Genomic DNA, 57,671 nt, shown 5'->3' with positions numbered 1-57,671 from the left:
CCTGTACCAGTGGCGGCACCCAGAGCTTGATCGGGTGCCGCCGCATCTGTGTCCGGCGCCGCCGCATCCGCCCGCCACGGCTCAGGCCGTGCCGGCCTCAGGCCATGCCGCGCTGCATCGCCTCGCAGACGGCAGTGCTCTCCCGGACGCCGAGCTGCAGCGCCGCGCCGTTGTGCGCGATCCAGGCCGCCATGCCGTCCGCCGTACCGCTCAGATAGCCCTGCAGCGCCTGCCGGTAGGCGGCCGTACCCAGCTCGACGAAGCCGACCTCGGCGGGGCAGATCGCCTTCGGGTCGAGGCCCTCGGCGATCAGGACGATCCGCTGGGCCGCCCGCGCAATGACGCCGTTGTGCGAACCGAAGGGGCGCAGGGCCAGCAGCTCACCGTGCACCACGGACGACACGACCAGGGCCGGCGTGCCCCTCAGTCCGGCGTCGGCCCGCTCCACCAGCAGCCGGGCGAGTTGTTCGAGCCGGGCCGCGGCCTCCTCGGCGGGTGGGGCGGCCGGGAGGCCCAGGCCTCCGGCGGTGACGCCCGAGCTGCTGCCCTCATGCTCGCCGTGGGGCGAGTGGGACGAGGGCGAGTGGGACGAGTGCGACAGGCTCTCGGCGGGAGCCAGCTCGATCGGGAACGGCTCCGCCGCGCTCTCCCCGGCCTTCCGCGGGCGGCCTGCCGCCGCGTCGGCATCGCCGACCGCCAGCAGGTGCAGCCGCGCCAGCACCTGGAGCGGAGAATGCCGCCAGACGCTCAGGAGCTGCCCGGCCTCAGCGGAGATCCGCAGGGCACCGCCCAGCGTCCGGGCCTCGGAGTCGGCGCTGAAGTCACTGCGGCGGCGCACCTCCTCCAGCGGCCAGTCCGCCCCGTCGAGGGCCGCCGAGGCCCTGGCTCCGCGCAGAGCCGCCTCGGAGGTCACCTCCGGAGCGCGGCGGCGCATCACTCGGTGTCCGTACAGCCGGTCGACGGCCTTGCGCACCTCGGCGACTGCCTCGGGCACGCCGGGGAGTTCGGCCAGTGGGGCGAGGGGATCTGTTCCAGTGCTCACCTACCCGAGAGTAATGACTCACCCGGCACGACCGACACAGCAACCCCGTCGTCACCCGTTCGAGGCAATCTTCGCTTCCCGCCCGTTCGGCGTCCCAAACCACCGTTAGCATGGCTGCTATCGGAGACGATAACGATTTCCAACAACCTCGGAGTGCCTCCATCCCGCCACAGGGTCGCCCGCCGTCCGGAGTCACCGGCACCGGCAGTGGCGGACAGCAGGGCGAGCACAGGCGCCGGAGCGAGAGCCGGAGACCCAGATGAAGATCGCGTTCGTCGGCAAGGGCGGCAGCGGTAAGACCACGCTGTCCGCACTGTTCATCCGCCACCTGGCCGCCGCAGGCTGCCCAGTCATCGCCGTGGACGCCGACATCAATCAACACCTCGGCCCCGCCCTCGGACTGTCCGACGACCAGGCAGCAGCCCTGCCCTCCCTCGGCGCCCACCTGCCGCAGATCAAGGAGTACCTGCGCGGCACCAACCCACTGATCGGCTCGGCCGACGAGATGATCAAGACCACCCCTCCCGGCCGGGGGTCACGCCTGCTGCGCATCGTCGAGGAGAATCCGGTGTACGCGAGCTGCGCGCGGCCGATCGCGCTCGACGAGGGCTCTGTCCGGTTGCTGGCGACCGGCGCCTTCACGGAGGACGACCTCGGCGTCGCCTGCTACCACTCCAAGGTCGGCGCGGTCGAGCTACTGCTGAACCATCTCGTCGACGGCCGGGACGAGTACGTCGTGACCGACATGACGGCCGGTTCCGACTCCTTCGCCTCCGGCCTGTTCACCCGTTTCGACCTGACATTCCTCATCGCCGAACCGACCCGCAAGGGCATCTCGGTCTACCGCCAGTACAAGGAGTACGCCCGCGACTTCGGCGTGAACCTGTGCGTGGTCGGCAACAAGGTGCAGGGGCCGGACGATCTCGCCTTCCTGCGGCGCGAGGTAGGTGACGACCTGCTGGCCGTCTTCGGCCAGTCCGACTGGGTGCGCCGCCTCGAACAGGGCGCCGAGCCGCCGCTGCACACACTGGAGCCCGCCAACCGAGCCGTACTGGATCTATTGAGGGCGCGGGCCGACCAGGCCCACGACGCGCGCGACCCGCAGCGCTACACCCGGCAGGCCGTCACCTTCCATGTCCGCAACGCCGAGAGCTGGGGCAATGCGAAGACCGGCATCGACCTGGCCACCCAGGTGGACAAGGACTTCGTGCTCGGCGTCGACCAGCTGGACATCGCCCACGCCTGACCGCACACCGGCGCCACCGATGCCACGAGGGCCGGCAGTCCCACTCGGGACTGCCGGCCCTCGCTCGCATCTCTGCTATTCCCAGGCGGTTCGACCACCACTCATAGGGATGAATCGGCGCCTCGGCCCTACCCACGTCAACTCACACTGTGCAAAGATTCCATTACTCTCAGTTTACCGATTCTTGATGGTCCGGGCCGGCCGTGAACCCTCCGCCCCGCCTGCGCCATCCCGCCACACCGTCGCGACCCACGACAGCCGATCCGACCCCAGCCCCACCGGACCTGACTGCGTTCGTTCCCCCGGAAAGACGGGAAGACATGACCCTCGACATCTCCAGCGCCCCCATCGCCTCCGACACCACCGACCACGCCCCGCCGGAGGCGACCCGCGGTGTGCCCCGCCCGTCCGGCAGAGCACTCCTCGCGAAGGATCTGCCCGCCTCCGTGGCGGTCTTCCTGATCGCCGTCCCGTTCTCCCTCGGCATCGCACTCGCCACCGGAGCTCCGCTCACCTCGGGGCTGGTCTCCGCAGCGGTCGGCGGCCTGGTGGCCGGCGCCCTCAGCGGCACGCCGCTGCAGGTGAGCGGTCCGTCCGCCGCACTGACGGTGATCACGGCAGGGCTGATCGCCCAGTACGGCTGGCAGATCACCTGCACCGTCACGATCGCCGCCGGGCTGCTCCAACTCCTGCTCGGCTCGCTGCGGATCGCCCGCACCGCGCTCGCCGTCTCCCCCGCCATCGTGCACGGCATGCTGGCCGGTGTCGGGCTGACGATCGCCATCGCGCAGCTGCACGTGGTCCTCGGCGGTTCACCGCAGAGTTCGGCCCTCGCCAATCTCATCGCCCTGCCGCAGCAGCTCTCCGGCCCGCACCTCCCGGCCCTCGCGGTCGGCGTCGTCGCCATCACGGTGCTCTGCGGCTGGCCGCGCCTGGCCCGGCTCCCCGGGTCGGCCGGGCAGATCGGCAGCCGACTGACGCGGGTGCCCGCAGCCCTGGTCGCCGTCGCCGCGGGCACCGCGCTCTCGGTCGGCCTCGGCCTCACCCTCGCGCGGGTCGAGCTGCCCTCCTGGGGTGAGCACGGTCTCGCCTCGATGCCTTCGCCGGCCCTGCTGGGCGCCCACTGGCCCACCCTGCTCGCCGCAGTGCTGACGGTCACCGCCGTGGCGAGCGTGGAGTCGCTGCTCTCCGCCGTCGCGGTCGACCGGATGACCCATCAGCCCGGCGATCTCGACCGCGAACTGCGGAGCCAGGGCGCCGCGAACGTCGTGACCGGCCTGCTCGGCGGGCTGCCCATCGCCGGTGGCGCGGTGCGCAGCTCGGCGAACGTCCGTGCCGGAGCCGCCACCCGCTGGTCGGCCGTCCTGCACGGGCTCTGGGTCCTGCTGGCCGCCGTCGCGCTGACGGGCGGTCTGCGGCACATCCCGCTGGCCGCGCTGGCGGCGCTGGTCCTGGTGGTCGGCGTCCAGATGGTCAGCTTCGCCCACATCCGGCGCGTCCACCGACACCGGGAGTTCCCGGTCTACCTCGCCACGGTGCTGGGTGTCTTCCTGCTGGGCGTCCCCCTGGGCGTCACCGTCGGCGGCTCCGTGGCCGTCCTGCTGGCCCTCTACCGCCTGACACGTGCACACGTCGAGGTCCTGGCCGAACCGGACGGCTCGTACCTCGTCCGCACACACGGACCGCTGACCTTCGCCGCCGTCCCGAGGCTGAGCCGGGCCCTGGCCCTGATCCCCGGCAACGCCCGGGTGACGGTCTGCCACGACGGCTCGTTCCTCGACCACGCGGCCTACGAGCAGCTGCACGCCTGGCGGACCGGACACCAGGCAGGCGGCGGCCGGGTCTCGTTGCTGACGGAGCGCCACGATGACGAGGTACTGGACCCGGACGGCACCGTACGCTCCGGCAGCTCTCCCGGCCCGCACCGCTGCCGCGCCTGGACTCCTTGGATGGGCCACCACTGCATCGAGCAGAGCAGCGACGACCCGCACCTTCGACTGCTCGACGGCGTCCGGGGCTTCCAACAGCACACCGCCCCGCTCGTGCGGCAGGAGCTGGCCCGGCTCTCCAGGGAGGGGCAGACACCCTCCCAGCTCTTCCTGACCTGCTCGGACTCCCGGCTGGTCACCAGCATGATCACCAACAGCGGCCCGGGAGACCTGTTCACGGTGCGGAACGTCGGCAATCTCGTGCCGGCCCCGTACGAGCCGGGCGCGGCCGACGATTCGGTGGCGGCAGCCGTCCAGTACGCGGTGGAGGTACTCCAGGTGCGCAGCATCACGGTGTGCGGGCACTCCGGCTGCGGGGCGATGAAGGCTCTGCTCGACGGAGTCCACGAAGCCCCCGGCCCGCCGACACCGCTGGCGCGCTGGCTGCGCAACGGGCGTGGCGCGCTGTCCCGCCTCAAGCGGGCTCCCGCCGAGTTCGAGGGGCGGCCGGTGGTCGATCTCGTGGAGCAGCTGTGCATCACCAACGTGGTGCAGCAGCTCGACCAGTTGCTGGCCAACCCCGCCGTCGAGCGACGCGTGGAGGAAGGCAGCCTCCGGTTGGTGGGCATGTACTTCGACTTCGCGACGGCGCAGACCTACGTCCTGGACCGGGAGAGCCGCCGGTTCGCGCCGGTCTCGGTCGACCTGCCGGAGGACTGCGGGCCGCTGGCCGCCTGAGGCCCTCCGCGGCCGAGTGGCCACGGGGTGGGCCGACCACGTGGCCGCCGGGTCGTGACGCCCGGCGGCCACCTCACCCCGCTCGGTCGGGCGGCCGTTCCGTCCCGATGTCAGGAGTGGAGGAGTCCGGCGAGGTCGCCCGGCGTCACGTAGCCGGGCCAGCGGCCGTCGGGGAAGAGCCGGACCCCGGCGTCGTGGTAGCACTGGTCGACGAGTTGGGAGCAGATCATGTGCCGGCTGTCGGCCACGTAGCCCTTGAACAGCGGGCTCACCGGCAGGTGGAGGTGATGGGAGGCCAGGGCGAAGTAGTCGAGCACGCTGTACGGCGTCCCCAGGTAGCCGCGGGCCGCGGCCACCACGGCGTCGCGTTGCTCGTCGGTCAGCTCGAACCGCCCCGTGGACCACAGTGCGGGTCGGCCGTCGAAGTCGGCGAGCTGTTCCAGCACGGCGCCGCCGGGCTGGGCCTGGACGAGTTCGCCGTCACCGACGTAGACGAAGGCGTGCTCGTAGTCGGCGAAGCCGTCGCCGTTGAGCCACTGGCCGACACGGATCAGGCGGCCGACGGTGCCCGCCATCCGGACGACGGCGAAGTCTCCGGGCTGGGGAGGCGGTAGTGGGACCACAGGGGTGGAGGAGGCGGTGGGGGTCTCGGGTGTTCCAGGCATGGTTGTCCCCCATGCAGGAGCGGTGCACTGATGGTTGGTGAGGTGCTGCCGTACGGGGCCACGAGGTCTGTCGTCGGCCCGTGTTGTCAGTGGAGTACCGTCCCGACGGTGCGTCAAGGTGCTGCGTCAAGGTGCTGCGTCAAGGTGCACGGCAGCGCGGAACTGCGAGAACGCTCCCTCCGCGTCGCCTCGGGCCCCCGACCCGACCTGCGCCGGGAGCCGCAACCGCGCGGGCCGGCCCGAGTACGATCAGCGGCCTGACCAGCAAAGCAGCCAAAGGTCTAAACCAATTTCCCAGTGCCTCTTGTCAACATGGCGGTTGGCCTGGTGAGCTGTGCGCTGGGACACACGGGACAATCCCTACGCACGGGATTTCCCGGCACATGAAGACTCGATGAGGAGTGCGCGTTGAGCAACGAGAGCCTGGCCAACCTGCTCAAGGAGGAGCGGCGCTTCGCCCCGCCCGCGGAGCTCGCCGCTGCCGCCAATGTCACTGCGGCCGCGTACGCGCAGGCCTCCGAGGACCGTCTGGCGTTCTGGGCCGAGCAGGCACGTCGGCTCAGCTGGGCCGTGGAGCCCACCGAGACCCTTGACTGGTCGAACCCGCCGTTCGCCAAGTGGTTCGCCGACGGCAAGCTCAACGTGGCGTACAACTGCGTCGACCGGCACGTCGAGGCGGGCAACGGCGACCGCGTCGCCATCCACTTCGAGGGCGAGCCCGGTGACAGCCGCGCCATCACCTACGCCCAGCTGAAGGACGAGGTCTCGCAGGCCGCCAACGCGCTGCTGGAGCTCGGAGTCGTCAAGGGCGACCGCGTCGCGATCTACCTGCCGATGATCGCCGAGGCGGTCGTCGCGATCCTCGCCTGCGCCCGGATCGGTGCCACCCACTCCGTCGTCTTCGGTGGCTTCTCCGCCGATGCCGTCGCCTCCCGCATCCAGGACGCCGACGCCAAGCTGGTGATCACCGCCGACGGCGGCTACCGCCGGGGCAAGCCCACCGCGCTGAAGCCGGCAATCGACGAGGCCCTCGCGAAGTGCCCGCAGGTCGAGCACGTCCTGGTGATCCGCCGCACCGGCCAGGAGGTCTCCTGGACCGAGGGCCGCGACGTCTGGTGGCACGAGATCACCAGGCGCCAGTCCACCGAGCACACGCCCGAGGCGCACGACGCCGAGCACCCGCTCTTCATCCTCTACACCTCCGGCACCACGGGGAAGCCCAAGGGCATCCTGCACACCACCGGCGGCTACCTCACCCAGGCCAGCTACACCCACCACGCCGTCTTCGACCTCAAGCCGGAGACCGACGTCTACTGGTGCACCGCCGACATCGGCTGGGTCACCGGCCACTCGTACATCGTCTACGGCCCGCTGGCCAACGGCGCGACCCAGGTCATCTACGAGGGCACCCCGGACACCCCGCACCAGGGCCGGTTCTGGGAGATCGTCCAGAAGTACGGCGTCACCCTCCTCTACACCGCCCCCACCGCGATCCGCACGTTCATGAAGTGGGGCGACGACATCCCGGCCAAGTTCGACCTGTCGAGCCTGCGCGTGCTGGGTAGCGTCGGCGAGCCGATCAACCCCGAGGCGTGGATCTGGTACCGCGAGCACATCGGCGCCGGCAAGGCCCCGATCGTGGACACCTGGTGGCAGACCGAGACCGGCGCCATGATGATCAGCCCGCTGCCGGGTGTCACCGAGACGAAGCCGGGCTCCGCCCAGCGCGCCCTCCCCGGCATCGCCGCGACCGTGGTCGACGACGAGGCCAACGAGGTGCCGAACGGCTCCGGCGGCTACCTGGTGCTCACCGAGCCGTGGCCGTCCATGCTCCGCACCATCTGGGGCGACGACCAGCGCTACATCGACACCTACTGGTCGCGCTTCCAGGGTCGCTACTTCGCCGGTGACGGCGCCAAGAAGGACGAGGACGGCGACATCTGGCTGCTGGGCCGGGTCGACGACGTGATGCTGGTCTCCGGCCACAACATCTCGACCACCGAGGTCGAGTCGGCCCTCGTCGGGCACCCCTCGGTGGCCGAGGCCGCCGTCGTCGGCGCCACCGACGCCACCACCGGCCAGGCCATCGTCGCCTTCGTCATCCTCCGGGGCACCGCCACGGACAGCGAGGAGCTGGTCGTCGAGCTGCGCAACCACGTCGGCAAGACGCTCGGCCCGATCGCCAAGCCCAAGCAGATCAAGATCGTCAGCGAGCTCCCGAAGACCCGCTCCGGCAAGATCATGCGACGCCTGCTCCGTGACATCGCCGAGGGCCGCGAGGTCGGCGACACCACGACGCTGGCCGACTCGACGGTGATGAACCTGATCCAGTCCCAGCTGCCCCCGGCACGCAACGGCGGCTGACCGTAGGCGCAGATGCCACCGCCCCGTGTCCCCACCGATCAGGTGAAGGGACGCGGGGCGGTCGCAGCTGCGCGCCGCCCGGGACGCGGCCCACCCGCAGCCGGCCCGCTTGTCAGGCTTTTCCGGCTTGTCCGGATCGGCCGCCCTCACCCGGCCAGGCGGCGCAGCATCTCGTACGCCGTCTGGGTGAAGCGGCGACGCCGTCCGGGCAGCGTGCTCGCCATCGCCACCAGCCCCACCTGCGCCGTCGGATTGAAACCGGCGAAGGCCGAGAAGCCCCGGGTTGATCCCGACTGGTAGATCAACTCGCCCTCCTCGGAGGACCGCTGGTTCCAGATCAGGCAGATCCGCGCGCCCGTCCGCCGCCGCTCCACCCGCGGCCTGGCAACATCACGGAGCGCGGCGCGCAACGCGCCCGCCCCGCCGGCCCGGTCCGGGATGGGCACCGCGTCGACGGCAAGGTGCGCCTGGAGGAAGCGCAGCATGTCGTCGGCCGTCGAGCGGAGTGCGGCGGCCCCGGGCAGCGCCGGGAGCCGGAACGACGGAACTCGGCGCCCGCGTCGGTAGCCGGTGGCCGGTTCACGGCCGGGCCCGCACGAGGTGTCGATCAACCCGAGCGGCCCGCAGACCCGGCTGGCGAGCAACTCCTCGTAGCGCTGTCCGGCCGCGTTCTCCAGCACCATCCCGAGCAGACCGCACCCGAGGCTGGAGTACCGCACCTGGGCGCCCGGCATCCCCCGGACCGCCGTACGCGGCAGAGCCCGCAGGACGTGTGCCTTGCTGAACGTCGCGTACGGGCTGGTGAACCAGCGCGGCACCGCCGCCGGGGTGAGGCCGACCGGCAGACGTGGGAGCCCGGAAGTGTGGGTGGCCAGGTGCAGCAGGGTGATCGGCCGCTCGTGCGGGTAGCCGGGCGCAGAGCCCGTCGGCAGGTACTGGTCGATCGGGTCCTCGTACCGGACTTCGCCCCGGGCGACCATCTCCGCGAGCAGCAGGGCGGTGAACGTCTTGGTGACGGAGCCGAGCTCGAACCGGGTGTCGGCGCGGACCGGCCGCTCCCCTGCGCGATCCGAGTAGCCCCGGCACGCCACCGTCCTTTCGTTCCCCTGGATCACCGCGACCGCGACCCCGCTGTTGGGCGAGGCGCTGTTGAAGAGCGGCCGCAGCATGCGGGCCAGCTCGGGGGTGACCACCGGGAAGGGGGCGGATAACAGGGGAGGAGCGGTCTGGTCGCCCACTCCTCCCGGCAGTATGTGGATGGGTTGCTGACTGGACATGAGCTGCCTCCGCATCGGAGCGCGCCGCCTTGAGGATGTGACGCGGCGCGTGCCTTCGACGATATGGTCGGCCCCTCCCCGTCGCATCCGACCGGACCCGTCCGGGCGAGCGCACGATCCGGCGTACGCCAGTACGCTCCACCGGTACGTGACCAGGCGCGTTGACCGTGGCTCGTCCTTGCCCGGCCCGGACTTCGTGCTGGCACCACCTCCGAAGACGGGTGCCAGCGCCCTCGTGCGGCCTGGGCCTCGGGCGGCAGGGTTATCCCATGACGAAGACACCAAGCAACGCCCGCCCTGATCCCGTCCAGGCCCTGGGTCCAGCCCCGCCCTCGAACCCAAGCCCGAGCCCGAACCCAAGCCCGAACCCAAGCCCGAGCCCGAGCCCGAGCCCGAGCCCACATCCGCCGACAACTCCTGCCGGGCCTGCAACGACCCGACACGGTGAACAGGCGGACCGTGGGAACCCCGTACGAGAGACTCAGCGGATGACCTTCGGACGCCTGTTGCGAGAGCCGATCACCGCCCGTGCCTGGCGTGAGCTGCTCTACTCCCTGCTGAGCCTGCCGCTCGCCTTCCTGGGCCTGGCTGCGGTAGTGCTGACGCTCATGCTCGGTGTCCTCTCCGCCGGACTTCTCGCGATGCCGCTGCTGGCCCTCACCCTGGGCCTGGACCGAGCATTCGGCGGACTGCACCGTCGGCTGGCCGGTGCACTGCTCCACCTCGACATACCGACTCCCCCGAGACCACGGCGCCACCCCGGACTGTCCGGCCTTCTCGGCCACCACCTCGGGGACTCGGCGGCCTGGCGCACCGTCGGCTACCTCGCTCTTCGAGTACCGCTCGGCATCCTTGAATTCGTTTTCGGCTTCGCCTGGTGGGCGTATGGGGTGATGTTCGTGCTCTACCCGCTGCTCTGGAAGTTGGAGCCCTCCCGCGGGCTGGACGCTCACGGCGTCCAGCACTCGTTCGGGCTCCAGGTCAACGGTTTCTACTTCGACAGCTGGCCCCGCGCGTTGGCTGTCGTCGCGGTCGGGCTGCTGCTCATGCTGTCGGCTCCCTGGGCGGCTCGGGCGCCGCTCGCTGCGGACCGACGTCTGATGCTCTGGCTGCTGGGGCCGTCACGGACTTCCCTCCGGCTGCTCCAGCTCACCGAGACCAGGGAGCACGTGATCAACGAGGCGGCCGCCACCCTCCGGCAGATCGAGCGCGATCTGCACGACGGCGCACAGGCCCGGCTGGTGGCACTCGGCATGCGACTCGGCCGGGCCGAGAGCCGCCTCGCGAAGGGGGATGCCGACAAGGCCCAGAAACTGCTGCGGGAGTCCCGCCAGGAGACGAAGGAGATCATCCAGGAGCTCCGCGAGCTCGTCCGGGGCATCCACCCGCCCGCGCTCGACTCAGGTCTGACGCCGGCTCTGACCACCCTGGCCGCGCGTTCGATGATCCCGACGACGGTCGACGTGGAGTTGGCCGAGCGGCCGCCCGCAGCGATCGAGACGATGCTCTACTTCGCCGCCGCCGAACTGCTGGCCAATGCCGCCAAGTACAGCAACGCCGAGCGGATCTCGGTCAGCGTCCTCAGGCACGGCGAGACCATCCGGCTGACGGTCACCGACAACGGCACGGGCGGCGCCCATCTGAACAGCGGGGGCACCGGCCTGCGGGGCCTGGCCGAGCGGGTCTACGCAGCAGACGGCCTCCTCGCCGTCGACAGCCCGCCGGGCGGCCCGACCACAGTCACCGTCGACCTGCCAGGCAGGCTCTGGCCGCACGACGCCCCGCTCCCCACCTCCCAGCTCCGGGGCTGACAGGTCGTCTGCCACACAGCAGGTGCCCGGCTCCGGTCCCACAGCAACTCGCTCGGGTCACTAGCCTCGTGGTCGACAACATCTCGGCGCTGTGCGTCAGGGCACACCGGTCCGGGGTACCTGAGCACTCGACAGACCTGGAGGGGACCAAATGCGGGTAGTGGTGGCGGAGGACACGGCGATTCTTCGAGCCGGGCTGGTGCAGCTGCTCGAGGAGGAGGGCCATCAGGTGGTCGCCGCCGTCCCCGACGCCGAGCAGCTCAGGTCGGCCGTCAAGGAACACCGGCCCGACCTCGTCGTCTCGGACATCCGGATGCCGCCCACCCACACCGATGAGGGGCTGCGCGCGGCGATCGAGCTGCGGACCGAACAGCCTGGGCTGGCCGTGCTGATCTTCTCCCAGTACGTGGAGACGCAGTACGCCAGCAGGCTCCTGGCCGGTGGGTCGGCGGGCGTGGGCTACCTGCTGAAGGAACGGGTCCTGGACGCACAGGACTTCGTCGACGCCCTGGAGCGGGTTGCCGCCGGCGGGACGGCGCTCGACCCGGAGGTGGTCACCCAGCTGATGGGCTCGAGCCCGAGCCGTACGACCGTGGCCGAGCTCAGCCCTCGGGAGCGGGAGGTCCTCGGCCTGATGGCGGAGGGCCGGTCGAACTCGGCGATCGCGATCGCCTTGGTGGTGTCCGAGCGGGCCATCGAGAAGCACGTCGCGAACATCTTCACGAAGCTGGATCTGCCGGTCTCGTCCGGCGACCACCGCCGCGTGCTGGCAGTCCTGCGTCACCTCGGCGCCTGAAATGCCCGCAGAAGGCATCCACGTGCCACATCAATGCCCATAAAATGCGACAAACCGGATATCGCGCCACGGCACCCCGTAAACTGTCGAACGAGCAACAAGGATTCTGAGGCGCGCCGGGAAGTCTGGTCGGCACTGCACCACAGGTGTGTCCACACCACGGTGCACATCCGCCGCCCCCGCCTTGGAGGTCCCCGTGGCCACGCCGCCGCCCACCGAGCGCCGCCAGTTCCTCGGACGGCTCTCGCTCCCCGAGCGCACGTACATCACGAACGCCCTCCGCACCGAGACCGTCGGTGGCGTCCTGCTGCTGGTGGCCGCGGTCGTGGCACTCGTCTGGGCGAACGTCTGGCCTCATGCCTACGACAGCGTGCTGGACTGGACAGTCGGCCCGTCGGCCCCGCTGCATCTCGATCTCAGCCTGGAGAGCTGGGCCAAGGACGGGCTGCTGACCATCTTCTTCTTCGTGGCGGGCATCGAACTCAAACGCGAGTTCGTGGCCGGGGAGCTGCGGACTCCGAGCGCAGCCCTGCTCCCCGTGGTCGCGGCCGTCTCCGGCGTCGCACTGCCCGCGATCGTCTACGCCGTCGTCAACAGCGGCAGTGGCGGCCACCCCTCCGGCTGGGCCATCCCGACCGCGACCGACATCGCGTTCGCACTCGGCGTGCTCGCCGTGGTGGGCAGTCACCTGCCGTCCGCACTCCGGGCCTTCCTGCTCACCCTCGCCGTCGTGGACGACCTGATCGCGATCCTGATCATCGCGGTCTTCTACAGCTCGGGCATCAAGTTCTGGGCGCTCGGGCTCTCCCTCGCGGGGCTGGTGCTGTTCTGGTTCCTGCACCGGCGCGGGGTACGCGGCTGGTACCTCTACGTCCCGTTGGCGTTCGTGATCTGGGCGCTCATGCACGAGAGCGGCGTGCACGCGACGGTGGCCGGGGTGGCGATGGGCCTGCTGCTCCGCTGCCACACCGAGGGCGAGGAGAAGCACTCCCCCGGCGAGCACATCGAGCACCTCGTCCGCCCGTTGTCGGCCGGGCTGGCCGTGCCGGTGTTCGCTCTCTTCGCCGCCGGGGTCACCATCTCCGGACCGGCGCTGGGCGAGGTGTTCACCCAGGCGGCACCGCTGGGCATCATGCTCGGCCTGCTGCTCGGCAAGACGGTCGGCATCTTCGGCGGCACCTGGTTGACCGCCCGCCTCACCCGGGCGGAGCTCAACCCCCAGCTCAAATGGGCCGACCTGTTCGCCGTGTCCACCCTCGCGGGCATCGGGTTCACGGTCTCCCTGCTGATCAGCGAGCTGGCCTTCCCCGACGACCCGGCGCTCGCCGACCGTGCCAAGGCCGCCGTCCTGGTCGGCTCACTGCTCTGCGCGGTGATCGCCACCGTGCTCCTCAAACTGCGCAACCGGCACTACCGCCAGCTCTGCGAGGAGGAAGACCGTGACGATGACGGGGACGGCATCCCGGACGTGTACCAGCAGCACGCCGGGTGACACTTCCGCCTCGGGTGCCCCCGGAGTGGTGTCTGACTGTCCGGTAGGGGCATGATTCTGAGCTGTCGACCAAGCAGAGACCGTGCGAAGGAGAATCGCTGATGCCCGCAGGAGCCGCAGACCCGTCCAGCAACGGCCGGGCGCCCTACGAGGGCGAGCGTTCGGTGGGGCAGCTGTTCGCCGCGGCGACCGCCGATCTCTCCACACTGGTGCACGACGAGATCGCACTCGCCAAGGCCGAGATCCGACAGGACGTCAAGCGCGGAGTCTCCGGCGGGGTCTCGCTCGTCGTCGCGGGTGTGGTGGCGCTGGCCGCCGTCCCGATGCTGAGCTTCGCCGCCGCGTACGGCCTGCAGGCTCTCGGTCTGACGCTCGGCTGGTCGTTCCTGATCGTCGCCGGTGCCTACCTCGCCCTGGCCGTACTGCTCGGGCTGCTGGCGATGCGCTCGTTCAAGAAGATCGAGAAGCCGCACCGCACCATCGAGGGCGCCCAGGCGACGGCGGACGTCCTGAAGAACGCCCGTCCTCGCCCTGCCACGCAGGAGGAGATCGACCGCGGCCTCGGCCGACGCCCCTAACCGGTGACATCCGGGCCGGCTGAATGCCCACAGTGGTTGAACGCCCCTGGACGGAGCAGCCGGTAGCCGATAGCCGATGGCCGGCACCCGTGGTCGTGAGGCGTTCACCCGTGAGTCGAGTGCCGGGGACGTGTTCTCGGCCCGGGTGTGGCAGGCTCTCGGTATGCCGTTGGACCAGAAGCCCGCCCCCGTTCCGGCCGCCGCCCCACGGCCCACCCGAGTCACCGAACCGATCGGACCGACCGGACCGACCGAGCCGACCGCACCTGCGGAGGCCGCAGGACACGCGGAGGCCGCCGAGCTCGCGGAGGTCACCGACTCGGGGCTCGCCGCGTCGGCCTGGAGCGTGCGTTCGGACGGGCCGTGGACGCACCGCGATCTGGCGGCCAACGGTGCCCGCTTCCACATCGCGGAGTTGGGCGAGGGCCCGCTCGTCCTACTGGTGCACGGCTGGCCCGAGTACTGGTGGGCCTGGCGGCACCAGATGACGGCACTCGCTGAGGCCGGGTTCCGGGCCGTGGCGCTGGATCTGCGCGGGATGGGCGGCAGCGACCGTACGCCGCGCGGGTACGACCCCGGCAATCTGGCGCTGGACATCACCGGGGTGATCCGCTCGCTCGGCGAGCGGCGGGCACACCTGGTCGGGCATGCCACCGGCGGTTCGCTGGCCTGGGTGGCAGCCGTGATGCGGCCCTCGGTGATCCAGAGCCTGACAGCGGTCTCCGCCGCGCACCCTCGTCAGCTGCGGCGGGCGCTGCTGACCGACCGCCGCCAGATGGCCGCCTTCGACCACGTGCTGGGCTTCCAGCGCCCGTGGATACCGGAGCGTCAACTGGTCGCGGACGACGGCGCCGCCGTCGCCGACTACCTGAACGCCTGGACCGGCCCGAACCGGCTCGACGCCGAGGCGCTCACCGCGTACCGCAAGGCCATCCAGATCCCCAGCACCGCGCACTGCTCGATCGAGCCGTACCGCTGGCTGCTGCGGTCGATGGCCCGGCCGGACGGGATCCAGTTCGCCCGCCGGATGAAGAAGCCGATCACCGCGCCGACCCTGCACATCCAGGGTGCTGCCGACCCGGTACTGCTGGCGCACACCGCGCTGGGCGCGGGCGAGTACGTCGAGGCGCCGTACCGGTGGCGGCTGCTGCCGGGGATCGGGCATTTCCCGCACGAGGAGGCGCCGGAGGAGTTCTCGGCCGAGCTGATCAACTGGATCCAGGAGCACAAGGGCTGACCGAGCGCTGGGCCGTGTTGTGACCACAGGGGCACATGGGTTGACATGCACTCATATGACAATCGCATAGGCCAATTGGGTCATCCGAGGGCGATTACGCCCCTCGGCCCACGGGCATCCATCCGGTATGACCTGGATGCCCGATCGCGAAGCTGTCCCGCGCCGACGCCGCCGCGGTAGCAGCTCGCCGAACACCTCCCTCTCCGCGCAGCACACGGCCCAGTACACGGCCCAGCACGCGGCCCAGCACACAGCGCAGCCCGCCGCCGACTGGCCGTACGACGACACCACGGCACGGCAACGGCGGTCCGGGGCACACCGGATGGGCATCCCGCGCATCCTCGGGCGGCGCGCCCTCTGGGTGGGCGCCCGCCTTCGACGCGAGGGCTGAGCAGTACGAGTGGCGGGACTTGTCCGGCCAGGTCGGGTCAGGACGGTCGGGTCAGGTCAGGACGGTCGGCGAGACGGCTGTGAACCAGAGCAGTACGAACGTCGCCACCGTCATGATCGGGACGAGGATCTTGGTCTCGACGTCGTTCCCGCTCCGCTTGATGAGCACGACCTCGTAGCGCTCCTTGTGCGGCCAGAGCAGCGGCGCGCCCTTCTTGGTGAGGCAGTCCCCCAGCAGGTGGGCCAGGGTGCCGAGGGCCACCGCGTACGGGAGCCAGCCGGGGGCGCTGGGCAGCCAGGCGTTCATGCCTGCGGTGCCGAGCACCGAGAGGCCGATGATGGTGATCCACATCGTCGGCCCGTCGCCCGGCGGGTGCAGCCGCAGTGCCCGGATGGCCAGGGCCAGCAGGAAGAACGTCACTCCGAGAGTGAAGTTGCGCCCCACGTAGGTGACGCCTGCCCAGGTGCCCGCACCCATCAGGGCGACGAAGAGCAGGGAGTGGGTGGCGTGCCGGTGCCCGCCCGAGGCCCAGGCGACGAAGCGGCAGAGCACCTTGGAGATCGGCCCGAGGAAGTTGGCGATGGTGCCGTCGTGGTGGTCCAGGTCGGGCAGCAGTGCGGCCCCCGCCGCGAGCACGGTGCCCATCAGGATGTCGGCGGGCTGCAGGTGGGTGTGGAGCAGCAACGGGGGCAGGAACGGCGCCGAGGCCGCGTAGAGCATCGCGCCACTGACCGCGTGCGAGTGACCCATCATGGCGTTTCCTGACCTCCCGTCGGACCCGTTCCGGCGCGTCTGTGTTGAGCCGAACGAGTGAGCGCGGCCGACGCTACCAGGCAGGACTGACACCTCGCCGGATTCTCGGCCTGAGCCACCGTCAGGACACAGGGAACGCGGACGCAGGGAACACGGACGCAGGGAACACGGACGCAGCGAAACAGGGAACAGTGCCGGGCGGCGTCAGAGCGCGCAGCCCTCGGTATCGACCCGTGCCGTGGCCGTGCTGCCCCGGAGGGCGTCGTCGCGGACTTCGTCGGCCGTCAGGACGTACCCGGTGTCCGAGCTGTCGAGGGACTTGGCGAAGACCACCCCGTACACCTGTCCGTCCGGGCTGAGCAGCGGGCCGCCGGAGTTGCCCTGGCGGACGAGCGAGCGGACGGAGTAGACGTCGCGGACGACCTGGCCACGGTGGTAGATGTCCGGGCCGTTGGCCTGGATGCGGCCTCGGATGCGGGCGGGCTGGACGTTGAAGGAGCCGTTCTCGGGGAAGCCGGCGACGATCGCGCTGTCGTTGGTGCGGGCCTGTCCGGCGAAGCTGAGTGCGGGGGCGGTGAGCTTCGGGACGTCCAGGACGGCGATGTCACGCTGCCAGTCGTACCCGACGACCGTCGCGTCGTAGAGCTGGCCGGTGCCGCCGATCTGGACGGTGGGTTCGTCGACCCCGCCGACCACGTGGGCGTTGGTCATCACCCGGTGCGGGGCGAAGACGAAGCCGCTGCCCTCCAGGGTCTTGCCGCAGGCCGTGGCCGTACCGACCACCTTGACCAGGCTCTGCCGGGCTCGGGCCACCGCCGGGCTGCCCGCGAGGGCCGGGTCGGGGGCCTCGACCTCGGTGATCGGCTCATGTTCGAAGGGGTTGAACACCTGGGGGAAGCCGTTGCGGGCCAGCACCTTGGTGAAGTCGGAGAACCAGTTGGGTGCGTCGGCGGGCAAGGTGCTCTGGACGGCGCCCAGCACCTTGGACGTGCGGACCTGCTTGGAGACCGTCGGCATCGAGGTGCCCGCCAATGCCGAGCCGATCAGCCAGGCGACCAGCAGCATGGAGATCACGTTGACCACCGAGCCACCGATCGCGTCCAGCGTCTTGCCCCTGCCCCGGCCGATCCGGCCGCGCAGCTTCCAACCGAAGTGCGTGGTGACGGCCTGGCCGACGGCGGCGAAGACGATCACCACGACGACCGCGACGACGGAGGCCGTCGTCCCCGGGCTCAGGTGACTCAGCAGCAGCGGCAGCAGCTGGACCGCGAGCAGCCCACCGCCGAGGAAGCCCAGGACGGAGAGCACCCCGACCACGAAACCCTGCCGGTAACCGGTCACGGCAAAGCCCGCCGCACCGGCGATCAGCAACAGATCCAGGACATTCACCCCGACACCCTCCCACGGACGGCCCCTCGAAGGGCACCGGGCTCGTACGCCCGGCCCCCGACACCGGGTCCGCCCGGCCGGGGCGGGCTACCCGACCTCCCCGGTCAGGAGCCGCGGTGGGTCAACCGCAGGGCGTCGTCGGAGAGGGTGACGGTCCGGGCGTCGTCCCAGGGGAGTGCCAGCCCGCTGAAGTGCAGCACCCGGTCGATCACGCCCGCGGTGAAGCCCCAGACCAGCCGCCCGGCGACCTCGAAGGCCGGGCCGAGGTGGCCGGAGGGGTGCCGGAGCCGGACCCTGTTGGCCGGGTCGGTCAACTCGGCCAGCGGGACTCGGAACACCGCACCCGTCTCCCCCAGGTCGACCGGCGCGACCGGGGACTCGTGGCGCCACCAGCCGAGCACCGGGGTCACCACGAAGGAGCTGACCGGGATGTAGAGGGCGGGCAGGGTCGCGAAGACCTGCACCCCGGAGGCGTCCAGGCCGGTCTCCTCCTCGGCCTCGCGCAGCGCGGCGGCGACCGGCCCGGCGCCGTCCGGGTCACCGTCCTCCGGGTCCAGCGCACCGCCGGGGAACGACGGCTGACCGGCGTGCGAGCGCAGCGACCTGGCTCGCTCGATCAGCAGCAGATCGGGCCCGACCGGGCCCTCGCCGAAGAGCATCAGCACCGCCGAACGGCGACCGCCCTCCGGCGGCGGCAGGAACCGGCTCAGCTGCTCGGGCCGCACGGTCTCCGCCGCCTGCCGCACCGGCACCAGCCACTCCGGGAGACCGTCCCGGTCGATCAAGCCCACCGCGCCCTCGCCGTCCATCGCCGCCGTCTCCCTGATGCCCGTCGCCCTGGTGCCCGTCACTCGCCACTCCCCATCTCGTTCAGCCCTCCTGGCCGACAGCCGCCGGCTGCCCCGGCCGCAGCGGCGACGCGGGCAGGCCCGGGTAGTCCGCCGGCGGCTTCAGACGCTGGCCGGGCTGGCCACCCTTCTCGTACTTCAGCAGCTTCTGCGCCTTCTCGGGGTCGGTCTCGCCCTCTCCGTACGAGGGGCAGAGCTCGGCGATCGGGCACGCCCCGCAGGCGGGCTTGCGGGCGTGGCAGATGCGGCGGCCGTGGAAGACCACGCGGTGCGAGAGCATCGTCCACTCCGACTTGGGGAAGATCTCGGCCACGACCGCCTCGACCTTCTCCGGGTCCTCCTCCGTCGTCCACCCGAACCGCCGGGCCAGCCGCCCGAAATGGGTGTCGACCGTGATGCCGGGGACGCCGAACACGTTCCCCAGAACGACGTTGGCGGTCTTGCGGCCGACACCGGGGAGGGTGACCAGATCCTTCAGACGGCCCGGGACCTCACCGTCGTAGCGGTCGCGGAGAGCCGCCGAGAGCCCGATCAACGACCTCGCCTTGGCCCGGAAGAAGCCCGTCGGCCGGATGATCTCCTCCAGCTCCTCCGGCACCGCCGCCGCCATGTCCTCCGGCGTCGGGTACTTCGCGAACAGCGCCGGAGTCGTCTGGTTCACCCGCAGGTCCGTCGTCTGGGCCGACAGGACCGTCGCCACCAGCAGCTGGAAGGGGTTCTCGAAGTCCAGCTCGGGGTGCGCGTACGGATACACCTCCGCCAGCTCCCGGTTGATCTTCCGCGCCCGCCGCACCATCGCCAGCTGCGACTCCGGCTTCCGTGCTGTCCTACGGACCTTGCTCTCTGCCATGCACGAAGGCTACGCCGTACGGCCACGGGCACGGACGCGATCAGATTTCCGGCAACCAGACGAGCCGAAGCCGCACCACGCCCGACGGCCCTGCCCATGGATCGCCTCGAACTGGTGGACGCAGCAGTCACACTCCGGAGTGGCCGAGGTGGCAGCGACCAGGTCGGAGATGGTGCACTGGAACGGCAACGGGCCTCCTGACGCTGAGCGTTGGTCGACAACCAGGGTCGACACTGCCCCCGGCACGAAGGATGTCCAGCTATGACAGCGATGAACGTCGGGTTCATCGGCCTTGGCGCCATGGGCAAGGCGATGGCCGCCAACCTGGTTCGCGCCGGCCACAACGTCCAGGTCTGGAACCGCTCCCAGGCGCCTGTACAGGCCCTGGTCGCCCAAGGAGCCACCGCAGCGCCCGACCTCGAGACCGTCTTCGCCAACGACGTCGTGATCTCCATGCTGTCCGACGACGCCGCAGTGGAATCCGTGCTCCTGGACCCGGGGGTGCTCGCGAACGCGAGCGCGACCGTGCATGTGAACATGGCCACCGTCTCCGTCACCCTCGCCCGGCGAGCCGCCGACCTCCACGCCGCGTACGGTCTCGGCTACCTCGCCGCCCCGGTCCTCGGCCGCCGCGAAGTAGCCGCCGCCGGGAAGCTCAACATCCTCGCCGCGGGGGACAGCAAAATGCTCGACCACGTGGAACCGCTGTTCGCCGCCATGGGACAACGCACCTGGCGCCAGGGCGACCAGCCGCACCACGCCAACACCATCAAGATCGCCAGTAACTACCTGATTGCCTGCGCCATCGAGTCCCTGGCCGAGGCCTGCGCGCTCGCCGAGGCCATCGGCGCCCAGCCGAGCGAACTGATCGACGTCCTCAACCACACCATCTTCCCCGGCCCCGTCTACACCGGCTACGGGACCATGGTCGCCGAGCAGCAGTACGAGCCGGCCGGCTTCCGGCTGGCCCTCGGCCTCAAGGACGTGAATCTCGCACTCACCGCCGGGGCCGACGCCCACGTCCCCCTGCCCTTCGGCAGCGTCCTGCGCGACGCCTTCGTCGATGCCGTCGCCCACGGCGACGCCGACCGCGACTGGAGCGCGGTCGCCGACGTCACCCGCCGACGCGCCGCCCTGCCCCGCCGCCACGACGGACCGTTCCTCTGAACCTCGGGGCAGTCAGGGCCGCGCCGCCCCGCTTCCCCGAACACCGAAGCTCCGTTGCCCGTCGAGGACTTGAGAGGTCATCGATGACAACGGAGCTTCGTCTGTCCGGGGCACAACCCGCTCACCAGAAAAGATGCAAGATCAGCTAGCTGCGGAGCGCCGCGGCACCATCTCCGTCAGGTAGTAGAGGCACGCCAGCAACGGGAAGGCAATACCGCACCAGGCGATACCCGCCCAACCGTACGTCGCATAGACCACACTGGCCACGGCCGACCCGACCGCGCCTCCACAGAAGAAAATCGCCATGTAGAGGCCATTGAGTCGACTACGCACTTCCGCCCCCAGCGCAAAGATCGCACGCTGCCCCAGCACCAGGTTGAACGACACCCCGATGTCGAGCAGTAGCGCCGCGACGAACAGGCTCGCGACAACGTGTCCGCCACTTGCGAAAACCAGGAGAAAACAGGCCACGACCGTCAGGATCGCAAAGGCCGTCGCGGGTTTCGTCAGACCACGGTCGGCGATACGGCCCGCAATCGGCGCAGCAAAAGCACCTAGCACCGCTGCCAGGGAAAACAGGGCAATGCCGCCTTGACTCAGGCCGCACGCCGGGCTCGCCAAGATCAGTGGCACACCGGTCCAGAACAGACTGAACGCCCCGAACAACGAGGCGTGGTAGAACGCCCGTCGCCGCAGGATCGGCGTGCTGACAAGCAGTTGACCCATCGACCGCAACAACGTCAGGTAGGGGACGGACGCGCTCGGCTTCCTCTCCGGAAGGACCAGGCGCAAGGTCACGGCGAGCACCAGCATCACTCCGGCGGAGATGGCGAACATCGCCCGCCAGCCGATCAGGTCCGCCGTCATGCTGGAGACAGGCCGCGCAAGCAGGATTCCCAGCAGCAAGCCGCTCATGACGTTGCCGACGACCCGTCCACGGCTCTCTTCCGGGGCAAGGTGAGCCGCAAAGGGCACCAACATCTGCACCACGACCGAACTCAGGCCGATGACGAACGAAGTGGCAAGGAACAAGCCGACGTTCGATGCGACTGACGCGCTCAGCAGCGCCGCCATGCATGCCACCAAGGTGACCATGATGAGACGACGGTTCTCGAAGATGTCGCCCAACGGAACCAGCACGACAAGACCGACGCCGTAGCCGATCTGCGTAAGGGTCACCACAAGGCTGTAGGCATGCGCATTCAAGCCCACATCGGGGCCGATCAAACCGACCAAGGGCTGCGCGTAGTAGATGTTGGCTGCGACCGCGCCGCAGGCCAAAGCGATCAAGAAGGTCAGTCCGCGTGACATGCTCAGCTGCGCCGTCCGGCCGGCAGCTTTCTCAGTGATCATCGCTCTCTCAGCAGAATAGTGACTCGATGCTTACACGGCACATGCTTGGATGACCGAGAATTCCGGGCGGGCAGACAACACCTGAGGAGCGGAGAAGCCTGCTGCATTCAGAAGCCTGTTGAAGTCGTCCAGCGTGCGCTCACGCCCTCCATGCAATATGTGCATTTGCAGGTCCAGCACCAGATCGAGCGGATCGCACTCCTGTGGCGCTTCCTGCAGCACGCGGTCCACGACAACGAGCCGTGCGCCGGTGTCCATCGCCTTGCGACAGTTGCGAAGAATGGACTCCGCCTTCTCGTCCGGCCAGTCGTGAAGAATCCACGACAGGATGTAGACATCTCCTCCGGCCGGCACCGCGTCGAAGAAACTACCCACACTCATGCTCAGTCGATCGTTTCCGGACGCCCCGGGCCCGGCCGAAATCACGCTGGCCTGGTCGTACACCACGGCTTGCACGTCCGGGTTGCGTTCGAGAATCGTCCGCGCCAGGCTGCCGGTTCCTCCGCCGACGTCGATCACCCGTTCACCCGGGGCCACGGTGAGTACATCGGCGATCGCCGCGTAGCGCCCCGGATACCCGCTAGCCATGTAACGCTGATAGAGCGCTTCCTCTTCGGGACTTCCGTTCATGTACGAGAAGAAGTCCTGACCATTGACATGCGAGAACGCCTCCTCGCCGGTACCGACACAGTGGCTCAAGGCCCCCCAGGACCGCCAGATGCCCGGCATCGCCCAGAATCGGGCAGCCCAGTGGAGCGAGGGGCCGGTCGTGGTCCTCAGGAGGCGCGAGGCTTCGTTGTGGCGAATTCCGCCGTCCGCGTCGACCTCGAATATGCCATAGGACGACAGTGCTCGGGCGAGCCGGGTCAAGACGCCTGCGTGAACCTTCAGGTGTTCGGACAGAGAGGTCAGCGAGGTCAGCGAGGTTCCATCGCCGACCACCGCATCGGGCAGTCCGACTTCGCAGGCCGCAGCGATCATCTGGGTGACCGCCATGCCGCGGATCAGCTCCTGCATCCTCCGGATGCTGCCGGCAGCCGATGTCCCGGTCTCAGCATCCTCGTGCACAGGTGGCCCCGCCTGGGAAGACGTCTGGATAGTCATACGCACCTTCTACTCGCTCATCGCCATGTCCGGGGAAACCGCTGGGGCCGGCTCGTCTCCCGAGCGAACCAGCCCGTCCCGGTCGCACTGCTCTGCCGAACCTCGGCCGAGAATCCCGCGCAGGGCTGCGCGCAGCGAGTCCACGGCTGCAGCAGAATCCGCCTTGCGCCAGGCGACAAATGCATCCGGCCGCACCAGAAGACAGCCGTCTTCCGGTACCTCCGTAACATCCGCCCAATCACCGTAGAGATCCTGCAAGGCATGGCCGGGGCCGATGACATGAGCAGCGATCTCGATGTTCAGCTCTCCCGAAATGCGCTCGGCAGCTTCGAGCCAGATTTGCCCGTTCAGCCCCGTGAGCAAGGTGAACTTTCCCCTGCCCACCACGTCCAAGCTCGAGACCTGAGTACCCTGCCGGTCGAGCCATGCATGTGGCAAGCGCGCGCCGGGCCGGCTGGACGCCTGGTAGTACAGCTCGGGATCACGCAGCCATGCGGGCTGCTCGGTGCCGTCCGGGCAGACCGCATCGGATTCGTAGCGCTGATTGAGTTCGACGCCTTGCGTGGCAAACTCGTAGGACTTGAGATCGATGGCCTCGCGCAACATCTTGCGCTTTTCGGCACCCGCCGCGGAAGCCTCCTTCAGGACGGACATGTTGGCGCGCATCTGGCCCGCGTCCAGGTTTGCGTCCAGTCCGAGTGCGGAGAAGACGCCTCCGAACTGCTCAATGCTCTTGTTCGCACGTTCGACGATCTGCTTGCCGATCGGCGTGCGTTCCTGATCGTACGTATCCAGCAGTCGGTCCGACGCCTGCCCCTTCAGAACCATCGCCATTTTCCACGCCAGATTGTAGGCATCCTGAACCGACGTGTTCGATCCCAGGCCGTTGGACGGTGGGTGACGGTGCACCGCATCGCCCATACAGAACACCCGCCCCTGGGAATACCTGGTGGCGTACATCTGGTTCACGGTCCACGTCGAGACCGAGCGTATGGTGATGTCCACCGAAGCGTCGCCGATCAGTTGACGGGCGATGCCGACCGCGTCGATCTCGGAGACATCGGGCTCGCCTGCGCTCATGTCGTAGCCCCAGACGATCTGCCACTCGTTCCATGGCCTGACCATGCGAAGCAGGCCCATGCCGATGCCCCCGACATTGGCACCCGGCTGCATGATCCACCAAAGATATCCCGGACGGTGGGCCACGAGGTGGGAGAGATCCGCCTCCAGAATGATGCTGATACTGCCTGCGAGCCCCATGCGGCCTTCCATGGGCAGGCCGATCTGCTCCGCCACGAGACTGTTGCCGCCGTCGGCCCCGATCAGGTACTTGGCCCGAATCTCGTAATGCTCGTTCTTCAGCCTGTCCAGGACGTGCGCGGTGACACCGTGCTCGTCCTGGTCGAGCCGCAGGAATTGCGTGTCGAATCGCACATGACTGCCGCGCTGAGCTGCATTGGACAGCAGGATGGGTTCAAGCAGGTGCTGCGGCAGGTCGCAGTGTTCGGCGGGGCTGGCCAACGAATAGTCGCTCTGCCGTTGTGGTCTGTTGGCGCCATAGGGCAGTCTGCCCAGTTCCTCGCCCACCAGACCGGTGCAGAAGACGACATTGCCCATGACCTCTTTGGGTGAAGCCTTGGCGCGAACTTCGTCGGCCACGTCCAGATCCCGGAAGACCTCCATTGTGCGCTGGTTCTTGTAATGCGCACGCGGACTGTCGGCGAGCCAGCGATGCTTCGTGATCACGAGGTTGTCGATGCCGTACGTGCTCAGCATCAGCGCTGCGGATGACCCCGCCGGACCGCTCCCGACGATCAGGACGTCGGTGTCAAAACGTGGAATATCTCCTGAGCTCATGTTCACCCATTTCATGTGACGGTGAGGGTGCTGGACCGGCGCGGTACCAGGTCGATGTTCATCGCGTCATAGCTGAAAACCCAGGCTGGGTCTTCGGCATCCTTGAGCCACGTGTTCTCGGCGGACACAGCCTGGATCCGACCGGTACGTTGCTTGCGGCTCTCGGCGTAACGCCAGAATGCCTCGTCGATCTCGTCCTCGAGTTCCAGGCAACGCAGCAGCAGCACGCCGTCCTCGATGGCCATGGCCGCTCCTTGGGCCATGTGCGGCCTCATCGGATGACAGGCGTCGCCCAGTAGCGCAATTCGCCCTCGGCCCCAGGTCTGCAACGGCGGGCGCTCGAAGAGCGGCCATTTGCTCAGGGACTCAGCTGCATTCAGTAGGCTGAGAACTTCGTCGCAGGAGTCGGCGAAGGCGTTCAGCATCTCGTCCTTGTCGCCGTCGACCCAGGACTGTGGATGCGTCCACGCATCAGCCGCCGTGCCGGCGACAAAGTAATAGTCATCGCTCCGGGAATCGGTCGAGTACCCGATGACAAAACTGTCGTCGGCCCACCACTTGGTGATGCACCGCCTGTCGACAGGGATCCGGGTGTTCGCAGGCACGGTCGCCCGGTACGCGATCTGGCCGGAGAAACTGGGGCGTTCAGCGCCGTGCATCAATTCACGGACCTGAGACCCCAGACCATCGGCACCGATCACGCAGGAGGCTTCGGCGGTGCCTCCATCGGCGAAGCGCATCTGCACCGCCTCGCCGCGATCCTCGAGCCGGACCAGGCGCTTGCCGTACTGTACGGTGCCCGGCCGAAGGGCATCGATCAGTTCTCGGTGGAGAACGCCGCGGCCGACGGTGAGATAGGGCGCCCCGTACCGCTCCTTCGCTCGGCTGCCGAGCGACAACGTGCACCTGACCGAATTCGATACCAGGTCCCGGCTGGTGAACGATTCGGGCAGGCATCCGGACGTGACAAGTGCATCACCGACCCCGATGTGGCCCAAGACGCGCATCACATTGGGCGTCAGATGAATCCCGGCACCGGCGGGCTCGAACTTGCTCGCCTGCTCGAATACCGTCACAGAGTAGCCGGCCTGCTGCAGCAGCACGGCGGTCGCCGCCCCGCCCAATCCGCCGCCGACGACGGCGACGGGATTCTTGTCATCCATTCCCATGGGACCCTCGACCCCTCATGCGCTTTCTCCCGGACTCGGTCGCGTGAAACTAGGACTGCGCCTCAATTTCGTCGTGCATCAGCTTCAGCAACGTCGAACGCCGGTCGGCCGGCAGCCACTCGGGCCGGTCTTCCACGACGTTCTGGACGAAATCCCAGAAGTCCGCGCTCTGATTGATCCCGTAGTCGCGGGCCTTGGAGACAAGGCGGATGCGGGACAGAAAGTCCGGCTCGGTGAGTTCCTCCTTGTTGGTCACGACCTTACCTGCGTTCATGAAATACGGGAGGATCGAGCTCTCCGGCGTATCCGGCGTCCAGACCAACCACATCTCCTGGTTGACGCTGGTCGTGTTGACGAATCCATGAACGTAGTCGCGCGGAACGAAAAGCAGCTCCTTCGGGCGCATAGGCAGCATGGTGACCGTCTCCTTGGCAGCTCCGTCGCCCGGCGTGACGTCTATGTCAGGGAATTCGTTGGACCCCATGAAGATGCTGAATCCGCCGTTCGGCGCATAGAACCATTCATCTGTACGGTGATGGATGTGCGGCGGTGGTCCGACGTGCGGCGGTACGGTCAGCTTGGAGAACAAGTACTTGCCGCCGTTGCTCTCGCCGGTCTGCACGAAGTCGAAGACCTCGCCTGCCGGGCCGAGCACCAACGGCTTCTCCGGTCCGGGCTTGAGCTCTGGGAAGTCGAATACTTCGAAATCTGTGCTCACCGTAGTGCCTTTCTTCTCGGAGATTCGGCGTCCATATTCCGTCCTGGCATCACGCGTTCGGAATCAAAGACCTGGTTGCTAGATCCATCGCCGTCGACGTGAGTTCGCGCAGCGAGGTCATGCCCTGTCGCGCCAGCGGCGCAGGGGGCCGCACCTTGTAATGATCATTGAATATCTCGAGCGAAATCGGGCCGTCATAGCCGTTGGCCAGCACGGGCACCAGGAACGCGGCCACGTCGAAATCCCCCTCGCCCGGCAAACAGCGGTGATGCCGGCTCCAGGACTTCACATCCAGATCCATTCGGGGAGCATCCGACACCTGTATCAGCGCGATGCGATCGGCCGGCACGTCGGCCAGATCCTCGAAATGGTCGTCCAGTGCAAGGGTGTGAAAGCTGTCCAGCACCAGACCGATATTGGCGGCACCGGAGCGCTCGATCATTCTCCACGCCTGACGGAACGTGTTGACTCGCACACCCCAGGACAGTGCTTCGTAGCCGATCGAAAACCCTCTGGCTGCGGCCCGTTCGCCCAGGAGCGCCAGGTCACCGGCGACGGCATCATCGTCAAGGTCCGAAATGTCGGTGACGTTGCTGCACAGCAACAGTGTGCTCGTCCCCAACTGCTCCATGGAGTCGAAGATTCGCTCGACTCGGTCCAGCTTGGGCGCCAGCTGGTCCCTGGGGCCGCCTTCGAAGTCCCTGAGCGGCTGATAGTTCACGATTTCCAGGCCGAGGTCGTCCGCCATGACCCGGGCGGCGGACGCAGAGGATCCCTGCAGGTCCGATTCCATCAGTTCGATAGCAGCAAAGCCGGCGGCAGCGATTGCTTCCAATTTATTCGGCAGGGCACCACCCAGGGTTACCGTGGCAATACTGTAAACCAATTCGCTCACCTCTCGATAACGGACGTGCGGGGCGCGGACCTGCCGACACGACTTGGTATTCGCCGCGGCACCGAGGTCGGCGGAGGGGACGCGAAAGAAGAGCGCGAGATCGTTCGGCTGCTGACAGGAGACTGTTCGCTCCGGCACGACCTGGTCGTGGGCAGCACTCTGCGGCGCGCCCCGAGGGGGCGACAAGCGGTCGGCGCAGCACTCGTCAGGTCGTACAGACTTCGTCAACTACGCGCCGAGTCCGTCAGGTCCGGCCGCCGGGGGCGATGGTGGCCGGGTCACCGTTCCGGTGAGCCATGGGGTTCCCCAGGCACCTCCTCCGGCAGGCCCTGGGCAGGGAAGGGTGGGGAGGGTGCAGGACCGAGCAGGTTCCGGCGGAGGAGCGTGGGTGGTGTGAGCAGGTCTCTCTTGGCAGGAGCCGAAGTGGGCCAGGAATGGCCGGACTTTCCGCAGCCGCCGGACGTCGTGTCGGAGCTGGCGGCCGCTCTGTTCCCGGCCGTCCTGCGGCGGGCGGACCAGCGCAGACGCGCCGAGCAGTACGTACGAGGCTTGCTCGCAGCCGACGGCCGCAAGTCCGTCCGCCGGATCGCCGCGAGCGTAGGCGGCGGTGCGGACGAGCAGGGCCTGCACCACTTCATCGCCCACTCCACCTGGGACTGGTCGTCCATGCGGGAGGCTCTGGCCGGCCATCTCCAGGACGTCATGCCGCCGCAGGCCTGGGTGGTGCAGCCGATGGCCATTCCCAAGACCGGTGAGCACTCGGTGGGTGTGGACCGGAGGTTCGTCTCCCGGCTCGGCAAACTGGACATCGGCCAGCATGCCTACGGGGTCTGGTTCGCCCGTGCGGAGATGAGTGCGCCGGTCAACTGGCGGCTGCATCTCCCCGGCCCTTGGGTCCGCGACGAGGAGCGCCGCCGCCGGGCCGAGATCCCGGACGGAGCGGTCGAGGAGACGCTGGAGGAGTGCGCGTCGGCGGCGGTGCTGCAGTCCATGCTGAAGTGGAGCATCCCGCGGGTACCTGTGGTGCTGGGCGCCGGGAGCGCCAATGTGGGGGCGACGGTGCAGCGCTTCCGGGCCGCCGGTCTGCCGCTGCTGGTACGGGTGCCCGGAGCGATGGGGCTGACCGTGGCCGACCCGTCGCTGCCGGGGTTCGGCGCGGGGCGGCTGAGCGCGCAGCGGATCGTCGACTCGGTGCGGGCGCTGCGCCGGCCGGTGGCATGGTCCGATCCCGGCGGTGGAGCGGGCACGGTCCGCAGCTCACAGGTGGTGGCCGTACGGGTGGTACTGCCGGAAGGCGGGCCCTCGCTGCTCCGCGCCGGTTCCGCCGACGGCCGACCGCAAGGGCTGCTGCTGGGGGAGTGGAACGGCTCGCGGCATGCACCTTCGGAGTTCTGGTTGACGACAGAGGACCGGACACCGGTGCCGGAACTGCTGCGACTGGCCAAGCTGACCCGGCGGGTGGCTGAGGACTGCGCGACCTCAGGGGGCCGGGTCGGGCTGCGGGATTTCACCGGCCGCTCGTTCCGGGGCTGGCACCGGCACATCACGCTCGCCTCGATCGCCTGCGCAGCAACGACGTTGACGGAGGCAGGCCATGAGCCCGGCACGGCGGGGCAGTGGGCCGGGCACCCGGACGTCCTCGACGCGAGAGGTGCGTGAACGGGCGCCGCGCACCACGGGCCGGACCCCGGTCCTACGGACCACTAACGCGTGGTGTCGCCGGTTCCGCTGTCGAGCAGGTGCCGGGCACGTTGCAGTCGCAGTGCCAGTTGCACTTCCAGGGCCTGCGCGGGTTTCTGCCAGTCCGGGCCGAGGAGTTCAGTGATCCGTTCGAGTCGGCGCGAGACGGTGTTCGGGTGGACATGGAGCGCCTCCGCAGCCCGAGTGGGACTGCTGCCGAAGTTGAAGTACTCCTCCAGCGTCCGCAGGAGCTCGGTCGATTGCTGGTCGTCGTAGGCCAGGACGGGCCCTATGGCCGAGCCGATGAATGTGCCGATGTCCTGCTTCTCCGACAGCAGCAGCCCCAGGAAGCCCAGTTCCTTCAGTGACGCCGTGTTGCCCGTGCCGCCGAGCGCGGTGAGTGCGTTGAGGCAGCGCCGAGCCTCCTGGTGAATGCGGGGCACCGCGTCCGGTGCGGTGACCGGCCCTGCAGCCCCGCCTGTGACCGGATGTCCGAGCACGGTGGACAGCTCCCGTGACACTGCCCTGGCAGCGCTCGCCGGATCGTCGCCCGGCAGGAGCAGCACGATGTGGTCCCCGTCGACGTACTTGAGCCCCGCCATCCGGTGTGCGTACGAGGAGGCCCACACCGCGGACCGGCCTCGCGACCCGCCCTCGGGACGGGCCACCACGATGACATGGGGCTCGGTGAGGTCGAACGAGAGCCGGCGGGAGCGCGAGGCGATCTGCCCCGGCGGCATCTGCGGTGCGTTGAGGAGATCGTGCAGGAGCTCGTCACGGATCTGGCCCTCGGCGACGGCCGTGCCGCGTTCCATCAGCAGACTGACGGCGACGGCCTGGGCGACCAGGACGAGCAGCTGCAATTGGGCCTCGGACGGGGGGCTCTCGCAGTGCAGCACGAGTGTGCCGAGACTGTCCCTGCCACCGGTGACCGGGCAGGCCCAGAGCTCGCCACCGACCGCGCTGTCGTGGCGGACCGGCTTCCCCTCGACATGCGCGTCCAGACAGCACCGGTCGAAACCGGGGTCGTCCGCGCGGATGGAGTCCGGTCGCGAAAGTCCACCCCGTTGGTCCCAGCCCTCGCTCCTGGCCAGATTCTCGCCGGCGGTGCCCCGTACCAGCAGGGCTCCGTCCAGTTCCGCTGCCGCCCGCTGGACGAGCAGGTGCAGATCGCTGCCGCTGAGCACCATGTCGGTCAGTTCACTGTGGATGCCGCGCAGTCTGTGGGCGACGGCGGAGGAGTTCAGGGCCTGCGTGACATCCCACTCCAACTCGACGACCTCGGCCTTGGCCTGCTCCAGCAGCCTGGTCCGTTCGATGGCGACGGCCGCGAGGTCGGCCAGCGAAGCCATCAGGGAGATCTCGCCAGGCAGGAAGTGGCGGACGTTGCGGTCCGCGACGTACAGCACGCCGAGGGTCAAGTTCTCATGGCGCAGCGGAACGGCCATGATGGCGCGCAGCCCTTCGGCCCGCACCACGTGGTCGATGATCTCGTTGTGGACGAAGCCTTCGTCGTGCAGGTAGTCGGGGGTCCAGAACGGGGCGGAGCGGTCCTGCGCGTGTTCACCGACTCCGCCGCCGGACGGCACCTCGAACCCGACGGTGAACGCTGACGCGTGTCCGTCCGCGGTCCGCACGTGGGACAGCCCGTCGGCGAGGTCGATCAGGCCCACCCACGACATGTCCAGGCCGAGCAGTAACCGGGCCCGCCTGGTGATCACGGTGAGCAGGGAGTCCAGGCTGTACGGGAGGGTCAGGTCGCGTGCGGTGTCCACCAGCGCGGACAGCCCGGCCTCGCGCTGCTGGCGGCGACCGAACAACTGCCTGATGTCTAGTGAACGATCCTTCGCCGCGACAAGCCGCGCCAATTCGCCTTCCGCCATGCCGGCGCTCCTGCCCTGCCGCACCAGATCCTCGAACTGGTCCGCGGGCGCCTCCTGGGCCAGCAGTTCAAGCATGGTGAGTACGTAGGCATCGAGCGACTTGCCCGGCTCCAGCACAGTGTCACCCTTCCCCCGGCCGTACCTCCCCCATTTTCCTGGAACCTAATGTGCACCATCTTGATCGTCAAAGGATGCTCATATGCCGGACCAGGCACTCAGGTGTGCCGACGGTGACGTGAGCACCGTTCCGACAGTTCGGCGGTGTTGTACGGACACCTTCCGCCGACTGCCTCCGCACACCACGCTGGCCTTGACGCATTCGCGGAGTGCCAGGCCAACCAGCAGTCGGAGTGGGATTCATGCCGGACACACAGCAAGTCCAGAGCTATGAGCGTTCATTGGAGCGCAGCCGCCAGTCCATGACCCGAGCGGACCGACCCGTCAACTTCCATCTGGGCGGGCGGGAATGGGACTTACTGGACGAGGTCTTCGCGCCAGTCTACTCACCGTCGACCGGCGTGGCCCTGCATCTCCTCGGGTTGGATGAGCCCTCCGCCCAACCCGCTTGCGCGGGCTCGTTCCTGGAGATCGGCTGCGGCACCGGGGTCATCGCAGTGACGGCCGCGCTGACCGGCCGCACCCCGGTCGTGGCCTCTGACGTCAACCCCCGGGCAGTGGAGAACACATCGGTCAACGCCGCCCGGCACGGCGTCGGGGACCGGGTCAGCACCGTGCACGGTGACCTCTTCTGCGGACTTGACGCCGGCGAACGCTTCGACACCGTCTTCTGGAGTTCGAACTACGTTCTGGGGCCCGACCATTACCAGTACCGGTCGGTCCATGAACGCGCCTATGTGGACGCGGGCTACCAGACCCACCGTCGCTACCTGGAGCAGGCGCCGAGTTGGTCCACGGACACGGGCCGGGCGCTGCTGCACTTCAGCAGTCGTGGCGATCTGCGGCTGCTGTCCCGTCTCGCCGAGGAGAGTGGCTGCGAGCTGCGCACGCTCAGCACCTGCCAGGTCCGTGAGGGCGAGTACGGCGACGATGTCGTCGAGCACATGCTGCTGCAGATCGTGCCGGTCATTCCCTGACTCCCGTCCTCGGCGAGGAGCAGACGCTCATCCACAACGACGACCCGCGGTGGCTCACCCAGGTCCGTTGAGGCGGCAGTGGACCGCTGCGGCGGCCGCGTCGACCGGCACGCCCAGCTCGGCCAGTTGGACGATTGTCTCCGCGGCCTGCTCATGACCGCCCATCAGAGTGTCGCCGTTGAGCTCGCCGTGCCGAGCCGCCGCCTCTGCCGTCTCGGCCGTCATCACATGGCCGGTGTTGCCGCCGACCAGGGCGGGCACATGGACCGGCCTTGTGCCGGTCCACAGCAGCAGAGGTGATCGCGCCCGACCGGCCCTCAGCTCCTGCCACCGTCTCTCGGCCAACCGCTGCTCCCGCAGCCGGTACACGAGCCGGGCGGTGGCCAGCCCCGCGGTGTCGCGCATGCCGTGGCCCGTGCCGCCGGGGAGCTCGTCCAGCAGGGCGTTCACCTCGGCGTCCAGCGGACCAACGGCGCAGGAGGCCGACGCGACCAGGCTGTCCAGGTCCGTGCGATTGGCCATGGCCCGCTCCAAGCCGGTGAGTTGGGCGTCCAATACCTCGCGGTACTGTCCGAGCGAGAGTACCGAGGTGGTGTCCACACCAATGCCTTCGGCCAGGCAGTCAGCGATGGCGCCGATTCCAGCTTTCGTCGCCGGAATGCTCACCAGCAGATTGGGCCGATCCACTCCGCCCCTCAGCACCCGGGCCGCAGTCACCCAGGCATCCGAGCTGGCCGCCCCGTCGAAGACCACAGCCGTGGCGGCGACCGAGCCACCGGTCTCGACCAACGTGGTGCACGCCGCCCGCACCGCGCTGAGCGAGGCTCCGGGTGACATCCGAATGCCGGTAAAGCCACACCGCACGACATCGGGGCCCGGCGGGTCCGGGCTCGACCATGACAGCCAGGACGCCACTCCTTCGGAGGCAAGCTCTCCGAGAAGCTCTCTGGCTTCAGCGCTGATCACTCCCCCACCGTAGGGCGGTCGGCCGAGGCCGGTGCAACAGGACCACACGGTTCGTCAGTTCGGCTACGAATCCGTCAGGTCGCCGACGAATTCGTCAGGTCGGACCTCGACCACGCGGCACGCCCGACCTACGGATCAGCTGCCGATTCGACGAGAACCCGCTCTATTTCAACGGGCCCCCTGACCGCGGGAGTTGAGCGGGGTCCAGCCGCCGCGCAATCAACAGGGCGGAGCAACTGGCCAGCATCAGTGGGGGCTTGCATCGCCACAAGACAGGAAGATAAGCTGCAGCCGAACCATCTCGCGGCTTGCTGCGGGAATTTGCTTGAGCCGTCACGAACGGACTTGCTCTGCTCCGACGAGAGTTGTGATCCCTCGGAGCCGCTGGGCGCGTTGTCATCACCCGACACGCTCTTGGCGCCACCTCGCAGTACTTCCCGGACCTACATTCCGTGGACTGCCGAGTTCTGCGCACTGCCCTTCGAATTGTCTTGCGAACGGGCGTCCTTCCCCTCATCGCAACTCGGGCAGCAAGCACGCCCAGCATTCGAGCCAAGCCAACAGGAACGAGCAGATGACCGAACAGATGACAGGTGCTCAAGCTCTGGTCAGGGCTCTGGAGCACGTCGGCGTTGACACCGTGTTCGGATTTCCGGGCGGCCAGATCCTGCCCGCCTACGATGCGCTCTACGACTCGAGCAAGGTCCGCCACGTACTGGTGCGACACGAGCAGGGCGCCGGACACGCTGCGGAGGGGTACGCCCAGGCCACCGGCAAGGTTGGCGTCTGCATGGCCACCTCCGGCCCCGGCGCCACCAATCTGGTCACCCCGATCGCCGACGCGTACATGGACTCCGTCCCGATGGTGGCCATCACCGGCCAGGTGTCGAGCGGCATGATCGGCACGGACGCCTTCCAGGAAGCCGACATCTGCGGCATCACCCTTCCGATCACCAAGCACAACTTCCTGGTGACCGACGCCGACGACATCCCGCGCGCCATCGCGGACGCCTTCTATATCGCCTCCACCGGCCGTCCCGGTCCGGTACTGGTCGACATCTCCAAGGACGCGTTGCAGGCCCGCACCGAATTCCGCTGGGAGCCGACGACGCAGCTGCCGGGCTACCGGCCGGTCACCCGGCCGCACGCCAAGCAGATCCAGGAAGCAGCCAGGCTGATCTCCGAGGCCGAGTGCCCGGTGCTGTACGTCGGCGGCGGCGTGCACAAGGCCGGCGCCTCGGCGGAACTGCTCCGCCTGGCAGAGCTGACCGGCATTCCGGTCGTCACCACGCTGATGGCCAGGGGTACCTTCCCCGACAACCACCCGCTCCACATGGGGATGCCCGGCATGCACGGCAGCGTCCCGGCGGTGGGCGCACTGCAGAAGGCAGACCTGCTCATCGCCCTGGGCGTGCGGTTCGACGACCGGGTCACCGGGCAGCTGGCGTCGTTCGCACCGCGGGCCAAGGTCATCCACGCGGACATCGACCCGGCGGAGATCTCCAAGAACCGGACGGCGGACGTACCGATCGTGGGTGACTGCAAGGAGGTCATCGGCGCCCTCCTCCAGGCGATCGACCGCCCCGGTGACTACGTCAAGTGGCGCGCGCTGCTCGACGGGCTGAAGGAGACCTACCCGCTGGGGTACGAGGACTTCGCGGACGGCTCGCTGGCTCCGCAGTACGTCCTGGAAAGGCTCGGCTCCATCGCCGGGCCGGACGCCCTCTACGTGGCCGGCGTCGGCCAGCACCAGATGTGGGCGTCCCAGTTCGTCGGCTTCGAGAAGCCCGGCTCCTTCATCACCTCCGGCGGCCTGGGCACGATGGGTTTCGCCGTGCCCGCCGCGATGGGCGCCAAGGTGGGGCGGCCTGACACGGTGGTCTGGGCGATCGACGGAGACGGCTGCTTCCAGATGACCAATCAGGAGCTGGCCACCTGCACGATCGAAGGTGTGCCGATCAAGGTCGCCGTCATCAACAACGGCAACCTCGGCATGATCCGCCAGTGGCAGGGGCTGTTCTACAACCAGCGCTACTCCAACAGCGATCTGCAGACGGCGCAGCGCGTCCCCGACTTCGTGAAGCTGGCGGAAGCGTACGGCTGTGTCAGTCTGCGGTGCACGCGGCCCGAGGACGTGGACGACACGATCGCCAAGGCCATGGAGATCAACGACGTGCCGGTGGTCGTCGACTTCGTGGTCCACGAGGACGCCATGGTCTGGCCCATGGTCCCCTCCGGGACCAGCAACGACGACATCATGATCGCCCGAGACATGACTCCGAAGTGGGAGAGCGACAACTCATGAGCAAGCACACGTTGTCGGTCCTCGTCGAGGACAAGCCCAGCGCGCTCACCCGGATCACCGCCCTCTTCAGCCGACGCGGCTTCAACATCGACTCCCTCGCCGTCGTCCCGGCTGAGCAGCGTGGCTTCTCCCAGGTCACTCTCGTGGTCGACGAGGACGACTCGGCGCTGGATCAGGTGACCAAGCAGCTCGACAAGCTCATCAACGTGCTGAGCGTCACGGAAGTCGACCGCGCGCAGCCGGAGTCCGCGTACGAATCGGTGGCGAACTGAGCCGCGAAGGCTGCGCCGTACGAAGGCCTGTTGAGCCGCTCTCGACCCCACCGGCCGGTGACGGCAATTCCCTTGCCCTACCGGCCACTCCAGTTGTTCGATGGGCTCGCTGATCGGCCGACCGGCCGATCAGGCACGAACACATGGGGGGATCATGAGAGGGACAACACGGGGCAAGCCGGCCGGGCGGGTGCTCGCGGGCCTCGCCGGGCTGATGCTGACCGGCGCCGTCGCCGTCGGCCCGGCGCAGGCCGCCACCGGTACGGTGCAAGCCACAGCCGGAGCCGGAGCCGGTCAGTTGGGGGTCTCGGCGCTCGCCTTCGCGCAGCCGACGGTGGACGCCACCTCCGGCACCGCGACGGCCACGCTCAACTGGACGGTCACGGACAGCAACACCCAGGCCGCCAATGTGACGGGCGACGTCTACGTCCAGCAGATCGGCTCGGACGGCCGGGGCGTCGGAACGACCTACGACGTCACTTTCTCCTTCCAACGCACCTGGGACGCCAAGGCGACCCTGGTGTCCGGCACGGCCCAACAGTCCAGCTACACCTACGACTTCCCGGTGCCGCAGTACGCGGGCTCCGCCACCGCCCGCTGGGCCGTGGTGAAGGTGGCCGCGAAGGACGACAAGGCGGCCGCCAAGACCTTCGGCTCGGCCCGGCTGGCCGACTTCAACCCCACCGTCACGGCTACCGAGCTGGTGGACTCGACCGGGCCCGCGTACCAGTACGCCAAACTGCCGATCAACGCGCCCGAGTACCTCTACAACGCGGACAAGTCCGTCACCGTCTCGTACGACGTCGACGTCACGGACGCCGAATCGGGCGTGTTCTCCGGTGAGCTGGAGGTGACCGGCCCGAACAGGGCGAGTGCGTCCACCAAGTTCGAGGTGAAGACCGCGAGCGACGGCACCACCACCTGTGGCACGGACTTCGCCGGGTGGGGCAGCAACGACGTGATCTGCCACCTCGCGGTGACCGTCCCGGCGGGTGCCCCGGCCGGGCAGTGGGTTATCTCGCGGCTGCGGCTGACGGACAACGCGGGCAACACCGCCTCCTACCGGGGGCTCTCGCTCGCCCCGGTGCAGATCACCCAGAACGCGGTGCTTCGGGCCACCGGCTTCTCGATCAGCCCGAAGACGGTCAACAACTGGGCCCAGGCGGTACCGCTGAAGGTCACCATGACCCCGGTCGGAGTCCAGCAGGGCATCAAGTCGGTCACCGTCTGGACGGGCAACGGCTGCGCCGGCTCCGTCACCGCGTCGCCCGCCGTGGCGGCCGACGGCACGATCACCGTCCCGGCCATGATCTTCCAGAAGTACTCGACCCAGTGCACCATCACCGGCATCGCCCTCACCGACGGCGCCGGTGACACCGCGGCCTACGGCAGCATCTTCGCCGGGCCCGCACTGGACCTGGTGGTCACCCAGATCCCGGACACCACCGCGCCCGTGATCTCCAACGTCACCCTGAGCACCACCACACTGGCAGCCTCCCAGCTCCCTGCCGGAATCCTGGTCACCTCCGACGTGAACACCTTCGCCGGCATCAGCGGCTCCAGCATCACCATCTACAACTCCGCCGGATACCCGGTCAACGGCAGCTACGGCGGCACCAAGGACGCCAACGGCCAGGTCCAGCTGGCCATCAGCCTCCCGGCGGGAACCCCGCCCGGCGACTACTGGATCGGCTTCAGCCTCGACGACAACGGCGATCTCCACACCTCCTACGGCTACCCCAACAGCACCGGCAGCGCCGTCGGCGGCCCGCTCCACGTCACCGTCACCAACTCCTGAGCTCTCCCCCTGAACCACCCCCTGAGCCACCCCCTGCCCGTCCCTGAACCGCCTCCGGCCCATCGGCCGGGGGCGGTTCAGGCTCGTGCTGGTACCCGGGGGTAAACCCCACCTCAGGACACCTGCGGCCACCATGGTCGCCCGCTCTCCCTCTCCCTAGCGTGGAGTACGTCATCCACCGGCGGAGGAAGGGCTCCCATGGCACTGCGGCGCGAACGCCCACGTACCGACGGCCGAGAGGCCGCACACCCAGCGATCGAGCTGCGCGCGGTCCGGCGCAGCTACGCCCGCGGGGGTTCGGCGGTCCATGCGCTGCGCGGCGTCGACCTGGCGCTGCCGTACGGGAGCTTCACCGCGGTGATGGGCCCGTCCGGGTCCGGCAAGAGCACCTTCCTGCAGTGTGCGGCCGGGCTGGACAAGCCGACCTCCGGCGAGGTGCTGCTCGGCGGGGAGGAGATCTCCCGCCTGAGTGAGAACCGGCTGACCCAGCTGCGCCGCAGCCGGATCGGCTTCGTCTTCCAGTCCTTCAACCTGCTGCCCTCGCTCTCCGTGCAGCAGAACGTCCTGCTGCCGCAGCGGCTGGCCGGGGAGCGCCAGGACCGGCGGCTGGCCAAGGAGCTGTTGGCCCGGGTCGGGCTGGGCGAGCACGGCAACCGCCGGCCCGGCCAGCTCTCCGGCGGCCAGCAACAGCGGGTGGCCATCGCCCGCGCACTGATCACCCAGCCCGAGGTGCTGTTCGCGGACGAGCCCACCGGCGCACTGGACACCCGAACCGCACAGGAGGTGCTCGGGCTGCTGCGCCAGGCGGTGGACTCCATGGGTGCCACCGTCGTCATGGTCACCCACGACCCGGTGGCCGCCTCGCACGCCGACCGGGTGCTCTTCCTCGCCGAGGGTGAGCTCGTCGACGAGCTGGCCGACCCCGACCCCAGGACCGTCGCCGAGCGGATGGTCACCCTGACCACCGCCGTCAACGGCCGCTACGCGGGGGCGGCGGCATGACGAACGGTCTCGCACGTGCCTCCGTCCGCTTCCGCCCCGCCTCCTTCGTCGGCAGCTTCGTCGCGCTGTTCTTCGGCGCCGCAATCATCATGGCCTGCGGCACCCTGCTGCAGACCGGCCTGACCGCCCACGTCGCGCCCGTGCGCTACGCCCACACCCCCGTCGTCGTCGCCGCCTCGCCGAACGTCGAGATCACCGCGGGCAGCGGCGACGGGAAGCAGAGCGTGCAGACGGCGCTGCCCGAGCGGGCGCGAGTGGACGCCCACCTGGCGGCGAAGATCGCGGCCCAGCCCGGTGTCGCCGGCGCGCTGCCCGACATCGCATTCCCCCTGCAGTCCGGGCCCGGCACCACCCTGCCGCCGTTGACCGGCCGGGGCTTCAGCTCCACCGCGATAACCGCGGCCACCACCCCAGAGAGCACGCCCCTCGCCCAGGGCCGCGCCCCGGGCGCCGGGGAGGTCGTCCTCGGCACCGCCACCGCCCAGGCGGCCAAGCTGGCCGTGGGCAGCAGCGTCACCTTCACCGCCCCCGGAGCGAGCGGGACCTACCGGGTCTCCGGGCTGGTGGACGAATCGGCAGAGCAGTCGGCTCCGGCCGGTGGGCCGGCCCGCAGCGCGAGCGCCTGGTTCGCCGACAGCACGGCCGAGCAGATCTCGGGGCATCCGGGAAAGGCGGACGCGATCGCCGTCCAGCCGCGCGAGGGCGTCAGCACCGAGGCACTCGCCCAACAGGTCAGGCAGGCCGTCGGCGCCGACGCGGAGGTGCTGACGGGTGACGCGCGCGGCTCGGCCGAGGAGCCCGGCCTCGCCCAGGGCAGAGAGTTGCTGATGGGCCTCGGCGGGTCCTTCGGCGGCATCGCCGCGATGACCGCCGTGTTCGTGGTGATGGGCACCATCGCCCTCGCCACCGGGCAGCGCGCCCGGGAGTTCGCCCTGCTGCGCGCGATCGGCGCCACGCCGCGCCAGATCCGCCGCACCATCGCCACCGAGGCACTGCTCCTCGCCCCGGCGGCGGGTGCGCTCGGCGTGCTGCCCGGCGTGGCACTGGCCCACTGGTGGTTCGACCAGCTGGTCTCGCGCGGTGCCGTCCCCACCGGGGTGTCCCTGAGCACCGGTCTGCTGCCGGTCGCGGCCGCCGTCGGCGCCAGCCTGCTCGCGGCCCTGACCTCCGGATACCTCGCCGCTCGGCGGCCCGCCAAGCTGCGCCCCGGTCAGGCGCTCGGCGAGGCGGCCGTGGAGCGTGCCAGGCCCGGTGTGGTGCGTATCGCCTTCGGGGTGCTCGCGCTGGCCGGCGGAGTGGCGATGGCCACCGTCGCCGCCAACCTGACAGGGGCGGACGCTGCCAACGTCGCGCTCGGCGTCGTGATGAGCTTCCTGCTCGCGGTCGCGCTGCTCGGCCCGTTGCTGGCCAGGTTCGCGACCGGCCTGCTCGGTCTGCCGCTGCGGGCAGGGGGCGCCGCCGGCTCGCTGGCCGCCGACAACACCCGGGCCAATGCCCGGCGGCTGGCCTCGGCGATCACCCCGATCATCATGGTCACCGCCTTCTGCGGGACGTTGCTCTTCATCCAGACCACCATCAAGCAGGTCTCGGCCGATCAGGTGCGTACCGGCATCGTCGCCGACCAGGTGATCGGCTCGACCGGCCCGGGGCTGCCCGTCGGCACCGCCGAGCGGATCGCCCAGCTGCCGGGGGTGGACACCAGCATCGGTGTCCTGCGCAGCGGCGCCGTCTACCGATCCGGCGACGTGCTCGGCTCCGCGACGGCGCTCGGCGTCTCCGGCGACCCTGCCGAGTTGCCCCGAGTCCTCGATCTCGGCGTCAAGGACGGCTCGCTCAGCGCGCTCAGCACCTCCGCCGACACCGTGGCGGTCGACGCCGGCCTGGCCGACTCGCTCGGCGTCAAGGTCGGCGACCGCGCCCCGCTCTGGCTGGGCGACGGCACCGCCGTGCACCCGAAGGTGGTCGCGACGTACGAACGGGGTCTGGGTCTGGGGCAGTTGCTGCTACCGCACGCCGCACTCGCCGGGCATGTGGCGGGCGGCTTCGACGCCGAGGTCCTGGTCGCCGACACGCCCGGGGCCGACCGGGCGGCTGTGGCCGCCGCCGTGTCCGCCGCCGCCGAGCCGGAGCTCGGCCCGCACTCGGTGACCGTCACCGACTCCGCCGGGTACACCGCCCAGGCCAACCGCGACCTGGAGGTCGGCTCGTGGGCGAACACCGTGATGGCAGCCGTGCTCGGCGGCTTCGCGGCCGTCGCCGCCGCCAACACCCTGGTGATGACGGCACTGGACCGGCGTCGCGAGGTCGGCCTGCTGCGGCTCGCCGGTACGACGCGCCGTCAGGTGCGCGGCATGATGCGCTGGGAGGCCCTGCTGGTGGCTTCCACCGGCCTGCTGGTGGGCGGCGCGATCGCCTGGGTCACACTCGTCCCGATCACCCGGGGCCTGACCGGCTCCACACCGTACATACCCGTCGGCACCGCCCTGCCGCTGGTGGCAGGCACCGTCGTCCTCAGCCTGGTGGCCACGGCCCTGCCCACCCGCTCGCTGCTCCGCACCCGCCCGGTGGAGGCGAGCGCAGCGAGCGCCTGACGACAGGCGCCTGCACCCGCACCCGCACCAACCGCTCAGGCCTCCGCCTGCTGCGTCATCGACAGCCGGTGCGGGGGCCGGGCAGGGCGGCGGACTCCCGCCAGTCGGCGTGCAGCTCGCCAGGGTGGTGAGATGTCACCTTCTGCAGGCAGTCAACCGCACAGCGCGACCGGGCATAGCGGCGCCCGACGCGGCAGAGCGCGCGGGCTGCGTAAGGTCAGGGGTGTACAACCACGGTCCGATGCCCGGCCGCAGCTGCGCCGTTACGATCGCCGCATGCACGCCACTCCGGCCGTCCCCCACATCAAGCGTGTGCCGCCCGGAGTCTGGACGGCACTGACCTGGTGCGCGGCCACGGCGTACTCGTTCATGATGTACATCCGGCTGCCGGGTGAGTGGCAGCCCACCATCTACCCCGTCCCCGTCCTGGCGGGTTCGACCTTGGGGCTGGTCAACACGGTGGTCGCCACCGTGCTCTCGCTGACGGGCAGCTACCTGCTGCGGCGCCGACCGCTGGTCGCGATCGGGGTGCTGCTGGCCGCATCGGTCGTCGAGACGACAGCGCTGAGCGTGGGTGCGATACCACTGCTGCAGTTCCTGGCAGTTGACGTCGCCCTGTGCTTCGTGGCGGCCGGCTGGCGGCGTACGGTCTCGGTGGCGGCCCTCGTGATGGCAATCGGTACGTTGACCGCCTTCCTGTCGGCCCGGCTGCTGAACGGGTGGGGCATCGGCACCTCGACAGAGCTGGCCGTGGCCCTGACGGCCGTCGTCGCCTGGCTGGTCGGCAACTCGACGCACCAGGCCCGCCGCTACGCCGAGAACCTGGGCGCCCAGATCGCCACCCAGGCCGCCACCGCCGAACGGCTGCGGATCGCCCGCGAGTTGCACGACATGGTCGCGCACACCATCGGCATCGTCGCCTTGCAGGCCGGTGCGGCCCGGATGGTGATCGAGACCCAGCCGGCCCGAGCCCGCACCGCACTGGGCGAGGTCGAAGCCGCCAGCCGCGAGACCCTCGCCGGCCTGCGCCGGATGCTCGGCGCCCTCCGCCAGGCCGGGGACGGACCGGAGTCGACACCGCACCTGCCCGCCGAGGGCCTGGCGGACGTCGACCGGCTGGTCGCCGCGACGACAGCAGCCGGAGTCCGGGTCGATCTGCACTGGCAGGGCGAACACAGCCCCCTGCCACCGGAGATCGATCTCGCGGCCTACCGGATCGTCCAGGAGTCGATCACCAACGTGGTCAAGCATTCGGGTGGCCGCTCCTGCAAGGTGTCGATAGTCCGGACCGACGACGAAATCTCCATCGAGATCACCGACAACGGACGTACCGCCGGAGAGACCAGCCACCCCGCTGCCCCCACCACCACTGTTCCGGCTCTGACCGCCCACTGCGCACCCGGCGGCTACGGACTGCTCGGCATGCGCGAGCGCGTCAGCCTCCTCCACGGCGAGTTCGTCGCCGCAGCCCGCCCCGAGGGCGGCTTCCGGGTGGCGGCCCGGCTGCCCGTCGCGGGCACCGCCTGACCAGGTCGCTGCGGCCGCACCTGTCACGACTTACGGGTGACAGCCCCGACGCCAAGACCGATGAGTGCGCACACCGGCGCGAACAGCGCCGACGCCCCCAGCATCCCCGGCAGCCCCGACGCCGCCGGTATCCAGACCACCGTGCCGACGTGGTGCACTCCCCGGATGCCCGCTCTCGCAACGAAACTGAGCAGCACGACGACCATGCCGAGGAACACCGTGGCCGCCACCAGCACGGCCCCCTTCGCTACCAGCAGCGCCCGGCGCTCCGGGCCCGCTGCGAAGCACGCACGGGCCGACCCTGACGAGTACTCACCGACGATCGCGACAGCGCCGATACTGCCGACGGCGAGCATCAGGACCGCGCAGGCCAGGCCGGTACAGGCACCGGCCAGCGACCCGTACTTCACGAAGCATCCCTGCGACCCGAAGGACGCCTGCGAACTCGCCAGGAGCTCCAGGAAGTTGCGGTGGCCCGCGACGACCGACCGGGCCACCGCCGCCAGTACGGCCAGGGCGCTGCCCCCGAACGCCCAGGGAGCCGAGCGCGTCGACCACAGCCTGAGCCACTCCGCAACGAAGAGCTCTGCGAACCAGCAGGCGCAGCGGGAGGCACAGCGGGTGCGGGTGCAGGGCCCGCCCTCGGCAGGCGTCATCGGAGTCTCGCTCGCCGGCTTCGTCATGGTGACAACCCTCCCGTCAGCGCGGCCTGTGGTGCATCGGCCCGGCAGCAGCATTCCCGGGCGGCGCTGTCGACCACGGGTGTACACCCCAGGTCCGATGTCTGCTCAAGATCGCCCGGCTACGATCGCCGCATGCCCGCGACACCTGAACTCCCGCTGCTCAAGCGCGTGCCGCCCGGTGCGCGGACGGCGCTGGCCTGGTGCCTCGCCATGGCGTACCCGTCGGTCGTGTCGCTGGCCCAGAAGTCCCCGATCCCGGTGTACTCCGCCGACCGCGCCAGGCCCCTGAGCCCGATGTACCTCGCCGACCGTTCCGTGTTCCCGTGCCCGCCGGTCGCGCTCCAACCTGTGGCGGAGCAACGGGATCTGGTGATGCTCGCCCTCTCTTCGCTGCTCGCGTTCGCGGGCTGCGCCCTGCTGCTCCGGAGGCCGGCCGCAGGCATCGTCCTACTGCTGTCCGGCTCGGCGGTCTCGGTGATCCTCTGGGACAACATGGCCAACCTGACGCCCATCCCGCTCCTCGCGGTCTACGTCGGCCTCTACTACGTCACAGCGCGGTGCTCCCGGCGGGCTTCGCGCCTCGCCCTCGCGCTGGTGCTCGGCGCGCTGCTCCTCGATCTCGCCCTGGTGCCGAGGGAGAGCATCGGTCTGCTGAACGGGCCGGCGATCGGCGCCCCCGACGCCAACATCCTGCTGGCCCTCGCAGCCTGGCTGGTCGGTCGGCTGGCGCGGCAGTCCGGCGAGTACGCCGAGAAGCTCAACGCTCAGGCTGCCCTCCAGGTGGTGACTGCTGAACGGCTGCGGATCGCCCGCGAGTTGCACGACATGGTCGCGCACACCATCGGCATCGTCGCGCTCCAGTCCGGCGCGGCGAAGCTCGTCATCGAGACCCAGCCGCAGCGGGCCCGTACCGCCCTCGGCGAAGTCGAGGCAGCCAGCCGCGAAACCCTCGCCGGGCTACGCCGCATGCTCGGCGCCCTCCGCCACGCCGAGAGCGAGGCAGGGGGCGAGGCGGAGCCGCCCGTGCAGGGCCTGGCCGATCTCGAACGGCTGGCCGCCACCACCACGGCCGCCGGTGTCCGGGTCGAGCTCCACCGGCAGGGCGAACACCGCCAACTCCCCGCCGAGATCGACCTCTCCGCCTACCGGATCGTCCAGGAATCCGTCACCAACGTCGTACGCCACTCCGCCGCCCGCACCTGCCAGGTCACCATCGACCACACCCACGACACCCTGACCGTCGAGATAACCGACCCAGGCCCCACCGCAACCCGCCCAACCGGCTCAGCCGGATCGACCAGCGGCACCGGCTACGGACTCCTCGGCATGCGCGAACGCGTCACCCTCCTGCACGGCGAATTCACCGCCGCACCACACCAAGGCGGCTTCCGCGTCACCGCCCGCCTCCCCCTACCGACGGGAACCTGATGACCATCCGTGTAGTACTCGCCGACGACCAGCCCCTGGTGCGCGCCGCCCTCCAGATGGTGATCACCGACACCCCGGACGTCGAGATCGTCGGCGAGGCCGGGAACGGCACCGAGGCAATACAGCTGACGGAGAGCCAGCAGCCCGACATCGTGGTGATGGACATCCGGATGCCCGGCATGGACGGCATCGAGGCCACCCGCCTGATCACGGCGAGCCGGAGCACCGCCCGCGTCATCATGCTGACCACCTTCGACGACGACGACTACGTCTACGACGCGCTGCGCGCCGGTGCGTCCGGTTTCCTGGTCAAGGACATGGCGTTGGAGGACATCCTCGCCGCGATCCGCGTGGTCGCGGCCGGGGACGCGCTGATAGCGCCGAGCGTCACCCGGCGGCTGATCCACGAGTTCGCCGGACGCCCCGAGCAGCCCGCACCGGGCAAGCGGGTGGTCGAGGGCATCACCGAGCGCGAGCACGAGGTGCTCGCGCTCGTCGGGCGCGGCATGTCCAACGCCGAGATCGCCGCGGAGCTGTTCATCAGCGCGGCGACCGTGAAGACGTACGTGACCCGGCTGCTCGCCAAGCTCGACGCCCGCGACCGCGTCCAGCTCGTGATCATCGCCTACGAGGCGGGCCTGGTCACCGCCCCCCGCTGACGGGAGTCCTCGGGTGTCAGCAGCTCGGCGAGGTGGCGGGCCGAGGCGTCCCAGGACCAGGTCTGCTCGACCCAACGGCGGCCCGCCGCACCGGTCTCCGCGCGGTGCGGGTCCAGCAGCGTCGCGGTGAGGGCGCGTGCGACGGCGGCCGGGTCCGTACCGTCCACCACCCGGCCGGTCCGGCCGTCGAGCACCGTGTCCGGGGCGCCACCCGAATCGCCGACCACGACGGGCAGGCCACTCGCGGCGGCCTCCAGGAAGACGATCCCGAGCCCCTCGGCCTCCAGCCCGGCCCGGCGGGTCCGGCACGGCATGGCGAAGACGTCGGCGGCGGCGTAGTACGGCGGCGTCTCGGCGTGCGAGGCGCCGCCCGCGAAGTGCACGGCGCCGTCGCCGTGACGCTGCGCCAGCTTCCGCAGCCGGGCCTCGTCCTTTCCCTGACCGACAATCAGCAGGACGGCCTCCGGCACCGCCTGCCGGACCAGCGGCAGGGCCCGGATCAGCATGTCCTGACCCTTGCGCGGCACCAGCCGGGCGACGCAGAGAATCACCTGCCTGCCCTCCAGTCCGAGCCGGGCCCGCACCGCCGCCCCGGCCTCGGCGTCAGGCCGGTAGACCCCGGCGTCGACGCCGGGGACCAGTCGGCTCAGCCGTGCGCGGGGGCCGAGAGCGGGGCCGATCCGGCTGCGGGTGTACGGGCCGAGGTAGGTGACGACGTCGACGTGGTCGCCGATCCGCCGCATCAGCTGCCGGGCGCCGGGCGTCCGGGCCCACCAGATCTCGTGGCCGTGGGTGGTCGCCACGATCCGCCGTACGCCGCTGCGGCGCAGGGCCGGTGCCATCAGCGCGAGCGGCGCCGCGGCACCGAACCAGACCCGGTCGCAGCCGTGCGCGCGGGCGAGCTCGACCGCCCGCCGGGTGGCCCGGCCGGTCGGCAGCAGCATCCGGCTGCTGTCCCGGACCACGGGGAAGGGCAGCGTCGCGTCGAAGGCGGCGTCGCCCGGTTCGTGCGAGGTGTAGACGACGAGGTCGTCGGCCGGCATCCGGGTGGCCATGGCGTGCACGAAGGTCTCTATCCCGCCCTGGCGGGGCGGGAAGTCATTGGTGATGACGAGTGTGGAGCCCACGGGTGTCAGTCCCTTACGCGAAAGGCGGGCGGCATCGCCGCAGGTCAGAAGTCACATCGGCCGACGGCGGGTCGGCGGTCACAGCGGCAGACCGCAGGTCAGAGGTCACGGCGGCCGACGACGGCCAGGGCGAGGGCGAGGGAGACCAGCGGCCAGATCAGGTAGACCAGCCAGGAGCCGGTGACCGACGCGTACCAGGGCATGTGCGACTCGAGGCCGGGCAGGTCCAGCTCGAAGAGGCGGCGCCAGGCGGTGTGCGGCATCGCGTTGTCGATGACGGCCGACCAGTGGTGGTTGTGGTTGAAGAAGTTCGGCAGCAGCAGGAGCAGTGCCGCCACCGTGACCGTGGAGGTGGCGGCGTGCCGGATCAGGACGCCGAGGCCGAGGCCGATCAGCGCGCAGACCGCCGGAAGCAGTGAGGAGGCCACCAGCGGGCGCAGCTCGCCGGGTTGGTTCAGCGAGAGGCCGATGCCGCGCCCGGAGAGGATGGCCTGGCTGGACAGGAAGGACCCCAGCGCGACGACCGTGCCGTGGACGAGCATGACCGCCGTCAGGACGGCCGCCTTGGCGGTGAGCAGCGAACGCCGGGCGGGGACGGCCGCGTAGGCCGGCCGGACGGCGCCGGTCGAGTACTCGCTGACGCTCACCACGGCACCGAGGCAGCCGGTGATCAGCATCATGACGAAGCCCGCGTTGTTGGTGAAGCTGTCGCCCTGCGCCCAGCCGGGGACGAAGTGCGCGCGGATCTCCGGGCCGTACTGCGGCCAGTTGTTGTAGTCCGCCAGGCCGCTGTTGGCGTTCAGCGCGATCACGGCGAGGGCGGTGCCCGCGATCGACCAGCGCATCGAGCGCAGTGACCACAGCTTGAGCCACTCGGCGGCGAGCAGGTCGGTGAAGCGGGCCCTCGGCTCAGCTCCGGTGGTCGTCACTCGGGGTCTCCCGCGGTGTAGTCGATGCTGTCGGCGGTCAGCTCCATGAACGCCTCCTCCAGCGAGGCGGTACGGACGGCCAGTTCGCCGAGCTGCAGTCGGTGCTCGAAGGCGAGCTGCCCGATGCGGTCGGCGTCGAGGCCGGTGACGGCGAGCCGGTTGTCGTCCTCGGCCCGGACGGACGCGCCCTCGGCCGTCAACAGGGCGGTGAGCGCAGCCGGCTCGGAGGTGCGGACGGTGACGCTCCGGCCGGTGCCCCGGGCCGAGAAGTCGGCCAGGCTCTCGTCGGCGATCAGCCTGCCCCGGCCGATCACCACCAGGTGGTCGGCGGTGTTCTCCATCTCGCTCATCAGGTGGCTGGAGAGGAAGACGGTGCGGCCCTCGGCGGCGAGGCGCCGGAGGAGGCTGCGTACCCAGAGCACCCCCTCGGGGTCGAGTCCGTTGAGCGGCTCGTCGAAGAGCAGCACCGGCGGGTCGCCGAGCAGCGCGGCGGCGATGCCGAGCCGCTGTCGCATCCCGAGCGAGAAGCCGCCGATCCGGCGTCGCGCGGTGTCGGCCAGGCCGACCTCGTGCAGCACCTCGTCCACCCGGGTCAGCGGGATGGCGTTGCTGCGGGCCAGCACCGCGAGGTGGGCGTGGGCGCTGCGGCCGCCGTGCACGTCGGCCGCGTCGAGCAGCGCACCGACGTGGCGCAGCCCGCGCGGCCGGTCGCGAAAGCGGGTGCCGTTGACGGTGACGGTTCCGCTGGTCGGGTCGTTCAGGCCGATGATCACGCGCAGGGTGGTGCTCTTGCCCGCGCCGTTGGGCCCGAGGAAGCCGGTCACCAGCCCCGGGCGCACCGTGAAGGTGAGGCCGTCGACGGCGGTCGTCCTGCCGTAACGCTTCGTCAGTCCGTTGATTTCGATCACGGGTAAAACGTGCCGCCAGGCGGGCAGTTCGGGCATCGGACCTGCGATGGCATTCCTGGGAGGCCCGTCACCCTCTGGGTGTACACCTGTGGTCCGACGCCCGAGTCAAGATCGCTTGGCTACGATCGGCGCATGCCCGTCACATCACCGCTGCCCCGGCTCAGACACGTACCACCGGTCGTCTGGGCGGCGCTCACCTGGTGTGCGGCGACGGTGTACACGCTGTTCGTACGGATCAGGCTGCCGGGCGAGTCGGAGCGGTTCAGCCAGAGCGGCGAGTTCATGACCACGGTGGCCTGGACGTACCTGGCCGCGTCCACCGCCTTCGCGGTCGCGGCCTTCGCCGTCCTGAGCCGTCGCCAGTTGCTCGGCCTCGGCCTGCTGCTCTGCTCCGCCGTGACGGGGGCGATGGTGATGAACTCGTCCGAGATCAACTTCATCCAGTACCTGCCGGTGGACGTCGTGGTCTACCTCGTCGCCATCACCCGGCGACGGTCGGCCGCCGTCACCGCGCTCGGCATGGCGCTCGGCGTGCTGATCGGGTACTCGGCTTCGCGGCTGCTGCTCGGCTTCCGGATCGGCACCCTGATGGGGCTGGCCGTCGCCCTGACGACCTTGGTCTCCTGGCTCCTCGGGCTGATGGCGCGACAGGCCCGGGACCACGCCGAGATGGTGGGAGCCCAGGCTGCCGCCCAGGCCGTCACCGACGAACGGCTGCGGATCGCCCGCGAGTTGCACGACATGGTCGCGCACACCATCGGGATCGTCGCGCTCCAGTCCGGCGCGGCGAAGCTCGTCATCGAGACCCAGCCGCAGCGGGCCCGTACCGCGCTCGGCGAGGTCGAGGCAGCCAGCCGCGAAACCCTCGCCGGGCTACGACGGATGCTCGGCGCCCTCCGCCACGCCGAGAGCGAGGCAGGGGGCGAGGCGGAGCCGCCCGTGCAGGGCCTGGCCGATCTCGAACGGCTGGCCGCGACGACGACTGCCGCCGGTGTCCGGGTCGAGCTCCGCCGGCAGGGCGAACGCCGCCAACTCCCCGCCGAGATCGACCTCGCCGCGTACCGGATCGCCCAGGAGTCCGTCACCAACGTCGTACGCCACTCCGCCGCCCGCACCTGCCAGGTCACCGTCGACCACACCCACGACACCCTGACCGTCGAGATAACCGACCCCGGCCCCTCGGCAGCCGGATCGACCGGCGGCACCGGCTACGGACTCCTCGGCATGCGCGAACGCGTCACCCTCCTGCACGGCGAATTCACCGCCGCACCACACCCCCAAGGCGGCTTCCGCGTCACCGCCCGCCTCCCCCTACCGACGGCCTAGCGGCGCAGCCACTCCGCGTGGAGCAGACCGAAGAGGACGCGGTCCTGCCACTCCCCCGCGACCAGCATGTCGGAGCGGCGGCGGCCCTCCTCCTGGAAGCCGAGCTTGCCGAAGGTGCGGCGGGCGCGGTCGTTGCCGCTCCAGGTGTCGAGTTCGAGGCGGTGCAGGCGCATGGTGCGGAAGAGGTGGCCGACGAGTAGTGAGAGGGCCTCCGAACCGTGGCCCCGGCCCCAGTGGGTGGGCTCGCCGATCGTGACGCCGAGGGTGGCGCGGGTCGCGAAGGAGTCGACGTCACGGTAGTCGACCATTCCGATCGGCCGACCGTCCGTCAGGTCCTCCACCGTCAGAACGGCCGACTGCCGGGGGTCGAGGCGGAGCATCCCCTCGAAGGCCATCTCGACCGCGTCCCTGGTGACGGGCCCGAAGAGCGGGTCTCCGCCGGTGGCCCAGTGCACCACCTCGGGGTCGTTGCGCCAGCGCAGGTGGTGCTCGAGGTCGTCGGAGCTGAGGGCGCGCAGCCGTACCAGGGTTCCAGTGATCACGATCCGAGGATATTCCGCCATCCACCGGCCACCAGCAACCGGCCGCCGAAGAAGGACTAGACCACTTGGGGCTCCGGGAGGAGACTCTTCGGCATGAGCGACGCGACGATGCTGCTGGGTCGCGACGAGCTGCTCGGGCGCTGCCGGGCGGGCCTCGCGGACGGCGGTGGAGTGCTGTTGACCGGGCCTGCCGGGATCGGGAAGTCGGCGGTGCTCGACGCACTCGACGCGGAGGCGCAGCAGGCCGGGGCCCTGGTGCTGCGCAGCAACTCCTCCGCGATCGAGGCCTCCCTGCCGTATCTGGCGCTGTACGACCTCTTCGCCCAGCCGGTCGCCGAGCAGGACGGCCTGATCGCCCCGCACCTGCGGGCCGTGCTCGACGTGGTGTTGCTGCGTTCGCCCGCCGACGGCGTGGCGACGGAGCAACTGGCCGTCCGGGTCGCAGTGCTGGAGCTGCTGCGAGCGCTGGCCGCCCGGCGCCCGGTGCTGCTGGTGCTGGACGACGTGCACTGTCTCGACCCGGCGAGTGCCCTGGTGCTCGGCTTCGCCGCGCGCCGGCTCCAGGGGCACCGGGTGCAGTTCGCGGCCGCCGAACGGCTGGCCGAGCGGTGTGAGCCGACCTGCCTCGACCTGCTGCCGGAGCCGCGCTGCGAACTGGGCGTCAGCACCCTGCCGGGCCCGGTGATCGGCGAGCTGCTGCGGACCAGACTCGACCTGCCGCTCACGGACCGGATCTCCGAGCGCATCCAGGCGGCCAGCGGCGGCAACCCGTACTACGCCCTCGAACTCGCCCAGGCAGCGCTGCGCTCGCGGACGCCGGTGAGCACCGACGCACCGCTGCCCGTGCCCGAGCGGCTGCGCGCGCTGCTGGCCGACCGGTTGGCCGCGCTGCCGCGCGAGGCGGTCGGCACGCTGCTGCTGATCGCGGCGGCGGCCCGGCCGCACGGCTGGCTGCCGCCCGCCGCCGACGGCGCCCTGACGGCGGCGGTCACGGCGGGCGTCATCGCCCCCGGGCCGGAACTCCGCTTCACCCACCCGCTGTTGCGGGAGATCATCTACGCCGACGCAACGCCCGAGCAGCGTCGGCACTGCCACGCGACGCTGGCCCGGCTGCTCGACGACCCGCTCGAACGGGCCCGCCACCGGACTCTCGCCAACCCCGCCGAACTCTCCGACCTCGCCGAACTCTCCGGCCTGGCCGACGAGCTGGCCGACGCCGCGCGGATAGCGGTGCACCGCGGCGCGCCCGCGCTGGCCGCCGAGCTCTCCCAGCTGTCGGCCGAACGCAGCACGGCGAGACCGGAGTTGGCAGCCGAGCGGCTGCTCGCCGCCGCCCGGCACGCGTACGACGCCGGGCTGACCGAACAGGCCCGGGAGACCTGCACGGCGGTGCTGCACGGCCCGAACGCCGCCGCCCGGGTCGGCGCCCGGCTGCTGCTGGTCGAGCTCGCGGGCGGCGACCGGTCAGGAGTGCCGGCGCTGCTCGACGCGGCCCTGCGGGACACGACCCGGTCCGCACGGGCCGACCCGGGTGAGGCGGCCCGGCTCCGGGCGGACGTCCAACTCCGCCGTGCGGACCACGCGTTCAGCACCGGGCAGATCGAGCACGGCCTGGCCGAACTGGCCGAGGCCGAGCGCCACGCCGAGCTGAGCGGTGACGTGGACCGGCAGATCGAGGTGATCGCGCTGCGTGCGCCGATCCAGATGCAGCTCCACCCCGCCGAGGTGCTGCCCGTGCTGCGCCGGGCCGCCGCCGTCGCCGTGAGCCGGCCGGGCGCGGCGATGACGGCCGCCGCCGTGCAGATCCGCTGCTGCCTGGTGGTCTGGCTGCTCCGCTGCGGCGAGACGGCGGAGGCCCTGGAGGCGGTCAACCTGCTGCGGACGGACGTGGAGACGGCCGGCCGGGTCAAGGACCTGGCCGAGGTGCTGCACCTGGTCGCCTCCGTGCACGAGCGGGCCGGGCTGTGTGCGCAGGCGTACCAGGCGGGCGTGCTGGGCGGCCGGATGCGGATGGAGTGCGGCGCGACCCCGGGCTCGGGGCTGGTGCTGGGCGCGGCCGCCGAGCTCAACGGGGGCACGGCCGAGCGGGCCGCGGAGCTGGCCGCCGCCGCGCTGCGGGCGGCCGAACAGGCGGGTGACGTCGAGTGGTGCGCGTACGCGCTGGGCATCCTCGGACGGGCGGATCTGATCCGGCACCGGCTGCCGCAGGCCGCCGAGCGGCTGGGCCGCTGCCGGTCGCTGCTGCGCGGGCTGGGCTTCACCGATCCGGCGCTGTTCCTGGTGGACGCCGATCTGGTCGAGGCGCTGGCCCGGTCCGGCGCCGCCGAGGAGGCGTGGCGCGTGCTGGCCGAGGCGGAGGGCGAGACCGCGCGGCTCGACCGGCGGGTGCTGCGGCTCGGGCTGGCCCGCGCTCGGGCCGTACTGCTCGGGGCGGGCGATCCGCGCGGCGCGGCGGACGGCCTGCGGGCCGTCCTGCCGCCCTCCCACCCGTACCCGTTGGAGGCGGCGCGGGCGCTGCTGACGCTGGGCGATCTGGAGCGGCGGGCCCGGCGCCGGGCGGCCGCCCGGGGTGACCTGCACGCGGCCGCGCAGCTGTTCGCCGCCGCCGGCTGCCTGCCGTGGCTCGACCACGCCCGCGAGCAGCTGGCGCGCCTCGACGGGCCGTCGGCGACGCCGAGTGATCTGGAGCGGCAGATCGTCGAGCTGGTGCGGCAGGGGGCGACCAACCGGCAGATCGCGGGCACCCTGCACGTCTCGGTGAAGGCCGTGGAGGCGTGCCTGACCCGGCTCTACCGCCGGCTCGGGGTGCGGGACCGGGCGGGGCTGCGCAAGGGCCCGCAAGGGTGACCCTTCGACTTTGCAAGTGAAGGTCAAGGGTGGCATTAGAGCTTCGATTCATTGACCGTACATGGGCATCTGACTACGTTTCCGATCGGCGCGGCAGCACCATCCCCCACCGTCCGCGCCATGGTCCGCCCCCACCCAGGGGCCACTTCAGGAAAGGAGTCCGAGTGGACAAGACCCAGTCGGGACGCCCTGGACGGTCCGCACTGCTCGCCCCGCTCTCCGCTCTGGGGCTGCTCGTCGCGATGACCTCCGCCGCCTTCACCGGCGTGGCGGCCGCCCAGGCACCCACAGCCACCAGTACGGCAGTCCGTTCCTGCGCCGTCCCCACGCACCCCGGCGAGCTGGCCTGCCTCGCGCTCAAGCGCACCGACGTGCACGCGCTGGCCGCCTCCGGCTTCGGGCCCGCCGACCTCACCGCCGCCTACAGGCTGCCCGCCGGCGGCTCCGGCCAGACGGTGGCGATCGTCGACGCGATGGACGACCCGAACGCCGAGTCGGATCTCGCGGCCTACCGCGCCAACTACGGCCTCCCCGCCTGCACCACTGCGAACGGCTGCTTCCGCAAGATCGACCAGAACGGCGGCACCCGCTACCCGAGCCCGGACAGCGGCTGGGCCGGGGAGATCTCGCTCGACGTCGACATGGTCAGCGCCGTCTGCCCGGCCTGCCACATCCTGCTCGTCGAGGCCGCCTCGGCGACCACCGATGACCTGGGCGCGGCGGTCAACCAGGCGGTCGCCCAGGGCGCGAAGTTCGTCTCCAACAGCTACGGCGGCTCCGAGGACTCCTCGGTGGTCTCCGCCGACTCGCAGTACTTCAACCACCCGGGCGTCGCCATCACCGTCAGCGCGGGCGACTCCAACACCGGCCCGGAGTACCCGGCCACCTCGCAGTACGTGACCGCCGTCGGCGGCACCGCCCTCAAGCGGGACTCCAGTGCGCGCGGCTGGAGCGAGACGGTCTGGCGGACCAGCTCCTCCGAGGGCACCGGCTCGGGCTGCTCGGCGTACATCGCCAAGCCCTCCTGGCAGAAGGACACCGGCTGCTCCCGCCGGATGGAGGCCGACGTCTCCGCCGTCGCCGACCCGGCGACGGGTGTCGCGGTCTACCAGACCTACGGCGGCAGCGGCTGGGCGGTGTACGGCGGCACCAGCGCCTCCGCCCCGATCATCGCCTCGGCCTGGGCCCTGGCGGGCGCTCCGGCGGCGGGCGACCGGGCGGGCCAGTACCCGTACGCCCACACCGGCAGCTTCAACGACGTCACCTCGGGCAACAACGGCTCGTGCTCAGTGGCGTACTTCTGCAACGCGGGCACCGGCTACGACGGCCCGACCGGCCTCGGCACCCCGAACGGCGTCGGCGGCTTCGCCTCCGGCTCGACCGGCACCGAGACCGTGACGGTCACCAACCCGGGCGCCCAGAACTCCAAGGGCAGCAGCCCCGTGTCGCTCCAGGTCTACGGCAGCGACTCGGCGGGCAACGCCCTCACGTACAGCGCCACCGGCCTCCCCGCCGGACTCACCATCAGCAGCACCGGCCTGATCACCGGCACCCCGACCACCGCCGGCGCCTCGACCGTCACCGTCACCGCCACCTCCGGCACCGCCACCGGCTCCACCACCTTCACCTGGACGGTCGGCTCGGGCGGCGGCGAGAGCGTCACCTTCCGCAGTCCGGGCAACCAGAGCGGCGCCACCGGCACCGCCGTGTCGCTCCAGGTCTACGGCAGCGACTCGGCGGGCAACGCCCTCACGTACAGCGCCACCGGCCTCCCCGCCGGACTCACCATCAGCACCAGCGGCCTGATCACCGGCACCCCGACCACCGCCGGCGCCTCGACCGTCACCGTCACCGCCACCTCCGGCACCGCCACCGGCTCCACCACCTTCACCTGGGTGGTCACCGGCAGTGGTGGCGGCGGCTGCTCCGGCCTCCCCGCCTGGAGCGCGAGCAGCTCGTACGCCCCGGGCGACCAGGTCTCCTACAACGGCCACAAGTGGCTCTCGACCTGGTACTCCACGGGCGCCACGCCGGGCGCCCCGGCCTCCTGGGCGGTCTGGTCGGACCAGGGCGCCTGCTGACGCTGCCGACGCACACCGCACGACCGGGAGGGGCCGCGACGGCGAGCACGAGCCGTCGCGGCCCTTCGGCGCGCCCGCGGGCCGGGCACCGGCCGAGCGCCGGACGGGCACCGGCCGAGCGCCGGACGGGCAGCGGACGGGCAGCGGACCAAATCGACTACGGGGTGGGTGATGTGATCGAATGTCGGAGGTTGTGGAGCGAGAACCGCCCTTTGTGTCAGCCCCGTGAAGCACTACTCCGGGTGCACGGCGAATGATCTCGGTTGGATCACACTTTGGGGTGACCGGAACGACAGTTCGCTTCTTACGTCCGAGTAGCAGTAGGACATCTCGCACAAAGTCGTACTAAAAGCTCCCAGTTCCAGCGAACTCATGAACTCCCAGGCCCATTTGCCACCGCAGCCGCCCAAACCACATCCTTCCCGAATGGGACGAATCTCGGGCTGACGCCGTCCGCCAAGCCCCCGGATCGGCTCAGAGATCGGCTGCCCCCTCACCCCTGCTTGTGGAGATTCCATGCCCACACCTCAGCCCGCTCTCGCGGCGACCGACGCGAGCACGGCACTTCTGCCCCGGCCCAGGAGCTCGGGTGACCGTGCGGAGCAGCCGACCGTCGCCGTCATCGGCCTCGGCTACGTGGGCCTGCCGAGCGCCCTGGCGCTGCTGGCCACAGGCTGCCGGGTGATCGGCATCGACGTGAGCACCGAGCGACTGGCCGCCATCCGCCGCCAGGACGTGGACCTGCTCCCCTCCGACCTGACGCGTCTCGCCGAGCACTCCGAGGACCCGCTCTTCACGCTCACCACCGATGCCGCCGCGCTGGCCGGTGCCGACTCCGTCATCGTCTGCGTGCCCACACCGGTCGACTCCTACCTGGTGCCGGATCTCGGCGCACTCGCCGGGGCCTGCGCGACCGTCGTCGAGCACGCCGTGCCGGGGCAGTTGCTGATGCTGACCTCCACCACGTACGTCGGCACCACGCGTGACCTGCTGGTCGAGCCGCTGGCCGCGCGCGGCCTGGTGGCCGGCACCGACGTGCACGTGGCGTTCTCGCCCGAGCGCATCGACCCGGGCAACTCCCGGCACACCCAGGACACCACCCCGCGCGTGGTCGGTGGGGTCACCGAGCGCTGCACCGAGCTGGCCGCCGAGCTGCTCGCGCTGACCGCGCCCTCGGTGCACCGGGTCGGCTCGCCCGAGGCCGCCGAGATGAGCAAGCTCTTCGAGAACACCTTCCGCGCGGTGAACATAGCCCTGGCGAACGAGTTCGCCGACAACTGCCGCGCGCTGGGCCTCGACCCGATGGAGATCATCGACGCCGCCGCGACCAAGCCGTACGGCTTCATGCCGTTCTACCCGGGCCCCGGGGTCGGCGGTCACTGCATACCCTGCGACCCGCACTACCTGCTCTGGCAGCTGCGCAAGCTGCGGGTCTCCTCCCCGCTGGTGGACACCGCGATGACGGCGATCGCGAGCCGCCCGCGCCAGGTCGTGAACCGCGTCCGGGAGCTGCTCGCCGACCGTGGCCAGCCGCTGGCCGGCGCCCGGGTGCTGGTCTCCGGCGTCGCGTACAAGCCGGGCGTCGCCGATCTGCGCGAGTCCCCCGCCCTGGAGATCATCGAGGAGCTGCTCGACCTCGGCGCCGAGGTCTCCTTCAGTGACCCGCTGGTCGCGCGGGCCCGCATCCACGGCACCGTCCTGGAGAGCGTCGCCGACCCCGCGGCCGAGAAGTGGGACCTGGTCGTCGTGCACACCGTGCACCCCGGCGCCGACCTCGGCTGGCTCGCCGAGCACGGCAAGGTGCTCGACGCGACCTACCGCCTGGCCGACCTCCCGTCGAAGGCGGTCGTGTGAGCCTCCCGCCCTCGCCGGAGCGCGGCTTCTTCACCCCGGTGAACCCGACGCCCGAGCCCGCGAACACCTACGACGAGCAGCAGCCCGTCGCCGCGTACGAGCCGCAGCCCGCGAACGCGTACGACCAGCGGCCCGCCGACACGTACGAGCCCTACCAGCCGTACGAACCTGCGGCGTACCAGCCCTACACACCGTCCCAGCGCAAGGCGCCGGAAGGTTTCTCCACCGCCCCGGACCAGGGCTGGAGCTACCAGGCGCACGAGCCGGACCCGGAACCCACCGCGAGCACCTGGACCGAGCCGGTGCGCAGCACGGCCGGCGGCCGGGTGCTGCCCCCGCTGCCGCCCGGCGTCCGGGCGAACGAGCGCAGGCCCGGCCCGCTCGGGCGGGCGATGGACAAGATGGACCCGGCGGTGCGGCACGGCTTCCGCCGCGTCCTGACGCTGATCTGCATCCTGCCGCTGCTGCTCCTGCTGGCCCGCGAGGCGCCCCGCCTGAACT

At 70.3% G+C, this 57,671-nt stretch carries 44 protein-coding genes and 1 pseudogene (1 of these 45 cut by a window edge); 25 read left to right on the top strand and 20 right to left on the bottom strand.

The annotated features are described in order from the left end of the window. Positions 1-97 precede the first annotated feature (97 nt). Positions 98-1,042: an oxidoreductase gene (locus ACR68M_RS18400; protein WP_441245181.1), complete on the bottom strand. Its 945-nt coding sequence runs from the start codon at positions 1,040-1,042 to the stop codon at positions 98-100. A gap of 259 nt (positions 1,043-1,301) precedes the next feature. On the opposite strand from ACR68M_RS18400, the gene ACR68M_RS18395 reads away from it, so the two are divergent. Together ACR68M_RS18395 and ACR68M_RS18390 are read left to right on the top strand one after the other, a co-directional pair. Next, positions 1,302-2,288 carry a nucleotide-binding protein gene (locus tag ACR68M_RS18395; protein ID WP_441245180.1) on the top strand — a complete coding sequence of 329 codons (987 nt, stop codon included), beginning with the start codon at positions 1,302-1,304 and terminating at the stop codon, positions 2,286-2,288. Between the two features lie 320 nt (positions 2,289-2,608). Next, on the top strand, positions 2,609-4,954 hold the full coding sequence (locus ACR68M_RS18390) for a SulP family inorganic anion transporter (protein ID WP_441245179.1): 2,346 nt from the start codon (positions 2,609-2,611) through the stop codon (positions 4,952-4,954). A gap of 110 nt (positions 4,955-5,064) precedes the next feature. On the opposite strand, the gene ACR68M_RS18385 is transcribed toward ACR68M_RS18390, so the two are convergent. Further along, on the bottom strand, positions 5,065-5,619 hold the full coding sequence (locus ACR68M_RS18385; RefSeq protein WP_441245178.1) for a hypothetical protein: 555 nt from the start codon (positions 5,617-5,619) through the stop codon (positions 5,065-5,067). A 408-nt stretch (positions 5,620-6,027) separates the two neighbouring features. Between ACR68M_RS18385 and acs the strand changes: the two genes are divergently transcribed. Further along, the gene (acs, locus tag ACR68M_RS18380) at positions 6,028-7,983 is read left to right on the top strand and encodes an acetate--CoA ligase (RefSeq protein WP_441245177.1); all 1,956 of its coding nucleotides are present in this window, start codon (positions 6,028-6,030) and stop codon (positions 7,981-7,983) included. A gap of 146 nt (positions 7,984-8,129) precedes the next feature. Here acs and ACR68M_RS18375 read toward each other — a convergent pair whose 3' ends face one another. Next, entirely contained in the window at positions 8,130-9,176 is a 1,047-nt protein-coding gene (locus ACR68M_RS18375) for a serine hydrolase domain-containing protein (RefSeq protein WP_441245176.1), read from the bottom strand. A gap of 572 nt (positions 9,177-9,748) precedes the next feature. Between ACR68M_RS18375 and ACR68M_RS18370 the strand changes: the two genes are divergently transcribed. The 6 genes from ACR68M_RS18370 (at position 9,749) to ACR68M_RS18345 (ending at position 15,565) form a co-directional block, all read left to right on the top strand. After that, positions 9,749-11,071 carry a sensor histidine kinase gene (locus ACR68M_RS18370; RefSeq protein WP_441245175.1) on the top strand — a complete coding sequence of 441 codons (1,323 nt, stop codon included), beginning with the start codon at positions 9,749-9,751 and terminating at the stop codon, positions 11,069-11,071. Positions 11,072-11,222: 151 nt separating this feature from the next. Continuing rightward, positions 11,223-11,867 carry a response regulator gene (locus ACR68M_RS18365; RefSeq protein ID WP_441245174.1) on the top strand — a complete coding sequence of 215 codons (645 nt, stop codon included), beginning with the start codon at positions 11,223-11,225 and terminating at the stop codon, positions 11,865-11,867. 196 nt (positions 11,868-12,063) lie between these two features. Then, positions 12,064-13,359: a Na+/H+ antiporter NhaA gene (gene nhaA / locus ACR68M_RS18360; protein ID WP_441245173.1), complete on the top strand. Its 1,296-nt coding sequence runs from the start codon at positions 12,064-12,066 to the stop codon at positions 13,357-13,359. A gap of 101 nt (positions 13,360-13,460) precedes the next feature. Then, the gene (locus ACR68M_RS18355) at positions 13,461-13,937 is read left to right on the top strand and encodes a phage holin family protein (RefSeq protein WP_441245172.1); all 477 of its coding nucleotides are present in this window, start codon (positions 13,461-13,463) and stop codon (positions 13,935-13,937) included. Positions 13,938-14,100: 163 nt separating this feature from the next. After that, positions 14,101-15,174 carry an alpha/beta fold hydrolase gene (locus tag ACR68M_RS18350; protein ID WP_441245171.1) on the top strand — a complete coding sequence of 358 codons (1,074 nt, stop codon included), beginning with the start codon at positions 14,101-14,103 and terminating at the stop codon, positions 15,172-15,174. Positions 15,175-15,301: 127 nt separating this feature from the next. Further along, positions 15,302-15,565 carry a hypothetical protein gene (locus ACR68M_RS18345; RefSeq protein WP_441245170.1) on the top strand — a complete coding sequence of 88 codons (264 nt, stop codon included), beginning with the start codon at positions 15,302-15,304 and terminating at the stop codon, positions 15,563-15,565. A 51-nt stretch (positions 15,566-15,616) separates the two neighbouring features. Here the strand turns inward: ACR68M_RS18345 and ACR68M_RS18340 are convergent, their stop codons facing one another. The 4 genes from ACR68M_RS18340 to nth all read right to left on the bottom strand — a co-directional run bounded on the left by ACR68M_RS18340 (position 15,617) and on the right by nth (position 19,405). Beyond that, positions 15,617-16,318, bottom strand: a complete 702-nt coding sequence (locus ACR68M_RS18340; protein ID WP_441245169.1) for a metal-dependent hydrolase — start codon at positions 16,316-16,318, stop codon at positions 15,617-15,619. Between the two features lie 204 nt (positions 16,319-16,522). Continuing rightward, a complete protein-coding gene (locus tag ACR68M_RS18335; protein ID WP_441245168.1) occupies positions 16,523-17,707 on the bottom strand; it encodes a MarP family serine protease in 1,185 nt (394 codons plus the stop codon). A 104-nt stretch (positions 17,708-17,811) separates the two neighbouring features. After that, the gene (locus ACR68M_RS18330; RefSeq protein WP_441251645.1) at positions 17,812-18,516 is read right to left on the bottom strand and encodes an NUDIX hydrolase; all 705 of its coding nucleotides are present in this window, start codon (positions 18,514-18,516) and stop codon (positions 17,812-17,814) included. A 61-nt stretch (positions 18,517-18,577) separates the two neighbouring features. Next, entirely contained in the window at positions 18,578-19,405 is an 828-nt protein-coding gene (gene nth, locus ACR68M_RS18325) for an endonuclease III (protein ID WP_441245167.1), read from the bottom strand. A 261-nt stretch (positions 19,406-19,666) separates the two neighbouring features. On the opposite strand from nth, the gene ACR68M_RS18320 reads away from it, so the two are divergent. After that, complete coding sequence (locus ACR68M_RS18320) at positions 19,667-20,572, top strand: NAD(P)-dependent oxidoreductase (protein WP_441245166.1); 906 nt, start codon at positions 19,667-19,669, stop codon at positions 20,570-20,572. Positions 20,573-20,713: 141 nt separating this feature from the next. Here ACR68M_RS18320 and ACR68M_RS18315 read toward each other — a convergent pair whose 3' ends face one another. The 6 genes from ACR68M_RS18315 to ACR68M_RS18290 all read right to left on the bottom strand — a co-directional run bounded on the left by ACR68M_RS18315 (position 20,714) and on the right by ACR68M_RS18290 (position 27,806). Further along, positions 20,714-21,925: an MFS transporter gene (locus ACR68M_RS18315; protein ID WP_441245165.1), complete on the bottom strand. Its 1,212-nt coding sequence runs from the start codon at positions 21,923-21,925 to the stop codon at positions 20,714-20,716. Positions 21,926-21,955: 30 nt separating this feature from the next. Continuing rightward, positions 21,956-22,942 (bottom strand): methyltransferase, encoded by a 987-nt coding sequence (locus ACR68M_RS18310; RefSeq protein ID WP_441245164.1) that lies wholly within the window; start codon positions 22,940-22,942, stop codon positions 21,956-21,958. 96 nt (positions 22,943-23,038) lie between these two features. Beyond that, complete coding sequence (locus ACR68M_RS18305; RefSeq protein ID WP_441245163.1) at positions 23,039-24,901, bottom strand: FAD-dependent oxidoreductase; 1,863 nt, start codon at positions 24,899-24,901, stop codon at positions 23,039-23,041. Beyond that, positions 24,898-26,049: an FAD-dependent monooxygenase gene (locus tag ACR68M_RS18300; RefSeq protein WP_441245162.1), complete on the bottom strand. Its 1,152-nt coding sequence runs from the start codon at positions 26,047-26,049 to the stop codon at positions 24,898-24,900. Before ACR68M_RS18300 ends, ACR68M_RS18305 begins: the two co-directional genes overlap by 4 nt. Positions 26,050-26,104: 55 nt before the next feature. Next, complete coding sequence (locus ACR68M_RS18295; protein WP_441245161.1) at positions 26,105-26,773, bottom strand: hypothetical protein; 669 nt, start codon at positions 26,771-26,773, stop codon at positions 26,105-26,107. Between the two features lie 49 nt (positions 26,774-26,822). After that, entirely contained in the window at positions 26,823-27,806 is a 984-nt protein-coding gene (locus ACR68M_RS18290) for a sugar phosphate isomerase/epimerase family protein (protein WP_441245160.1), read from the bottom strand. Positions 27,807-28,091: 285 nt separating this feature from the next. On the opposite strand from ACR68M_RS18290, the gene ACR68M_RS18285 reads away from it, so the two are divergent. Further along, complete coding sequence (locus ACR68M_RS18285; protein WP_441245159.1) at positions 28,092-29,327, top strand: IS701 family transposase; 1,236 nt, start codon at positions 28,092-28,094, stop codon at positions 29,325-29,327. A gap of 44 nt (positions 29,328-29,371) precedes the next feature. Here the strand turns inward: ACR68M_RS18285 and ACR68M_RS18280 are convergent, their stop codons facing one another. Next, a complete protein-coding gene (locus ACR68M_RS18280) occupies positions 29,372-31,348 on the bottom strand; it encodes a helix-turn-helix domain-containing protein (protein WP_441245158.1) in 1,977 nt (658 codons plus the stop codon). 242 nt (positions 31,349-31,590) lie between these two features. On the opposite strand from ACR68M_RS18280, the gene ACR68M_RS18275 reads away from it, so the two are divergent. Continuing rightward, positions 31,591-32,325 carry a methyltransferase domain-containing protein gene (locus ACR68M_RS18275; RefSeq protein WP_441245157.1) on the top strand — a complete coding sequence of 245 codons (735 nt, stop codon included), beginning with the start codon at positions 31,591-31,593 and terminating at the stop codon, positions 32,323-32,325. Between the two features lie 54 nt (positions 32,326-32,379). On the opposite strand, the gene ACR68M_RS18270 is transcribed toward ACR68M_RS18275, so the two are convergent. Then, entirely contained in the window at positions 32,380-33,291 is a 912-nt protein-coding gene (locus tag ACR68M_RS18270) for a transaldolase family protein (protein ID WP_441245156.1), read from the bottom strand. A 574-nt stretch (positions 33,292-33,865) separates the two neighbouring features. On the opposite strand from ACR68M_RS18270, the gene ACR68M_RS18265 reads away from it, so the two are divergent. The 6 genes and pseudogenes from ACR68M_RS18265 (at position 33,866) to ACR68M_RS18240 (ending at position 42,786) form a co-directional block, all read left to right on the top strand. Continuing rightward, the gene (locus ACR68M_RS18265; RefSeq protein ID WP_441245155.1) at positions 33,866-35,596 is read left to right on the top strand and encodes an acetolactate synthase large subunit; all 1,731 of its coding nucleotides are present in this window, start codon (positions 33,866-33,868) and stop codon (positions 35,594-35,596) included. After that, a pseudogene (gene ilvN / locus ACR68M_RS18260) lies at positions 35,593-35,835 on the top strand (acetolactate synthase small subunit); the annotation flags it as partial. The gene ACR68M_RS18265 and the pseudogene ilvN, both read left to right, overlap by 4 nt. A gap of 187 nt (positions 35,836-36,022) precedes the next feature. After that, a complete protein-coding gene (locus ACR68M_RS18255) occupies positions 36,023-37,666 on the top strand; it encodes a hypothetical protein (RefSeq protein WP_441245154.1) in 1,644 nt (547 codons plus the stop codon). Between the two features lie 198 nt (positions 37,667-37,864). Next, entirely contained in the window at positions 37,865-38,668 is an 804-nt protein-coding gene (locus ACR68M_RS18250; RefSeq protein ID WP_441245153.1) for an ABC transporter ATP-binding protein, read from the top strand. Then, positions 38,665-41,259 (top strand): FtsX-like permease family protein, encoded by a 2,595-nt coding sequence (locus tag ACR68M_RS18245; protein WP_441245152.1) that lies wholly within the window; start codon positions 38,665-38,667, stop codon positions 41,257-41,259. The genes ACR68M_RS18250 and ACR68M_RS18245 overlap by 4 nt, the downstream gene beginning before the upstream one ends. Positions 41,260-41,535: 276 nt before the next feature. Further along, positions 41,536-42,786: a sensor histidine kinase gene (locus ACR68M_RS18240; RefSeq protein ID WP_441245151.1), complete on the top strand. Its 1,251-nt coding sequence runs from the start codon at positions 41,536-41,538 to the stop codon at positions 42,784-42,786. Between the two features lie 23 nt (positions 42,787-42,809). On the opposite strand, the gene ACR68M_RS18235 is transcribed toward ACR68M_RS18240, so the two are convergent. After that, positions 42,810-43,469: a hypothetical protein gene (locus ACR68M_RS18235; protein WP_441245150.1), complete on the bottom strand. Its 660-nt coding sequence runs from the start codon at positions 43,467-43,469 to the stop codon at positions 42,810-42,812. A 132-nt stretch (positions 43,470-43,601) separates the two neighbouring features. On the opposite strand from ACR68M_RS18235, the gene ACR68M_RS18230 reads away from it, so the two are divergent. Both ACR68M_RS18230 and ACR68M_RS18225 read left to right on the top strand, forming a co-directional pair. Then, positions 43,602-44,897, top strand: coding sequence for a sensor histidine kinase (locus ACR68M_RS18230; protein WP_441245149.1), 1,296 nt, complete (start codon positions 43,602-43,604; stop codon positions 44,895-44,897). Next, on the top strand, positions 44,897-45,556 hold the full coding sequence (locus ACR68M_RS18225) for a response regulator (RefSeq protein WP_441245148.1): 660 nt from the start codon (positions 44,897-44,899) through the stop codon (positions 45,554-45,556). The genes ACR68M_RS18230 and ACR68M_RS18225 overlap by 1 nt, the downstream gene beginning before the upstream one ends. On the opposite strand, the gene ACR68M_RS18220 is transcribed toward ACR68M_RS18225, so the two are convergent. The 3 genes from ACR68M_RS18220 to ACR68M_RS18210 form a co-directional block, all read right to left on the bottom strand. Beyond that, complete coding sequence (locus ACR68M_RS18220) at positions 45,523-46,683, bottom strand: glycosyltransferase family 4 protein (RefSeq protein ID WP_441245147.1); 1,161 nt, start codon at positions 46,681-46,683, stop codon at positions 45,523-45,525. The two genes, ACR68M_RS18225 and ACR68M_RS18220, sit on opposite strands and share 34 nt — an antisense overlap. Before the next feature lie 98 nt (positions 46,684-46,781). Then, positions 46,782-47,612, bottom strand: a complete 831-nt coding sequence (locus ACR68M_RS18215) for an ABC transporter permease (RefSeq protein ID WP_441245146.1) — start codon at positions 47,610-47,612, stop codon at positions 46,782-46,784. Then, entirely contained in the window at positions 47,609-48,520 is a 912-nt protein-coding gene (locus tag ACR68M_RS18210; protein ID WP_441251644.1) for an ABC transporter ATP-binding protein, read from the bottom strand. Before ACR68M_RS18210 ends, ACR68M_RS18215 begins: the two co-directional genes overlap by 4 nt. Before the next feature lie 132 nt (positions 48,521-48,652). Between ACR68M_RS18210 and ACR68M_RS18205 the strand changes: the two genes are divergently transcribed. Continuing rightward, positions 48,653-49,846 (top strand): sensor histidine kinase, encoded by a 1,194-nt coding sequence (locus ACR68M_RS18205; RefSeq protein WP_441245145.1) that lies wholly within the window; start codon positions 48,653-48,655, stop codon positions 49,844-49,846. Here the strand turns inward: ACR68M_RS18205 and ACR68M_RS18200 are convergent. After that, entirely contained in the window at positions 49,843-50,388 is a 546-nt protein-coding gene (locus ACR68M_RS18200; RefSeq protein WP_441245144.1) for a GNAT family N-acetyltransferase, read from the bottom strand. The two genes, ACR68M_RS18205 and ACR68M_RS18200, sit on opposite strands and share 4 nt — an antisense overlap. Before the next feature lie 93 nt (positions 50,389-50,481). Between ACR68M_RS18200 and ACR68M_RS18195 the strand changes: the two genes are divergently transcribed. The 4 genes from ACR68M_RS18195 to ACR68M_RS18180 form a co-directional block, all read left to right on the top strand. Continuing rightward, positions 50,482-53,235 carry an AAA family ATPase gene (locus ACR68M_RS18195; RefSeq protein WP_441245143.1) on the top strand — a complete coding sequence of 918 codons (2,754 nt, stop codon included), beginning with the start codon at positions 50,482-50,484 and terminating at the stop codon, positions 53,233-53,235. Between the two features lie 242 nt (positions 53,236-53,477). After that, positions 53,478-55,316: a putative Ig domain-containing protein gene (locus ACR68M_RS18190; RefSeq protein ID WP_441251643.1), complete on the top strand. Its 1,839-nt coding sequence runs from the start codon at positions 53,478-53,480 to the stop codon at positions 55,314-55,316. Positions 55,317-55,832: 516 nt separating this feature from the next. Further along, positions 55,833-57,170: a nucleotide sugar dehydrogenase gene (locus tag ACR68M_RS18185; RefSeq protein ID WP_441245142.1), complete on the top strand. Its 1,338-nt coding sequence runs from the start codon at positions 55,833-55,835 to the stop codon at positions 57,168-57,170. Then, positions 57,167-57,671: the 5' end (the start) of a glycosyltransferase gene (locus tag ACR68M_RS18180; RefSeq protein ID WP_441245141.1), read on the top strand. 1,280 nt of this gene lie beyond the right edge of the window; only the first 505 of its 1,785 coding nucleotides appear in the window; the start codon lies at positions 57,167-57,169; its stop codon lies off the right edge, out of view. The genes ACR68M_RS18185 and ACR68M_RS18180 overlap by 4 nt, the downstream gene beginning before the upstream one ends.

Origin of the sequence: Kitasatospora sp. McL0602, assembly GCF_052076145.1 — a bacterium.
In the GTDB taxonomy this organism is placed as follows: domain Bacteria; phylum Actinomycetota; class Actinomycetes; order Streptomycetales; family Streptomycetaceae; genus Kitasatospora.
Note: the sequence above shows the minus strand (reverse complement) of the source record. Positions and strands in the feature narration are given on the sequence as shown.

Bases quoted from the DNA above. Each gene is read 5' to 3' on its own strand.
- ACR68M_RS18230 (WP_441245149.1), top strand. From the start codon at position 43,602: ATGCCCGCGACACCTGAACTCCCGCTGCTCAAGCGCGTGCCGCCCGGT.
- ACR68M_RS18300 (WP_441245162.1), bottom strand. From the start codon at position 26,049: ATGGATGACAAGAATCCCGTCGCCGTCGTCGGCGGCGGATTGGGCGGG.
- ACR68M_RS18240 (WP_441245151.1), top strand. From the start codon at position 41,536: ATGCACGCCACTCCGGCCGTCCCCCACATCAAGCGTGTGCCGCCCGGA.
- ACR68M_RS18365 (WP_441245174.1), top strand. From the start codon at position 11,223: ATGCGGGTAGTGGTGGCGGAGGACACGGCGATTCTTCGAGCCGGGCTG.
- ACR68M_RS18190 (WP_441251643.1), top strand. From the start codon at position 53,478: ATGACCTCCGCCGCCTTCACCGGCGTGGCGGCCGCCCAGGCACCCACA.
- ACR68M_RS18340 (WP_441245169.1), bottom strand. From the start codon at position 16,318: ATGATGGGTCACTCGCACGCGGTCAGTGGCGCGATGCTCTACGCGGCC.
- ACR68M_RS18225 (WP_441245148.1), top strand. From the start codon at position 44,897: ATGACCATCCGTGTAGTACTCGCCGACGACCAGCCCCTGGTGCGCGCC.
- ACR68M_RS18250 (WP_441245153.1), top strand. From the start codon at position 37,865: ATGGCACTGCGGCGCGAACGCCCACGTACCGACGGCCGAGAGGCCGCA.
- ACR68M_RS18195 (WP_441245143.1), top strand. From the start codon at position 50,482: ATGAGCGACGCGACGATGCTGCTGGGTCGCGACGAGCTGCTCGGGCGC.
- ACR68M_RS18310 (WP_441245164.1), bottom strand. From the start codon at position 22,942: ATGCAGGAGCTGATCCGCGGCATGGCGGTCACCCAGATGATCGCTGCG.
- nth (WP_441245167.1), bottom strand. From the start codon at position 19,405: ATGGCAGAGAGCAAGGTCCGTAGGACAGCACGGAAGCCGGAGTCGCAG.
- ACR68M_RS18205 (WP_441245145.1), top strand. From the start codon at position 48,653: ATGCCCGTCACATCACCGCTGCCCCGGCTCAGACACGTACCACCGGTC.
- ACR68M_RS18265 (WP_441245155.1), top strand. From the start codon at position 33,866: ATGACCGAACAGATGACAGGTGCTCAAGCTCTGGTCAGGGCTCTGGAG.
- ACR68M_RS18330 (WP_441251645.1), bottom strand. From the start codon at position 18,516: ATGGACGGCGAGGGCGCGGTGGGCTTGATCGACCGGGACGGTCTCCCG.
- ACR68M_RS18370 (WP_441245175.1), top strand. From the start codon at position 9,749: ATGACCTTCGGACGCCTGTTGCGAGAGCCGATCACCGCCCGTGCCTGG.
- ACR68M_RS18245 (WP_441245152.1), top strand. From the start codon at position 38,665: ATGACGAACGGTCTCGCACGTGCCTCCGTCCGCTTCCGCCCCGCCTCC.
- ACR68M_RS18395 (WP_441245180.1), top strand. From the start codon at position 1,302: ATGAAGATCGCGTTCGTCGGCAAGGGCGGCAGCGGTAAGACCACGCTG.
- ACR68M_RS18390 (WP_441245179.1), top strand. From the start codon at position 2,609: ATGACCCTCGACATCTCCAGCGCCCCCATCGCCTCCGACACCACCGAC.
- ACR68M_RS18275 (WP_441245157.1), top strand. From the start codon at position 31,591: ATGCCGGACACACAGCAAGTCCAGAGCTATGAGCGTTCATTGGAGCGC.
- ACR68M_RS18350 (WP_441245171.1), top strand. From the start codon at position 14,101: ATGCCGTTGGACCAGAAGCCCGCCCCCGTTCCGGCCGCCGCCCCACGG.
- ACR68M_RS18235 (WP_441245150.1), bottom strand. From the start codon at position 43,469: ATGACGAAGCCGGCGAGCGAGACTCCGATGACGCCTGCCGAGGGCGGG.
- ACR68M_RS18345 (WP_441245170.1), top strand. From the start codon at position 15,302: ATGACCTGGATGCCCGATCGCGAAGCTGTCCCGCGCCGACGCCGCCGC.
- ACR68M_RS18305 (WP_441245163.1), bottom strand. From the start codon at position 24,901: ATGAAATGGGTGAACATGAGCTCAGGAGATATTCCACGTTTTGACACC.
- ACR68M_RS18315 (WP_441245165.1), bottom strand. From the start codon at position 21,925: ATGATCACTGAGAAAGCTGCCGGCCGGACGGCGCAGCTGAGCATGTCA.
- ACR68M_RS18255 (WP_441245154.1), top strand. From the start codon at position 36,023: ATGAGAGGGACAACACGGGGCAAGCCGGCCGGGCGGGTGCTCGCGGGC.
- ACR68M_RS18355 (WP_441245172.1), top strand. From the start codon at position 13,461: ATGCCCGCAGGAGCCGCAGACCCGTCCAGCAACGGCCGGGCGCCCTAC.
- ACR68M_RS18185 (WP_441245142.1), top strand. From the start codon at position 55,833: ATGCCCACACCTCAGCCCGCTCTCGCGGCGACCGACGCGAGCACGGCA.
- ACR68M_RS18385 (WP_441245178.1), bottom strand. From the start codon at position 5,619: ATGCCTGGAACACCCGAGACCCCCACCGCCTCCTCCACCCCTGTGGTC.
- ACR68M_RS18320 (WP_441245166.1), top strand. From the start codon at position 19,667: ATGACAGCGATGAACGTCGGGTTCATCGGCCTTGGCGCCATGGGCAAG.